The organism is Microbacterium sp. Soil_N32 (assembly GCF_057655505.1).
Genome location: NZ_JBDGME010000019.1, coordinates 1,179,955 through 1,236,693 on the forward strand (window position 1 = coordinate 1,179,955; position 56,739 = coordinate 1,236,693).

General features: G+C 70.2%; 52 protein-coding genes (2 of these 52 cut by a window edge). 12 read left to right on the forward strand and 40 right to left on the reverse strand.

The features are described 5' to 3' along the window. Nucleotides 1–261: the 3' portion of a phytoene desaturase family protein gene (locus AC3A3J_RS13820; RefSeq protein WP_487672816.1), read on the forward strand. It extends 1,191 nt beyond the left edge of the window; the window shows 261 of its 1,452 coding nt (coding positions 1,192–1,452); its start codon lies off the left edge, out of view; the stop codon is at nt 259–261. Nucleotides 262–331: 70 nt separating this feature from the next. Further along, complete coding sequence (locus AC3A3J_RS13825) at nt 332–1,375, forward strand: ATP-dependent DNA ligase (RefSeq protein WP_487672817.1); 1,044 nt, start codon at nt 332–334, stop codon at nt 1,373–1,375. Nucleotides 1,376–1,378: 3 nt separating this feature from the next. Here AC3A3J_RS13825 and ligD read toward each other — a convergent pair whose 3' ends face one another. The 6 genes from ligD to AC3A3J_RS13855 all read right to left on the reverse strand — a co-directional run bounded on the left by ligD (nt 1,379) and on the right by AC3A3J_RS13855 (nt 9,276). Beyond that, nucleotides 1,379–2,434, reverse strand: coding sequence for a non-homologous end-joining DNA ligase (ligD, locus tag AC3A3J_RS13830; RefSeq protein ID WP_487672818.1), 1,056 nt, complete (start codon nt 2,432–2,434; stop codon nt 1,379–1,381). A gap of 46 nt (nt 2,435–2,480) precedes the next feature. Next, nucleotides 2,481–3,659 (reverse strand): SseB family protein, encoded by a 1,179-nt coding sequence (locus AC3A3J_RS13835; protein WP_487672819.1) that lies wholly within the window; start codon nt 3,657–3,659, stop codon nt 2,481–2,483. A gap of 39 nt (nt 3,660–3,698) precedes the next feature. After that, the gene (locus tag AC3A3J_RS13840; RefSeq protein ID WP_487672820.1) at nt 3,699–6,155 is read right to left on the reverse strand and encodes an ATP-dependent helicase; all 2,457 of its coding nucleotides are present in this window, start codon (nt 6,153–6,155) and stop codon (nt 3,699–3,701) included. 57 nt (nt 6,156–6,212) lie between these two features. Continuing rightward, nucleotides 6,213–7,226, reverse strand: a complete 1,014-nt coding sequence (locus tag AC3A3J_RS13845; protein WP_487672821.1) for an ABC transporter permease — start codon at nt 7,224–7,226, stop codon at nt 6,213–6,215. Continuing rightward, nucleotides 7,223–8,188, reverse strand: coding sequence for an ABC transporter ATP-binding protein (locus AC3A3J_RS13850; RefSeq protein ID WP_487672822.1), 966 nt, complete (start codon nt 8,186–8,188; stop codon nt 7,223–7,225). The genes AC3A3J_RS13845 and AC3A3J_RS13850 overlap by 4 nt, the downstream gene beginning before the upstream one ends. Before the next feature lie 101 nt (nt 8,189–8,289). Next, nucleotides 8,290–9,276: a glycerophosphodiester phosphodiesterase family protein gene (locus tag AC3A3J_RS13855; protein ID WP_487672823.1), complete on the reverse strand. Its 987-nt coding sequence runs from the start codon at nt 9,274–9,276 to the stop codon at nt 8,290–8,292. A gap of 90 nt (nt 9,277–9,366) precedes the next feature. Here AC3A3J_RS13855 and AC3A3J_RS13860 point away from each other — a divergent pair, with 90 nt between their 5' ends. After that, nucleotides 9,367–10,278, forward strand: coding sequence for a Bax inhibitor-1/YccA family protein (locus tag AC3A3J_RS13860; protein WP_487672824.1), 912 nt, complete (start codon nt 9,367–9,369; stop codon nt 10,276–10,278). A 153-nt stretch (nt 10,279–10,431) separates the two neighbouring features. After that, a complete protein-coding gene (locus tag AC3A3J_RS13865) occupies nt 10,432–10,704 on the forward strand; it encodes a GlsB/YeaQ/YmgE family stress response membrane protein (RefSeq protein WP_487672825.1) in 273 nt (90 codons plus the stop codon). Nucleotides 10,705–10,906: 202 nt separating this feature from the next. Here the strand turns inward: AC3A3J_RS13865 and AC3A3J_RS13870 are convergent, their stop codons facing one another. From AC3A3J_RS13870 to AC3A3J_RS13895, 6 genes are all read right to left on the reverse strand, one after another. After that, nucleotides 10,907–12,295: a glycosyltransferase gene (locus tag AC3A3J_RS13870; RefSeq protein WP_487672826.1), complete on the reverse strand. Its 1,389-nt coding sequence runs from the start codon at nt 12,293–12,295 to the stop codon at nt 10,907–10,909. Between the two features lie 11 nt (nt 12,296–12,306). Next, complete coding sequence (guaA, locus tag AC3A3J_RS13875; protein ID WP_487672827.1) at nt 12,307–13,893, reverse strand: glutamine-hydrolyzing GMP synthase; 1,587 nt, start codon at nt 13,891–13,893, stop codon at nt 12,307–12,309. Further along, on the reverse strand, nt 13,890–14,402 hold the full coding sequence (locus AC3A3J_RS13880; RefSeq protein ID WP_487672828.1) for a DUF3817 domain-containing protein: 513 nt from the start codon (nt 14,400–14,402) through the stop codon (nt 13,890–13,892). The genes guaA and AC3A3J_RS13880 overlap by 4 nt, the downstream gene beginning before the upstream one ends. 118 nt (nt 14,403–14,520) lie before the next feature. Next, the gene (locus AC3A3J_RS13885; protein ID WP_487672829.1) at nt 14,521–18,789 is read right to left on the reverse strand and encodes an ExeM/NucH family extracellular endonuclease; all 4,269 of its coding nucleotides are present in this window, start codon (nt 18,787–18,789) and stop codon (nt 14,521–14,523) included. Nucleotides 18,790–18,981: 192 nt separating this feature from the next. Continuing rightward, on the reverse strand, nt 18,982–19,728 hold the full coding sequence (locus tag AC3A3J_RS13890) for an SURF1 family protein (protein ID WP_487673120.1): 747 nt from the start codon (nt 19,726–19,728) through the stop codon (nt 18,982–18,984). A 59-nt stretch (nt 19,729–19,787) separates the two neighbouring features. Further along, a complete protein-coding gene (locus tag AC3A3J_RS13895; protein WP_487673121.1) occupies nt 19,788–20,903 on the reverse strand; it encodes a GuaB3 family IMP dehydrogenase-related protein in 1,116 nt (371 codons plus the stop codon). Nucleotides 20,904–20,976: 73 nt separating this feature from the next. Here AC3A3J_RS13895 and AC3A3J_RS13900 point away from each other — a divergent pair, with 73 nt between their 5' ends. Then, the gene (locus tag AC3A3J_RS13900) at nt 20,977–22,074 is read left to right on the forward strand and encodes an FAD-dependent oxidoreductase (protein WP_487672830.1); all 1,098 of its coding nucleotides are present in this window, start codon (nt 20,977–20,979) and stop codon (nt 22,072–22,074) included. Nucleotides 22,075–22,134: 60 nt separating this feature from the next. Here the strand turns inward: AC3A3J_RS13900 and AC3A3J_RS13905 are convergent, their stop codons facing one another. The 9 genes from AC3A3J_RS13905 to guaB all read right to left on the reverse strand — a co-directional run bounded on the left by AC3A3J_RS13905 (nt 22,135) and on the right by guaB (nt 32,090). Next, nucleotides 22,135–23,823 (reverse strand): ABC-F family ATP-binding cassette domain-containing protein, encoded by a 1,689-nt coding sequence (locus AC3A3J_RS13905; RefSeq protein WP_487672831.1) that lies wholly within the window; start codon nt 23,821–23,823, stop codon nt 22,135–22,137. Between the two features lie 45 nt (nt 23,824–23,868). Then, the gene (locus AC3A3J_RS13910; RefSeq protein ID WP_487672832.1) at nt 23,869–25,653 is read right to left on the reverse strand and encodes a sensor histidine kinase; all 1,785 of its coding nucleotides are present in this window, start codon (nt 25,651–25,653) and stop codon (nt 23,869–23,871) included. Then, nucleotides 25,650–25,997 carry a response regulator transcription factor gene (locus tag AC3A3J_RS13915; RefSeq protein WP_487672833.1) on the reverse strand — a complete coding sequence of 116 codons (348 nt, stop codon included), beginning with the start codon at nt 25,995–25,997 and terminating at the stop codon, nt 25,650–25,652. The genes AC3A3J_RS13910 and AC3A3J_RS13915 overlap by 4 nt, the downstream gene beginning before the upstream one ends. Further along, nucleotides 25,994–26,137, reverse strand: coding sequence for a hypothetical protein (locus tag AC3A3J_RS13920; protein WP_487672834.1), 144 nt, complete (start codon nt 26,135–26,137; stop codon nt 25,994–25,996). The genes AC3A3J_RS13915 and AC3A3J_RS13920 overlap by 4 nt, the downstream gene beginning before the upstream one ends. Further along, on the reverse strand, nt 26,134–27,621 hold the full coding sequence (locus AC3A3J_RS13925) for a glycosyltransferase family 2 protein (protein ID WP_487673122.1): 1,488 nt from the start codon (nt 27,619–27,621) through the stop codon (nt 26,134–26,136). Before AC3A3J_RS13925 ends, AC3A3J_RS13920 begins: the two co-directional genes overlap by 4 nt. Further along, nucleotides 27,621–28,334 carry a PHP domain-containing protein gene (locus tag AC3A3J_RS13930; protein WP_487672835.1) on the reverse strand — a complete coding sequence of 238 codons (714 nt, stop codon included), beginning with the start codon at nt 28,332–28,334 and terminating at the stop codon, nt 27,621–27,623. The genes AC3A3J_RS13925 and AC3A3J_RS13930 overlap by 1 nt, the downstream gene beginning before the upstream one ends. Beyond that, nucleotides 28,331–29,317, reverse strand: coding sequence for an ATP-grasp domain-containing protein (locus AC3A3J_RS13935; protein ID WP_487672836.1), 987 nt, complete (start codon nt 29,315–29,317; stop codon nt 28,331–28,333). Before AC3A3J_RS13935 ends, AC3A3J_RS13930 begins: the two co-directional genes overlap by 4 nt. 2 nt (nt 29,318–29,319) lie before the next feature. Further along, nucleotides 29,320–30,363, reverse strand: coding sequence for a PIG-L deacetylase family protein (locus AC3A3J_RS13940; RefSeq protein ID WP_487672837.1), 1,044 nt, complete (start codon nt 30,361–30,363; stop codon nt 29,320–29,322). A gap of 224 nt (nt 30,364–30,587) precedes the next feature. Next, complete coding sequence (guaB, locus tag AC3A3J_RS13945) at nt 30,588–32,090, reverse strand: IMP dehydrogenase (RefSeq protein WP_487672838.1); 1,503 nt, start codon at nt 32,088–32,090, stop codon at nt 30,588–30,590. Between the two features lie 323 nt (nt 32,091–32,413). On the opposite strand from guaB, the gene AC3A3J_RS13950 reads away from it, so the two are divergent. From AC3A3J_RS13950 to AC3A3J_RS13965, 4 genes are read left to right on the forward strand one after another with little or no spacing between them, the layout of a single operon-like run. Continuing rightward, a complete protein-coding gene (locus AC3A3J_RS13950) occupies nt 32,414–33,721 on the forward strand; it encodes an ABC transporter permease subunit (RefSeq protein WP_487673123.1) in 1,308 nt (435 codons plus the stop codon). Nucleotides 33,722–33,725: 4 nt separating this feature from the next. Then, entirely contained in the window at nt 33,726–34,703 is a 978-nt protein-coding gene (locus tag AC3A3J_RS13955) for a branched-chain amino acid ABC transporter permease (protein ID WP_487672839.1), read from the forward strand. Further along, on the forward strand, nt 34,693–35,703 hold the full coding sequence (locus AC3A3J_RS13960) for an ABC transporter ATP-binding protein (RefSeq protein ID WP_487672840.1): 1,011 nt from the start codon (nt 34,693–34,695) through the stop codon (nt 35,701–35,703). Before AC3A3J_RS13955 ends, AC3A3J_RS13960 begins: the two co-directional genes overlap by 11 nt. Then, the gene (locus AC3A3J_RS13965) at nt 35,700–36,437 is read left to right on the forward strand and encodes an ABC transporter ATP-binding protein (protein WP_487672841.1); all 738 of its coding nucleotides are present in this window, start codon (nt 35,700–35,702) and stop codon (nt 36,435–36,437) included. Before AC3A3J_RS13960 ends, AC3A3J_RS13965 begins: the two co-directional genes overlap by 4 nt. 144 nt (nt 36,438–36,581) lie before the next feature. Here AC3A3J_RS13965 and AC3A3J_RS13970 read toward each other — a convergent pair whose 3' ends face one another. From AC3A3J_RS13970 to groES, 3 genes are all read right to left on the reverse strand, one after another. Next, nucleotides 36,582–37,841 carry an ABC transporter substrate-binding protein gene (locus AC3A3J_RS13970; RefSeq protein ID WP_487672842.1) on the reverse strand — a complete coding sequence of 420 codons (1,260 nt, stop codon included), beginning with the start codon at nt 37,839–37,841 and terminating at the stop codon, nt 36,582–36,584. Between the two features lie 131 nt (nt 37,842–37,972). Continuing rightward, on the reverse strand, nt 37,973–38,908 hold the full coding sequence (gene rarD / locus AC3A3J_RS13975) for an EamA family transporter RarD (RefSeq protein ID WP_487672843.1): 936 nt from the start codon (nt 38,906–38,908) through the stop codon (nt 37,973–37,975). A gap of 137 nt (nt 38,909–39,045) precedes the next feature. Continuing rightward, entirely contained in the window at nt 39,046–39,342 is a 297-nt protein-coding gene (groES, locus tag AC3A3J_RS13980; RefSeq protein WP_017203655.1) for a co-chaperone GroES, read from the reverse strand. 138 nt (nt 39,343–39,480) lie between these two features. Between groES and AC3A3J_RS13985 the strand changes: the two genes are divergently transcribed. After that, nucleotides 39,481–40,680, forward strand: a complete 1,200-nt coding sequence (locus tag AC3A3J_RS13985) for a class I SAM-dependent methyltransferase (RefSeq protein ID WP_487672844.1) — start codon at nt 39,481–39,483, stop codon at nt 40,678–40,680. Between the two features lie 35 nt (nt 40,681–40,715). On the opposite strand, the gene AC3A3J_RS13990 is transcribed toward AC3A3J_RS13985, so the two are convergent. The 5 genes from AC3A3J_RS13990 to tsaB are packed head-to-tail and all read right to left on the reverse strand — an operon-like array spanning nt 40,716 to nt 44,663. Further along, nucleotides 40,716–42,008, reverse strand: a complete 1,293-nt coding sequence (locus tag AC3A3J_RS13990; RefSeq protein ID WP_487672845.1) for a hypothetical protein — start codon at nt 42,006–42,008, stop codon at nt 40,716–40,718. A gap of 3 nt (nt 42,009–42,011) precedes the next feature. Further along, complete coding sequence (locus AC3A3J_RS13995; RefSeq protein ID WP_487672846.1) at nt 42,012–42,491, reverse strand: hypothetical protein; 480 nt, start codon at nt 42,489–42,491, stop codon at nt 42,012–42,014. After that, nucleotides 42,488–43,555 carry a tRNA (adenosine(37)-N6)-threonylcarbamoyltransferase complex transferase subunit TsaD gene (gene tsaD, locus AC3A3J_RS14000; RefSeq protein WP_487672847.1) on the reverse strand — a complete coding sequence of 356 codons (1,068 nt, stop codon included), beginning with the start codon at nt 43,553–43,555 and terminating at the stop codon, nt 42,488–42,490. The genes AC3A3J_RS13995 and tsaD overlap by 4 nt, the downstream gene beginning before the upstream one ends. Continuing rightward, entirely contained in the window at nt 43,552–44,043 is a 492-nt protein-coding gene (rimI, locus tag AC3A3J_RS14005; RefSeq protein WP_487672848.1) for a ribosomal protein S18-alanine N-acetyltransferase, read from the reverse strand. Before rimI ends, tsaD begins: the two co-directional genes overlap by 4 nt. Continuing rightward, complete coding sequence (gene tsaB, locus AC3A3J_RS14010) at nt 44,040–44,663, reverse strand: tRNA (adenosine(37)-N6)-threonylcarbamoyltransferase complex dimerization subunit type 1 TsaB (RefSeq protein ID WP_487672849.1); 624 nt, start codon at nt 44,661–44,663, stop codon at nt 44,040–44,042. Before tsaB ends, rimI begins: the two co-directional genes overlap by 4 nt. 36 nt (nt 44,664–44,699) lie before the next feature. On the opposite strand from tsaB, the gene AC3A3J_RS14015 reads away from it, so the two are divergent. Then, the gene (locus AC3A3J_RS14015; protein WP_487672850.1) at nt 44,700–45,611 is read left to right on the forward strand and encodes a tetratricopeptide repeat protein; all 912 of its coding nucleotides are present in this window, start codon (nt 44,700–44,702) and stop codon (nt 45,609–45,611) included. Nucleotides 45,612–45,644: 33 nt separating this feature from the next. Here the strand turns inward: AC3A3J_RS14015 and tsaE are convergent, their stop codons facing one another. Genes tsaE through coaA form a run of 5 tightly spaced genes read right to left on the reverse strand, consistent with a single transcriptional unit; the run spans nt 45,645 to nt 50,490 of the window. Continuing rightward, nucleotides 45,645–46,130 (reverse strand): tRNA (adenosine(37)-N6)-threonylcarbamoyltransferase complex ATPase subunit type 1 TsaE, encoded by a 486-nt coding sequence (tsaE, locus tag AC3A3J_RS14020; RefSeq protein WP_487672851.1) that lies wholly within the window; start codon nt 46,128–46,130, stop codon nt 45,645–45,647. Next, complete coding sequence (alr, locus tag AC3A3J_RS14025; protein ID WP_487672852.1) at nt 46,127–47,233, reverse strand: alanine racemase; 1,107 nt, start codon at nt 47,231–47,233, stop codon at nt 46,127–46,129. Before alr ends, tsaE begins: the two co-directional genes overlap by 4 nt. Continuing rightward, the gene (locus tag AC3A3J_RS14030; protein WP_487672853.1) at nt 47,230–47,589 is read right to left on the reverse strand and encodes a holo-ACP synthase; all 360 of its coding nucleotides are present in this window, start codon (nt 47,587–47,589) and stop codon (nt 47,230–47,232) included. Before AC3A3J_RS14030 ends, alr begins: the two co-directional genes overlap by 4 nt. A 52-nt stretch (nt 47,590–47,641) precedes the next feature. Next, nucleotides 47,642–49,489 carry a glutamine--fructose-6-phosphate transaminase (isomerizing) gene (gene glmS / locus AC3A3J_RS14035; protein WP_487672854.1) on the reverse strand — a complete coding sequence of 616 codons (1,848 nt, stop codon included), beginning with the start codon at nt 49,487–49,489 and terminating at the stop codon, nt 47,642–47,644. A gap of 56 nt (nt 49,490–49,545) precedes the next feature. Next, nucleotides 49,546–50,490, reverse strand: a complete 945-nt coding sequence (gene coaA / locus AC3A3J_RS14040; protein WP_487672855.1) for a type I pantothenate kinase — start codon at nt 50,488–50,490, stop codon at nt 49,546–49,548. Between the two features lie 36 nt (nt 50,491–50,526). Here coaA and AC3A3J_RS14045 point away from each other — a divergent pair, with 36 nt between their 5' ends. Further along, nucleotides 50,527–51,465 carry a Ppx/GppA phosphatase family protein gene (locus tag AC3A3J_RS14045; protein WP_487672856.1) on the forward strand — a complete coding sequence of 313 codons (939 nt, stop codon included), beginning with the start codon at nt 50,527–50,529 and terminating at the stop codon, nt 51,463–51,465. A gap of 94 nt (nt 51,466–51,559) precedes the next feature. Here the strand turns inward: AC3A3J_RS14045 and glmM are convergent, their stop codons facing one another. The 6 genes from glmM to truA all read right to left on the reverse strand — a co-directional run. Then, on the reverse strand, nt 51,560–52,918 hold the full coding sequence (glmM, locus tag AC3A3J_RS14050; RefSeq protein WP_487672857.1) for a phosphoglucosamine mutase: 1,359 nt from the start codon (nt 52,916–52,918) through the stop codon (nt 51,560–51,562). A 14-nt stretch (nt 52,919–52,932) separates the two neighbouring features. Beyond that, nucleotides 52,933–53,412: a 30S ribosomal protein S9 gene (rpsI, locus tag AC3A3J_RS14055; protein WP_487672858.1), complete on the reverse strand. Its 480-nt coding sequence runs from the start codon at nt 53,410–53,412 to the stop codon at nt 52,933–52,935. A 27-nt stretch (nt 53,413–53,439) separates the two neighbouring features. After that, entirely contained in the window at nt 53,440–53,886 is a 447-nt protein-coding gene (gene rplM, locus AC3A3J_RS14060) for a 50S ribosomal protein L13 (RefSeq protein WP_259976926.1), read from the reverse strand. Between the two features lie 202 nt (nt 53,887–54,088). Further along, nucleotides 54,089–54,757 (reverse strand): endonuclease/exonuclease/phosphatase family protein, encoded by a 669-nt coding sequence (locus tag AC3A3J_RS14065; RefSeq protein WP_487673124.1) that lies wholly within the window; start codon nt 54,755–54,757, stop codon nt 54,089–54,091. Between the two features lie 80 nt (nt 54,758–54,837). Then, nucleotides 54,838–56,142, reverse strand: a complete 1,305-nt coding sequence (locus tag AC3A3J_RS14070) for a hypothetical protein (protein ID WP_487672859.1) — start codon at nt 56,140–56,142, stop codon at nt 54,838–54,840. Next, nucleotides 56,139–56,739 carry the 3' portion of a tRNA pseudouridine(38-40) synthase TruA gene (gene truA, locus AC3A3J_RS14075; protein ID WP_487672860.1) on the reverse strand. 254 nt of this gene lie beyond the right edge of the window, so only the last 601 of its 855 coding nucleotides appear in the window; its start codon lies off the right edge, out of view; the stop codon is at nt 56,139–56,141. The genes AC3A3J_RS14070 and truA overlap by 4 nt, the downstream gene beginning before the upstream one ends.

The following is a 56,739-nucleotide window of genomic DNA, read 5'->3' on the forward strand; positions in this document are numbered from 1 at the left end:
GTACCGGCGTCGGCGCGCGAGGCGGTGAACCCGGCCGAGATCGGCGGCGACGTGTACGGCGGGGCGTTCACGATGCGGCAGGCGATCCAACGTCCGACGCTGTCGGTCGCCCCCTGGCGCACCCCCATGCGCGGCGTCTACCTCGCATCGGCCGCCACTCCTCCCGGCCCGGGCGTCAACGGCATGTCGGGCTGGCTCGCCGCCCGCACCGCCCTGGCCGACGCGGGCCTCCCGCACGAGCTCGACGACCTGTTCGGCTGAGCCCGCGACCCGCCGACGTCGCCGAGGCAAGGGGGTGGATGCCCGCCGCGGCCGCCGTCAGGATGGGGGCATGCGCTACGACATCCCCGCCCCGATGCTGGCCAAGGCCGCCGCCGCCGTACCCGACCCGGCGAAGACGAGCGGAGGGCTGCTGTTCGAGCCGAAATGGGACGGCTTCCGCGGACTCGTCGCCTGGGACGGGGAGAGCGTCGAGATCGGTTCGCGCGGCGCCAAGCCCCTCACCCGGTACTTCCCCGAGCTGGTCGAGGCAATTCCCGACCTGCTCCCGCGTCCCTGCCTCCTCGACGGCGAGATCGTGGTCGCGACCGGCCCGGAGGGCGCGCAGCGCTTGGACTGGGAGGCGCTGAGTCAGCGCATCCATCCGGCCGCCTCCCGCGTCGCGAAGCTCGCTGCCGAGACGCCGGCGATGTTCATCGCGTTCGACCTGCTCGCCGACGGGGACGACGACCTCCGCGACCGGCCGTTCGCGGAGCGCCGCGAACGACTGGAGGCGCTCCTCGGCGGCGTCGGGCATCCGCTGCACATCACGCGCACGACGCGAGACCGCGATGCCGCCGTGCGGTGGCTGGCGGAGTTCGAGGGAGCCGGTCTCGACGGGGTCGTCGCGAAGCCGCTCGACCAGCCCTACGCACCCGGCAAGCGCACGCTCACCAAGATCAAGCACGCCCGTACGGCCGACGTCGTCGCGCTCGGGTACCGCGTGCACAAATCGGGCACGGGCGTCGGCTCGCTGCTCGTGGGTCTCTACGACGCCGAGGGCGGCCTGCACCAGGTCGGAGGGGTGGCGGCCTGGAGCGACCGTCGCCGGCGCGAACTGGTCGACGAGCTCGCCCCGCTCGTCGAGCGCGATGCGAGCGGAGCGGCGGTGACCGGCGAGGGCGAGAGGTCGCGCTTCTCGGGCGCGAAGGACACCACGTTCGTGCGGCTGCGCCCCGAGCGGGTGTTGGAGGTGCGGTACGACCAGCTCGAGGGTGCGCGGTTCCGGCACACCGTGCAGTTCGAGCGCTGGCGTCCCGACCGTGATGCGCGGTCGTGCACCTACGACCAGCTCGACACGGTGGCGGGCTACGACCTCGCCGACGTCATCGGCTGACCGTCAGGCCTTCTCGACGGGCTCTCCGTCGGCGTCCCAGTGGGCGGCGACCTTCTTGCTCGGCTGCACGCGCGGCGGCTCGCCGGGCATCTTCGGGAACTCGGGCGGGAACGGGAGCTCGCCGAGCCCGTCGGCCACGTCGCGCTCCCACCACTGCAACAGCGTGTCGATGCGTCCCGGTGCGGCCTGCTTCTCGGCCCAGGGGTCTCCGACGTCCTGCAGCCGGCCCGGGATGCTCCGCACCGTGAATCGCGTCGGGTCGAGCCCCTCGAGCTCGTCCCAGTGCACGGGGGTCGACACCGTCGCCCCGGGAAGCGCCCGAGCACTGTACGCGCCCGCCATCGTGCGGTCGCGGTTGGCCTGGTTGAAGTCGATGAAGATGCGCTCGCCGCGCTCCTCCTTCCACCAGTTCATCGTCACCTGCTCGGGCATACGGCGCTCGAGTTCGCGCCCGGCCGCGATCACGGCGTGGCGCACGTCGAGGAACTCGTGCTCGGCGACGATCGGCGCGAACACGTGCAGCCCGCGGTTGCCGCTGGTCTTCGCGAACGCCTCGAGCCCCGCCTCGCGGAGCACCTCGCGCAGCGTGTGGGCGGCGACGACCGCGTCGGCGAAATCGGTGCCCGGTTGCGGATCGAGATCGATGCGCAGCTCGACGGGGTTGTCGGGGTCCGTCGCCAGCGAGGCCCACGGGTGCAACACGACGGTGTTCATCTGCACCGCCCAGACGAGGGCGGACGGACGGTTCAGCACGATCTGCGGATGCCGTCGACCGCTGTTGTACGTCACCGTGACGGCGTCGACGTAGTCTGGCGTGCCCTTGGGCGGGTTCTTCGAGAAGAACCCCTCCCCGCCGATGCCGTCGCGATAGCGCTCCAACGAGACCGGCCGGTTGCCGTTCGCACCGAGGAAGGGCTCCGCAACGACCTGCGCGTACTCCGCGAACTCCGCCTTCGTGATCCCGAGGTCGGGCCACACCACGCGATTCGGGCTGGAGAGCACCACCTCGCGCTCCCCTTCGGGGTCGGCGACGGTCAGGGTCACGCGTTCGGAAGCCATGCTCCGACCCTAGGGCGCGACGCCGATGCGGGGAAGGCCGGTGCGCTCAGCTCTCGTCGGCCGGCGCGATCTCGAGCACGGGCGCGAGCGCCGCGCGGTCGAGGAGGAGGGACGGACCGGCGGGATCGATCACGACCCCCGCCATCTCGGCATGACCGGTGAGCACCTTGGCGAGCTGGGCGGGCTCGAACGGCAACGGCCGGTCGCCGCGTCCGAGCGCGATGACCTCGAGCGGGTGGGTGAAGAGCTGCAGGAAGCGCCGACCGTCGGTCGACTGCGCCTCGGCGATACCCACCTGACCGTCGGCTCCGCCCTCGTTCACGGCGACCCACATGCGGGTGCGGGCCAGCGCCTCGCCGGCCTTCGCGGTGGTGTCCTGCTCGCGGGGCGCCGACACGATCGACTTGACCGTCATGGCGGGGTCGGCCTGGTCGAGGGTCTTCTGCAGAAGCTCCGTCGGGAAGACCACGCGGTGCGGGGCAGAGGCGTTGTCGATGATGAGTCCCGCGAAGTCCCCCGACACCACGTGCTGGATGACCGCCGTCGTCGGCTGGGCGACCGCCGACGTCGAGGCGGGGTCCGGCTCGGCCTGCACGGAATCGCGCACAGCCGCCGCCGAGCTGAAGGCCAGCATGAACTGACGCTCCTCATCGCGCACCACCGCGACCGTGAGGGGCTTGCCCTCGGCGATCTGCGCACGCGCGTCGCCGTTGACTCGGATGAAGAGGTGGCTCTGCAGAGCCTGACGCAGTACTCCGAGCAGCTGCTCGTTGGTGGCGCCCTGTTCGACCTGCTGCAGCGCGTCGCGCAGGAGGACGTTGTCCTTCATGCCCGGAACGCTCTCGGTCTGCTCGGGCGGAAGGGCCGGGGCCAGCGGAAGACGCGGCTCGGAGGAGACGAGCGGCGTCGCGCCCGCGGGCAGGGTCGCCGCCGCCGGAGCGGGGGCGGCCGGGCCGGATGCGCGCGGGGCGGAGGATGCCGGAGCCGGGGCGTCCGGGTCGGGAAGCTCGACCTCGGGGCCCGCCTGGGCGCCGACGCCACGGAAGGCCTGCACCGAGATTCCGACGCTCGGAGCCGCCTCGGCCGGTGCCTCCCCTGCCGTGCCGGTCGGGGCGCCCTCCTCCGCGGGTGTCGTCACGTCGTCCGTCTCGACGGCGTCCGTGGTCTCGGGGGCGGAGGTGACGGCGTCGTCAGCGGACTTCTTGCGGCGGGAGAAGAGGGCCATATGAGCCAGCCTAACCCTCGCCGCCGCGACGTCCGCGCGTCAGATCTTCTCGATCGGCGCGACCTTGATGAGGAGCCTCTTCTGCCCGGCGGTGTCGAACCGCACGTGCGCGATGCGCTTCGCCCCCTCTCCGGTGACGGCGTCGACGCGTCCCTCGCCGAAGTCCGCATGACGGATGCGGTCGCCGGCGTTCAGTTCGAGGTCGCCGTTGTCGCGCACCTTCGCGGTGACCCGGTTGGGGAACCGGTCCATCGCGGTCGACAGCGGCTTGAGCGACTCGCGACCCGGCAGCGGCTTGACGCCGAAGCGATCTCCGCCCCCGGAGCTCCCGCCCGGCCGACGCGCGTTCAGCGCTCGGGACTGCATGCCGCCGCGCGAGTTCACGTCGCCCGGCGACTGACGCCAGTCGATGAGCGCGGCCGGGATCTCCTGCAGGAAGCGGCTCGGCATCGCGACCGTCACCTCGCCGAACTGCGCGCGGGTCATCGCGAGCGACAGGTGCAGGCGCTTGCGGGCGCGGGTGATGCCGACGTAGAACAGCCGGCGCTCCTCCTGGGGGCCGCCCGGCTCGCCGGCCGAGATGCGGTGCGGGATGAGGTCCTCCTCGACACCCGTGACGAACACGGCGTCGTACTCGAGGCCCTTGGCGGTGTGCATGGTCATGAGCGAGACCGATCCCGACTCGTCGTCGAGTTCGTCGGCGTCGGCGACGAGGGCGACATCGGTGAGGAAGTCGACGATCGTCCCCTCGGGGTTGTTCCGAGCGAAGTCGCGGGCCACCGCGACGAACTCGTCGAGGTTCTCGACACGCGCCTCGTCCTGCGGGTCTCGGCTGGCGCGCAGAGCGTCGAGGTAGCCGCTCTTCGACAGCAGCAGCCCCAACCCCTCGGCGACCGAGGTCGGCGGCGGCACCTCGCCCGAGGCGGGCAGCATGATCGCGGTGGCCTCGTCGAGCACGGCGTCGAGCTGGGCGATCGCGGCCTGGATCTTCGGGCCGACCCCGAGCTGCGCCGGCATCGACAGAGCGGCGCGGAACGTGATGCCGTGCTCGTCGGCGAAACGGGCGATGGCGGTCTCGGTCACATCGCCGATGCCGCGGCGCGGCTTGTTGAGGATACGCCGCACGGCCATCTCATCGGCGGGGTTCGCGACGGCGACGAGGTAGGCCAGAGCGTCTTTGATCTCGGCGCGCTCGTAGAACTTCGTGCCGCCCATGATCTTGTACGGCACCGCCGACCGGATGAAGATCTCCTCCAGCGCGCGCGACTGCGAGTTGGTGCGGTAGAAGACGGCCATCTCGGAGTAGGGCGTGCCCGCCCGATGCAGCGCCTCGATCTCGTCGGCGACGAACTGCGCCTCGTCGTGCTGCGAGTAGCCGGTGAAGCCGATGATGCGGTCGCCGTCGCCGCGATCGCTCCAGAGCTTCTTCTCTTTGCGGTCGAAGTTGTTGCCGATCACGGCGTTCGCCGCCGAGAGGATGTTCTGGGTCGAGCGGTAGTTCTGCTCGAGCAGCACCACGCGCGCACCGGGGAAATCGCGCTCGAACTCGCTGATGTTGCGGATGTCTGCGCCGCGGAACGCGTAGATCGACTGGTCGGAGTCGCCCACCACCGTCAGCGAGGCCCCGGCGGTCGCCGGATCGTCGGCGTCGGCTTCGGGCTCGAAGATCATCATGCCGCCAGAGGCATACGGCTCGGGCGACGCGGTCGAGACCGGGCGGGTGAGCTCGTGGATGAGCGCGTACTGGGCGTGGTTCGTGTCCTGGTACTCGTCGACGAGGATGTGCCGGAAGCGGCGGCGGTACGTGTCGGCGACCTCGGGGAAGGCGCGGAAGAGATAGACCGTCTGCCCGATCAGGTCGTCGAAGTCGAAGGCGTTGGCCTTCTGCAGCTGCCGCTGGTAGTCGGTGAACAGCTCGACGAAGATGCGCTCGGCGGGGTCGGACATGTTCGCCTGGCGCGAATACGCCTCGGCATCCGACAGCTCGTTCTTGAGCTTCGAGATGCGCGACTGCACCGACGCGGGGGTGAGACCGTAGGCATCCGCCTCGTGCTCTTTGACCAGACGCTTGATGAGCGCGCGGGAGTCGCCCGAGTCGTAGATCGTGAACGACTTGGTGAAGCCGAACTGCTGCGCCTCCCGACGCAGGATGCGCACGCAGGCCGAGTGGAAGGTCGAGATCCACATGCCGCGCGCGGCCTCGCCGACCAGCCCCTCGACGCGCTCGCGCATCTCGCCGGCGGCCTTGTTGGTGAAGGTGATCGCGAGGATCTGGCTGGGCCAGGCCTCGCGATTGCGCAGCAGCGAGGCGATGCGGCGGGTCAGCACGCTGGTCTTGCCCGACCCGGCGCCCGCGACGATGAGCAGCGCGGGGCCGCGGTACGTGACGGCTTCGAGCTGCTGGGGGTTGAGTCCGGCGAGGAGGTCGTCGGACTCGGCCGTCCCGGAGGAGCGGGGGCCGGCGGTTCCGGGGACGATGAGGGGAGCTTCGGTCATGGCCTTATGAGTCTAGGCCGGGCATCCGACACCGCGGGGCGGGGGCCGAGGTGACGGTCAGGCGATCCGGGTGCCGGGCGGCAGGCGACGGGCCGGGGTGCCCGTGCGCGCCCAAGCGCCGGCGAAGAGCGACCCGGCCACCACGACCTGCACGCCCAGCCCGACGAACCAACTGGGCACGGTCGACTCGATGACCTCGCGGGCGGTGGGGGTCGGCGAATCGGCGCACGCGTCCCACCGCTGCTCGAGCGGCGAGAGCTGCGCGCTGCGCACCCCGAGCTTGATCTGACCGAACAGGTCGACCGGGTACCCGCCGGCACCGTACTCGGTCGGCGTCGCATCGGCCAGCACGACGAACGGGTTCGCCGCGAGCACCCACCAGACGAGGTCGAAACGCGGAACCTCGGTGGGGTACTCGTCCCACTCGTCGCAGATCGGCGTGCCGTTCGCGGTGTAGGGCCGGCTGTAACTCGTCGCCTCGGTGCGCACCGCCATGCCGCCGAGCGCGAAGACGATGAGCGATCCGACGACGAGTGCGGCGACCACCAGGTAGGTGGTCGCCACCGAGAAGAGCGGGCGGGCGATGAGACCGCTGAGACCCACCCCGATCGCGGCGACGACGATGATCTCTGCGGCGAGCACCAGCAGCGAGACGAGCAGCACGACGGCGTCGGCCCCTCCCCCGAGCAGCGAGAGCGCGAGGAACGGCAGCGCCACGAGGAGGAACGCCCCTCCCGACGCGACGGCGGCGAGCAGCTTCCCCAGCATGATGTCGCCGGTCGAGGCGGCCGTCACCTGCACGGCCGCGAGGGTCGCGGCATCGCGATCGCCGTTGATCGCGTTGCCGCTGAGTGTGGGCGAGATGAGCACCACGAGCAGCAGCACCATGTTCACGACGACCGAGTAGACGCCGGCCCCGATGGCCTCGCCGTACCCGAACACCGCGAACGCCAGCGCGGTCACTCCGATGAGCACCACCGCGAACACACCGAGGAGCACGTACCAACCGACGCTGCGCAGTCGCTGGGTCAGCTCCAGGCGCGCGATGGTGCCGATGTGCGAGAGGCTCATGCGTCCGCCCCCGTTCCGGTGGTCGCGGACGGATGCCGGCCGCCGCCGCTGTCGAGGTGCAGGAAGGCGTGCTCGAGCGCGCTCTGCGCCGGAGCGAACTCGACGATCGGCAGCCCCGCGCCGACGAGCGTGCGCAGGGCGTGCGCCGCCGACTCCTCGTCGACGAAACCGAGCAGCACCGAGCCGCGGTCGGCGCCGAGGCTCTCCGCGGGCACGCCGAGGGCCGACGCGACCTGCCACGCGTCGGCGTTCCACCGCTCGGTCGACGAGCCCGCGAGCCGCAGCCGCCACGTGCGTGCAGTGGACTGGGCCGGCGCGGCATCGACGACGGTTCCGCGCACGAGGAAGACGGCGTCGTCGATCACCTCCTCCAGCTCCGACAGCACGTGACTCGAGATGAGCACCGTGCGGCCCTGCGCCGCCAGGTCGCGGAGCAGCGTGCGCAGGTGCACACGCGCCTCCGGATCGAGACCGGAGGCCGGCTCGTCGAGCAGCAGCACCTGCGGGTCGTTCACGAGCGCCCGCGCCAGGCCGAGCTTCTGCTTCTGGCCTCGCGACAGCACCTTCGCCGGCGCATCGGCGAGCTCGGTGAGCCCGACGACACCGAGGAGCTCGACCGCTCGCCGCGCCGCGTCATCGCGAGTCATGCCGTAGAGGCGGCCCGTCGTCACGAGCGTCTCGCGCGCCGTGAGCGACGGCCAGGCACCGAGCGCATCCGGCATCCATCCGAGCGCCCTACGGGCGGCCAGCGGATCTTCGACCGGATCGACGCCCGCGAGACGGATCGAGCCCGCGTCGGGCGCGAGCAACGAGGCGAGCATCAGCAGCAGCGTCGTCTTGCCCGCCCCGTTCGGCCCCACGAGGCCGGTGACCCGCCCCGGCCGCGCCTCCAGCGTGGCCGATCGGACGGCCTGCACGGTCCCGAACGCACGGCTGACGTCCTGCACAACGATTCCGGTCATGCGCGACAGTCTGTCAGCACGGCCGCGGGAACGGGGACGCGGCGATCCGACGGACCGGGTGTGTCGTGCGGACCTGCGTATCCGCCTGCGGCTCCGCGCGATCAGCCGCGGAAGGCCGCGACCCCGAGGTCCGGGTGATCGACGAAGACGCCGTCCACGCCCTGTGCGGCGATCGCCGCCCACTCCCCCGCGTAGTCTCCGAACGCCGCCTTCCCCCCGGCGCCGCGGAACCGCCGGGACAGGAACGCGTTCTCCGGTCGGCACGTCCAGGTGAAGACCTGCAGCCCGCGGTCGTGCGCATCCTGCACGAGGGTGCTCCCCGGGACGAGCAGCAGCTTCTTGCTCACACTGATGCCGTCGACGGCCCCGGCGAGCGCGTCGAGCCCGGCCGGCGCGATCATCTCGGCGTATGACGTCGCCCTCGCACCGTGCAGGGCGACCAGATCGAACGGCTGGCCGGACGCCTCGACGAGGAAGACGTACGACCCCCGGATGCCCCGCTCGCGCAGCCGTCCCAGCACGGTCGACTCGAAGCACTCCACGACGAGCGGGCACATACCGTCGGCCCACCCGGCGGCACGCAGGTCGCGCTCGATCAGCGGCACGAGGTCGATGCCGATGGACTCGAAGAAGGTCGGATGCTTCACCTCCAGCACGACGCCGATCTCGCGTCCGTGCGCCCGGGAGGCCGCGTCGACCAGGGCGAGCAGATCGGTGAGGCGGAGCATCCCCTCGGCGTCGTCGTGGCGCGCACTGTCGGGGCGCAGCTTCGGCAAACGCTCCCGCACCCGCAGGCCCGACAGTTCCTCCCATGTGAAGTCCTCGGTGAACCACCCCGTGAGCGATTCCCCGTCGACGCGCTTCGTCGTGCGGCGATGGGCGAACTCGGGATGCTCCGCCACATCGGTCGTGCCGGAGATCTCGTTCTCGTGGCGCACGACCAACACGCCGTCCTTCGTGGCGACGACGTCGGGCTCGACGGCATCCACCCCCATCGCGAAGGCGAGCTCGTACGACGATCGGCTGTGCTCGGGCCGGTACCCGGGTGCGCCGCGATGGCCGATGACGAGCGGCTTTTTCCTGGGCACGCTCACAGCGTAAGCCACCCCATCTCGGCACCCGCGCGGGTATCGTGGAGGGAAGCGACCTACGATCCCCTTTTGGAGTGAGGCCCACCGATGAGCAATTTCGCTTTCAACAATCCGGCGTTCCAGCAGCAGGACCCGCGGAACGTCGCGACCTACCCCGGCGCGCCGCGGGCTGCTCAGGGAGCCCAGACCGCGTCGTTCCAGCACGCGGGCATGGACGCCGCGGCCAACGCACAGCTCGAGGGCATGTACGCGGCTCCGTCCGCCGGCTCGCTCGAGACCGACCGCATGTCGGTCGAAGACACCGTCTGGAAGACCGCCGGCCTGTTCGGCATCCTCCTCGTCACCGCCGTCGTCGGCTGGGTTTGGACCCTCGGCGGCATCGACCTGAACTCGCTCGCGAGCGTCTCGCTCGTGCCGTGGATGGTCGGGGCGCTCGGCGGCTTCGTGCTCGCCATGGTCATCACCTTCACCTCGCGCAAGAAGGTCCGCCCCGCGCTGATCTTCGCCTACGCGGCCTTCGAGGGTCTGTTCATCGGTGGCATCTCCGCGTTCTTCGAGGTCATGTGGCCGGGCATCGTCCTGCAGGCGACGCTCGCGACGGTGGCCGTCGTCGGCGTCACGCTGGCGCTCTTCGCGAGCGGCAAGGTGCGCGCGTCGAAGAAGATGACCAAGATCGTGATGATCGCGATGCTCGGTTACCTCGTCTTCTCGGTCCTGAACCTCATCCTCATGTGGACGGGCGTGCTGCCCGAGGGCCAGGCGTTCGGCCTCTACAGCGCCACCATCGCCGGCATCCCGCTCGGCGTGATCATCGGCGTGCTCGTGGTCTTCATGGCGGCCTATTCGCTGGTGCTCGACTTCGACCAGATCCAGCAGGGCGTGCGCAACGGCGCTCCCCGTCAGTTCGGCTGGCTCGGCGCCTTCGGCATCATGGTCACGGTCGTCTGGCTCTACGTCGAGATCCTGCGCATCATCGCGATCGTCCGCGGCAACAACTGACCCGCGATCGGCTCATCCGCCGGAAGGCCCGTCTCCTCGGAGGCGGGCCTTCTGCCATGTCCGGCGCCGCTGCGCAAGGGGTTATCTGAAAAATCCCTGAGAGGCGAGACTGGGGAAATCAGGCGAACGTCGTCTGAGTACTAGGAGGTCACTATGAGCTTTCTCGGCTTTCTTCTTCTCGGTCTGATCGCGGGAGCCCTCGCGAAGCTGATCCTGCCCGGCAAGCAGGGCGGCGGATGGTTCGTCACCCTGATCCTGGGCGTCGTCGGCGCGCTGCTCGGCGGATGGCTCGGCGGACTTCTTCTGAACCGCCCGCTCACCGAGTTCTGGGATCTGGGCACCTGGCTGCTCGCCATCGGCGGCTCGATCATCGTGCTGCTGATCTACGGCCTCATCGTGGGTCGCAACAGCAAGGCGCGGAGCTGACCCCAGCCCCCGCGTCACCGGGCCCGTCTCCATCCGGAGGCGGGCCCTTCTGTTCCCCGCCCACTCCCATCCCCCCGGCCCTTCCGCCCGTACCTTCCGGCCCGACCCGTCGGGCTCTTCTCCGCTCCCGTCGCATTTTCTGTCGCGGGAACGGTGCCCCGGCGACAGGAAATGCGACGGGAGCGGAAGGAGGCGAGGGGTGTCAGCGGCGAGGCGGGCGGGCGGCGACGCCGGCGAGAACCTCGGTGAGGGCGGCGAGCGACTTCTCGGGACTCCAGGCAGCGGCGACCGACGGGGCTTCCGCGCTCATGCGGGCGTGCAACTCGGGATTCGTGAGCACGTCGCGCAGGGCGGCGGCCAACGCCGCGACATCGCCGCTCGGGGCGAGCAGTCCCCCGCCCATCCCGAGCACATCGCGGATGCCGTAGCGCACGTCGTACGACACCACCGGGGCCCCGTGCAGCAGCGCCTCGACGATCGACAGCGGCTGGCCCTCGAACGCGGTGGCGGTGAGCACGACGGATGCCCGGTCGAGTACGCGACCCGGATCGTCGGTGTACCCGGCGAGCACCACGCGGTCGCCCGCATCGAGTTCGGCGATGAGCGCCTCCAAGCGTTGCTGCTCCGGCCCGCCGCCCCAGATCTCGAGTCGCGTGTCGGGTGCGTCGGCGGCGAGGAACGCTCGGATCGCCTGATCGACGCGCTTACCCGGGGCGAGGCGGCCGAGGACGACCACCAGCCCGGGCTCTCGCAGATCATCGCGGCGGTCCACGGGCGGAATGGGGTTGGGCACGGTCTCGTTGCGCGCACCGTCGCCGAATCGGGCCACCACGTCGTCGCGCTGCGTGGCGGTAGGCCAGATCACGGCGTCGAACCGGTCGGAGATGGCGAACCATCGCGTCCACAGAGCGTTGATCGGGGCATCCGCCGTGTAGGGCGCCTCGAGGTGGATCGTGTGGATGGTGTGCACGATGCGCACCCGCGGATCCGCCCAGCCCACGATGAGCTCGCCGAGCTGGCGTGATTCGCAGATGACGATGATCGGACGATCGCCGAGCTGCGCCACGAGGTGCGACAGCCAGGCGCGGTAGAGTCCGCCGAACCCGGCGAGCCCACCGAGCGTGCGGCCGTCCTCGTCGAAGATCAGGACCGGCTCGACGCTCAGGTGCCAGTCGGGGTTGCCGGGGATGACCGGCAGCGCCACGAATGGCCGCCCCTCGGCATCCTCGATCGTGCGGTACTCGATCTCGTCATGCGCGACGAGCGCCGGATCAGCGGCGGCGCGCAGCCAGTCGGCCGCTCCGCCCCGCGTGTCGACGGCCTCGTCGAACAGGTTGCGCATCCGCGAGGCATCCGTGAGCGCCCCGCGTGCGACGAACGTGTCGCGGTGCAGCGCGTGATCCGCGGCGGTTCCCGGGTCGAACGTCAGCAACTGCGGGCCGCGCCCGTCGGCGACACCCGCTCCCGCGAGTTGGCGGGCGCGCGCGAGCGTCGCGATGGTGTATCCGCCGTCCAGGCCGGGGATGAGCCTGCTCGACAGCACCAGGTACTCGGCATCCGGCAGAACCGGGCCGAGTTCGGACGAGGGCATCCCCCCGCCCGTCACTCCCACTCGATCGTCCCCGGGGGCTTCGACGTGACGTCGAGCACCACGCGGTTGACGTCGCGCACGCCGTTGGTGATGCGATTCGAGATCTTCGAGAGCACATCGTACGGCAGCCGCGTCCAGTCGGCGGTCATCGCGTCTTCGCTCGACACCGGGCGCAGCACGATCGGATGCCCGTACGTGCGACCGTCGCCCTGCACGCCCACCGATCGCACATCCGCGAGCAGCACGACGGGGCACTGCCAGATCTCCTGGTCGAGGCCCGCCTTCGTCAGCTCCTCGCGCGCGATCGCGTCGGCCTCGCGCAGGATCTCGAGGCGCTCCGCCGTCACCTCGCCGATGATGCGGATGCCGAGGCCGGGGCCGGGGAACGGCTGGCGTCCGACGATCGCCTCGGGGATGCCGAGCTCGCGGCCGATCGCCCGCACCTCGTCTTTGAAGAGGGCGCGCAGCGGCTCGATCAGCTCGAAGTCGAGGTCGTCGGGGAGGCCGCCGACGTTGTGGTGCGACTTGATGTTCGCGGTGCCCGCGCCGCCGCCCGACTCGACGACGTCGGGGTAGAGGGTGCCCTGCACGAGGAACTTCACGGGGGCGCCGCCGTCGGCCTTCGCCTCTTCGACGAGGTCGAGCTGCACCTTCTCGAACGCGCGGATGAACTCGCGCCCGATGATCTTGCGCTTCTCCTCGGGATCAGTCACACCCTTCAAGTGGCCGAGGAACGTGTCGGCGGCGTCGACCGTGATCAGCCGCACACCGGTGGACTCGACGTAGTCCTTCTCGACCTGCTCGCGCTCTCCCTTGCGGAGCAGCCCGTGGTCGACGAAGACCGCCGTCAGCTGATCGCCGATCGCCTTGTGCACCAGCGCGGTCGACACGGCGGAGTCGACACCGCCGGACAGTGCGGAGATCACGCGGGCATCGCCCACCTGCTGGCGGATGCGCTCGACCTGCTCGGCGATCACGTTGTCGCTGTTCCAGTCGGAAGCGAGTCCGGCGCCCTTGTGCAGGAAGTTCTCGAGCACGCGCTGACCGTGATCGGAGTGCTTCACCTCCGGGTGCCACTGCACGCCGTAGAAGCCGCGCTCCTCGTTCGCGAAGGCCGCCACCTGGGTCGCCTCGGTGGTCGCCAGCACGTCGAAGCCCTCCGGCGCGCGCGACACCTGGTCGCCGTGGCTCATCCACACGTTCTGCTCGGAGGGCTGACCGGCGAGAAGAGTGCCCCCGTCGCCCGTGACGACGGCATCCGTCGCACCGTACTCGCGGAGCCCCGTGTGGGCGACCTCGCCGCCGAGGGTCTGCGCCATGTACTGGAAGCCGTAGCAGATGCCGAGGGTGGGGACGCCGAGGTCGAAGACCGCGGGGTCGAGGCGCGGCGCGCCCTCCTCGTAGACCGACGACGGGCCGCCGGACAGGATGATGGCCACGGGGTTCTTGGCGGCGATCTCGTCGGCGGTCGCGGTGTGCGGCACGATCTCGCTGTAGACGCCGGCCTCACGCACCCGTCGGGCGATCAGCTGCGCGTACTGCGCGCCGAAGTCGACGACGAGCGCCGGGCGCTGCTGGGTCTCGGACTGTTCGGTCAACGGGCACCTTCCGGGGCGGGGGTGGAGGCCGCGGCGGCCTCCCGGGTGGCGAGGTAGGTCTTCACCTCTCGGGCGACGACCGACTCCATGAAGAACGAGAGCAGGGGCACGACGCCGCCGAGGGCGAGCAGGATGAAGCGCTTGAAGGGCCAGCGCATGAGGCTCCACATGCGGAAGCACGCGAAGAGGTACACGACGTAGAACCATCCGTGCGCGACGAGGATGCCGAGCGAGAGGTTGAAGCCGTCGCCGAGCGAGGTCATCTCGCACGCGTTCGTCATGGGCAGGAAGAGCGACCACCACTGGCAGTCGGGCCCCGCGATGACACCGGCGAACCACAGCGGCCCTCCCGAGCCGCCGAGGAAGAGCTCGAGGTGGATCGGCGTGTACTTCAGCACCATCTCGGCGAGCAGCAGGAGCAGCATGACTCCCGTGATGATCGAGGCGATCTGGTAGAACTTCAGCGCACCGCGGATCGCCGGAAAGCTGGCGACTTTCGGTTCGGGCATGCGACCAGTCTAGTCGGCGCCGCGCCGCCTCCGATCCGGCCCGCGAGGCGAGCGCCGGTACGACGGAGGCCGCCGGGGTGTCCCCGACGGCCTCCGCCTCACGTCATCGCGACGCGGGTCACCACCATCCGGAGATGAGGTCGATGATCCAGTCGATGATGCCGCCGATGATCCCTCCGACGCCGCCCGCACGGTTGACGGTGACGGTGGCCGTGGCCTCGTCTCCGTCGGCCTGCGCGACCGCGACGGTGTACTTGCCGGGATGCGTGCTCTTCGGCACGGTGACCGATGCCTGGAACGCCCCGTCCGCCCCGACCTGCACGGTGCCCGCCTCGATCGGCGCGCCCTTCTTCGGTCGCAGCTGCACGGTCACCGTCTCGCCCGGGGTGTATCCCTCGCCGGTGATGACGAGCTTCTTGCCCGCCGCGACCTTCGAGGAGCCGAGCTCGATCGATCCGGCGAACTCCGCCTCACCGGTGATGGCGAAAGGCACCTGGGCCGTCGTGCCGGTGGAGGGCACCGTGATGGTGAGCTGCTGCTCGCCGGTGACGCCCTCCGGGACCGTGAAGACGAGCGTCGCCCGACCTGCTTCGTCGGTGGTGTCCACGATCGTCGGATCGACGGCGCCCGTCACGAGCGGGATGTCGCCCAGCGACAGCGCGACCTCGCCGGGTGCCGGCTCTCCGGCGCTGAACGCCAGCGAGGAGAGCGCGACGGTGACCTGGTCGCCGGCGCTGTACCCGTCGGCATCCGCCGGGCTGACCGTCACACCGATGGCGCGCTGGGCGTAATCGGGTTCGGCCGTGCCGTTGGCGTCGAACCAGTCCACCATCGACTGCAGGTCGATCTTGCCCGTGTCGCGCTTGTCGTCACCCTCCTTGAACGTGGAGAAGTTGTCTCCGCCGCCCGCGAGGAACGAGTTCGCGGCGACCGTGTACTCCGCCGCCGGGTCGATCGGCGCCCCGTCGAGCGTGATGCCGGTGATGTGAGACCCACGTGCCGCGGTCGGGTCGTAGGTGTAGACCAGCCCCTCGGAGACGCCGAGCTTCAGGAACGGACGCGCCGAACCCGCCGGCTGCCACTGCTCCTCCAGCACCCGCCGGATCTCGTCACCCGTCATGGTGAGCATGACCAGGGTGTTGGCGAACGGCTGCACGGTGGCGGCCTCGCGGTACGTGACGTTGCCCGCGGGGTCGGATGCCCCCGACGACGCGTACGTCAGGTTCGCGCGGATGCCGCCCGGGTTCATGAGCGCGATGTCGGCACCCGTGGACCACTTCTGCACGTCGGCGACGAAGTTGCCGATGGTGGACTCGCCACCGCGGTTCTCCGACCCGTTCGTCTGACGAGCGCGGTTGAAGTCGGCGGTGATGTCGCCGACCTTGACCGCCCCGAGAACGTCGGCCTCGGCCTTCGCCTTCGCGACGATCTCGGCGACGGCCGGATCGGCCGGGTACAGCGGCTGGCCGTTGGCGGTGAGGGGCTTGATCTCGTTGGTGATCGACAGCAGTTCCTTCGTCTGCGGGTCGACCTGCAGGTTCATCTTGCCGAGGTTCTCGCCGTACTGCCCCGCCGAGACGACCGGGCGGCCGTCGATGACGTGGTTGTAGGCGAGGTGGGTGTGCGCCGACACGATCGCGTCGACGTCGTCGTCCACCCCGTGGACGATCTCGCCCAGCGGGGACTCCGGCGTGATGCTGGCGAGCTCCGCGCTCTCGGCGCCCTCGTGCACGAGGAGGATGATGACGTCGGCCTCGCCGTTCGACGCGTCGCCGTCGCGGAGGTCGTCTGCGACCGCGTTCACCGAGTCGGCGATGCTGCGCACCTCCAGGTCGGCGATGCCCTCGGGCGAGACCAGGGAGTCGAGGTCTTCCGTGACGGCCCCGATGAAGCCGACCTTCACCCCGTCGAGCTCCTTCACCCAGGCGGGTGCGAGCGCGGGCTCGCCCGTCTCGGTGAGGAAGACGTTCGACGAGATGTACTCGAAGTCGGCGCGGTCCTGCACACGGTCGCGCAGGTCCTCCCAGCCCTGGTCGAACTCGTGGTTGCCCGCCGCGCTCACGTCGAGGCCGGCGGCGTTGAGCGCGTCGATGGTCGGGTTGTCGTCGTTGATGAACGACGTGAAGGTCGAGGCCCCGATCAGATCTCCCGCTCCGGCGAAGATCGTGTTCGGGTTCTCGGCGCGGAACTGCTGCACCGCGCCGGCCAGGACCGCCGCGCCCGCGGCGGCACCGTCGGCCTCGATACGTCCGTGGAAGTCGTTGATCGTGACGACGTCGATGCTCACCGGCGGCACGTCGGCCGAGACGCCGACGATGATCGGATCGTGGTCGCTCGACCGGTACGGCGTGCCCGCCTCGGCCGCGCCGAACGCGTAGCCCCGGTCGCTCCACTCCGGGGAGTTGATGCCCCAGACGCCGGCCCCGGTGATCGACGACGTGAGCGACGGCGACGCGATCACGTGGTCGAGAGAGCCGAGCTCACCGTCGAACGAGTAGGTGTACTGGCCGTCGGTGGTGTCGGCGACCAGGTCGCTCCAGCCGGCCGAGGTGAAGACGTCGATCGGGTCTTCCTGCCCGTAGGCGTTGAAGTCGCCGATGAGCAGCAGGTCGCTGCTGCCGGTCGACTCCTCGAGCTCACCGGCGAAGTCGAGCACGGCCTCGGCCTGCGCGACGCGGTCGGCGTTGAAGAAGCCCTGCCCGTCGGCGGGCTCCGCGCCCGCACCCGAAGGCGGGGACTTCGACTTGAAGTGGTTCGCGACGACGGTCACGATGCGACCGTCGACGTCGAACGCCTGCGCGATGGGTTCGCGCGCGTTGCCCCACACCGTCTCGTCGGTCACCGTCGCGCTGTCGCCCACCGGGGAGACCGCGTCCTTCTTGTAGATGATCGCGTTGGTGATGTAGTCGGTCGTCGAGGCGTCGTTCAGCGCGTCGGGAGTGGGCACGTACGCCCACACCTCGCTGCCGGCCGCCGCGTTCAGTCCGTCGACGAGATCGGCCAGCGCCGTGTCGATCGGCTTTCCCAGCTTGACCGAGTTCTCGATCTCCATGAGCGAGACGATCTCGGCGTCGAGACCGTTGATCGCGGCGACGATCTTCGACTTCTGGATCGCGAACTCCTCGGCATTCGCCGCCCCACGCGCGTCCGAGTCCTCGGTCTTCAGCGTCGTGAAGTAGTTGAAGACGTTGAACGACGCGACCTGCACGTCGCCGCCGACCTCGGGCGCCGCGGTCGGGCGCGGGTTGGTCGACTCGAACCCGACCTTCAGGTCGGCGGGCGAGGAGTCGTCGATCGGCACCGTCGGCTGCAGGCGCCAGTCGTCGAAGCCCCACTGCAGGATGTAGCCCTCGTCGCTGAAGTCGACGACATCGCCGTTGCGCACGACCTGCTCGGTCGTGAAGTAGGGCTGCTCGCCGGGGTGGTTCTTGTTGTTCACCTGGAGCGACCAGGCGTCGTCGAGCAGGATCCGGTTCGCACGGTTGGCCGCCGCGATCGCGGCCGCCTCATCGCCCGGGCGCGTGGTCTCGGTGCTCTTGACGTTCAGGTCGTCGCCCGCGTTCAGCCAGAGCGTCCCGTAGTTGTACAACTGGTGGCTGGAGGCGAGCCGATAGGTGCCGCTGGGCGCGACGAGCATGTTCTCGTACTGCTCGCGGTCGGCTCCCACGACCGTATCGGGGAGGGGCGTGAGAGCGGGCAGTCCCGCGTCTGCCGTCACGACCTCGATCCCGCTGAGTGCGGTGGGGGCGATCTGCGTCTGACCGAAGTACTCGCTCACCGTGCCGGTGACCGAGACGAGGTCGCCGCGGTCGAGGGACGGAGCGAGCGCGTTCAGGTAGACGAAGACGCCGTCGGATGCGCCCGGAGTGGCGTCGTCGGCACCGCCGGAGCCCTGGGTCTGGATGACGATGCCCTTGTAGCCGCCCGTGCGGTAGTCGGCGGTCACCACGCCTTCGACCGTCACGGTCTGCCCGGTGAGCGGCGACGTGCCGCCGGTTCCCTGCACCTCGGCGATCGTGTGCGTGGGAGGCGTGCTCGCGGCCGCTGCCGCCGGAGCCTCAGCCTCGGCGGGTACGGATTCGGCCGGTGCCGCCTCGCTGGGCGCCGCCGGGGCGGCCGCCTCGTCATCGGCGGCATCCGTCGCAGACGCGGCGGGCGGGGCATCCGTCGTGGGCGTGGAAGGAGCAGGGGTCTCCGGCGCGCCGGTCTCGGTCGCCGCCGGCGCGGGCGTCTCACCGGACTCGTCGACGGCGAAAGCCGGGGCGGCACCGATCGAGCCGAACGCGAGAGCGACGGCCGTGGTCAGAGCGAGAGCGCCGGTGCGCCCCCGCTTCCGGGCTTCTGACGGATCGACTCCCGTGCGGGCGTCGTCGTGGGGGGCTGACATGCGAACGGTCTCCTCGACATTGTGGATTTCGGTGACGTCGGGCCCTCGTGGGGCCGGTCGTGCGCCCACCCGGGTCGTCGCCGGGACGCGCGCATGTCAGCGAGCCTACGGAGGGGCACCGACATCCTCAACGGTGTTCGCCGTTTCGTCACCGAGTGCTCACCCGGGGCAAGCGGGCGCGTGCACTGCGCGTCAGGCCGCTTCCGCGTCCTCGAACTCTTCGACCTCGCGCTCCCAGGCGTCTTTCGCCAGCCGGTACCAGAGATAGAACGCGAAGCCCGCGAAGATGACCCACTCCGCGGCGTAGAAGACGTTCAGCCAGTTCACCGGCGACTGCTCGGCCGGCGCCGGGGAGGCGATGTCGTCGAGGCCGCCGAGCGCCGTCGTCGACGCGAGGTACGGGCGGTACACGTCGAGCTGCTCGGTGTCGTGCCAGAAGCCGAGCAGAGCGGCCGTCGACATCCGCTCCATGCGCGTCGGATCGTCGTGGGGCGGAACGGCCGGCCCCTCGTCCGAGATGATGCGACCCGAGACCTCGACGATCGACCCGTCGTCGTCGTTCATGCGTTCGACGGCCGCGTCCGCACTCTTCCGGTCGGAGGCCCACCCGATCGCGACAGCGATCGACGCCCGTTCCGCCACCCGCAGCTGGCCGGTGACCCAGTAGCCCTCGGCACCGTCGTTGAACCGCTTCGCCACCACCAGGAAGTCGCCGGGCACCCACGTTCCGCTGGCCTCGACCCGCTGTCCGACGAGCGGTTCCGCCAGGTACTCCCCCGGCTCGATGACGTCGGTGAGCGACTGCACCTGCTCCGTCGCGCCCGGAGCCGGCGGATCGGTCTCGATCGCGCGCTCCAACTGCCACTGCCCGAGCCAGGCGAAGACGCCGGCGACGAGCAGGCAGAACAGCAGCATGCCGATCCACCGCCCGCGCAGCATGACCTCGCGCAGGGTCGGCGGGAACAGCGGGGCGGAGGACACGGTGGAAGGCGGGGCGATCAGTTCTCGTACGGCGCGAGCACGACCTCGACCCGCTGGAACTCCTTCAGGTCGGAGTACCCGGTGGTGGCCATCGACTTGCGGAGGGCGCCGATGAGGTTCGCCGTGCCGTCTGCCACCGGAGCCGGGCCGTAGAGGATCTCCTCCAGCGTGCCGATGCCGCCGACCTGCACCCGGCGTCCCCGCGGGAGCTTCGGGTGATGGGCCTCGGGACCCCAGTGGAAACCACGGCCGGGGGCGTCGGTCGCCCGTGCCAGGGCGACGCCGAGCATGACGGCATCCGCGCCCATGGCGAGAGCCTTCACGATGTCGCCCGAGGTGCCGACGCCGCCGTCGGCGATCACGTGCACGTATCGTCCGCCCGACTCGTCCAGGTAGTCACGACGCGCGGCTGAGACGTCCGACACCGCCGTCGCCATCGGCGCGTGGATGCCGAGGGTCGCGCGCGTCGTCGACGCCGCACCCCCGCCGAAGCCCACCAGCACGCCCGCTGCACCGGTGCGCATGAGGTGGAGGGCGGCCGTGTAGGTCGCCGCACCTCCGACGATCACGGGCACGTCGAGGTCGTAGATGAACTTCTTGAGGTTCAGGGGCTCGTCGACGCTCGACACGTGCTCGGCCGACACCGTGGTGCCGCGGATCACGAACAGGTCGACCCCCGCCGCCGCGACGGTGTCGTAGAACTCCTGAGTGCGCTGCGGGGTGAGCGACCCCGCCACGGTGACGCCCGCCTCGCGGATCTCGGCCAGGCGCTGCGTGATGAGCGCGGGCTTAATCGGCTCGGAGTACAGCTGCTGCATGCGCACGGTGGCCTCGGAGTCGCTGAGACCGGCGATCTCGGCGAGCAGCGGCTCGGGGTTCTCGTACCGCGTCCACAGGCCCTCGAGGTCGAGCACGCCCAGTCCGCCGAGCTGGCCCAGCATGATCGCCGTCTGCGGGCTCACGACCGAGTCCATCGGGGCGCCCAGCACCGGGATGCCGAAGCCGAACGCGTCGATCGTCCACGCGGTCGACACATCCTCCGGGTTGCGCGTGCGCCGCGAGGGCACCACCGCGATGTCGTCGAACGTGTACGCGCGTCGCGCGCGCTTTCCTCGGCCGAGCTCGATCTCCATGGTCACCACCCCAGCCTACCGGGCACGGGAGGCGGCCACGGCTGGGAGACTGGAGGCGACGTCGGGAGGACGCATGGGAACGGATGCCGTGGAGGTCGTCGTCGTGGGCGGCGGTGCGATGGGGCTCGCCACCGGGTGGGAACTCGCCCGCCGCGGAGTGCGGCCACTGGTGCTCGAGCAGTTCGCGCGCGGGCACCGCGAGGGGGCGTCGCACGGCGCCACCCGCAACTTCAACAACGCCTATGCCGAGGAGCACTACCTCGACCTGCTGCAGCGGGCACGGGAGGGATGGGATGCCCTCGGGCTCGTCGACGGCGAACCTCTGCTGCGCCTACACGGGCTCGTCACGCACGGCGACGCCGACATCGACGGCATCCGGGATCGACTGCACGAGCGCGGCATCCCCGCGGAGCTGCTGTCGTCGGCCGAGGCCCGCGCCCGCTGGACCGGCATGCGTTTCGATGGCGACGTGCTCTGGTCTGCCGACGCCGGAGTGGTGCGGGCATCCGCCGCGCTCCTCGAACTCGAACGCCGCATCGTCGAGGCGGGGGGCGAGGTGCGCTGGCGCACCCCCGTGGCCGGCCTGCACGAGTCCGGCCACGGAGTGGAGCTCGCGCTCGCCGACGGCACCCTGCTGCGGGCGGAGACGGCCGTCGTGACCGCCGGCGCGTGGAGCGCCCGGCTACTCCCCGGCCTCGGACTGCCGCGGCTCACCGTCACCGAGGAGACTCCGGCGCACTTCGCGCCGCGCGACGCTGCAGCGGAGTGGCCCTCGTTCAACCACTACGTCGACCCGGCGGCCTTCCCCGCGACGGTGTACGGCATGCCCACGCCCGGGGAGGGCGTGAAGGTCGGCTTCCATCTCGTGGGCGACGTGGTCGACCCCGATGATCGACCGCATCGTCCGACCCGTCAGGCCGAGCTCGCCGCCTACGTACGGGAATGGATGCCCGGCCTCGACCCCGACTCGGCCGTCCCCCTCAGCTGCACCTACACCTCCACCGACGACGGCGCCTTCGTTCTCGACCGCCGCGGGCGCATCGTCGTCGGGGCGGGTTTCTCGGGGCACGGCTTCAAGTTCGTGCCCGGCGTGGGCGCCACCCTCGCCGACCTCGCGATCGACGCTTCGACCGCGGTGGCCGCCCCCTTCCGCCTGCCCGCGCGCATCTGAGGGGTCACAACCCGCCGCATCAGCCCGCGGCGGTGCGGCGGGTCGTGGCCCCTTACGCTCTCAGCGCGCCCGCATCACCCGCGACTCGTCCCACACGGCGACATCCGACTCGTACACTGCACCGTCCGTGCCGAACACGAGGAATCGATCGAACGATCGAGCGAACCATCGGTCGTGCGTGACCGCGAGCACGGTCCCGTCGAAGCGCGTGAGCGCATCCTCCAGCGCCTCGGCGGACTCGATATCGAGGTTGTCGGTCGGCTCGTCGAGCAGGAGCAGCGTCGCACCGCTCAGTTCGAGCAGCAGCACCTGGAACCGCGCCTGCTGGCCGCCCGAGAGCGAATCGAACGACTGCTGCGCCTGACGCACCAGACCGTACCGGTCGAGCGCTGAACTCGCCGCATCCCGCGGAAGTCCGTCTCGGCGCTCGTCACCCCGGTGCAGGATGTCGAGCAGAGTACGCCCCGCGAACTCCGGGTGGACGTGCGTCTGGGCGAACAGGCCGGGAACGACGCGCGCGCCGAGGGTGACGCTTCCGGTATGCGGCACGGACGCGACCTGCTCCCGGGCCGAGGTGACGTGTCCGAGCGTGGGGTCCGGTTCGGTCCCGCCCCGGGCGAGGAGTCGCAGGAAGTGCGACTTGCCGGAGCCGTTGGAGCCGAGAACCGCCACGCGGTCGCCGTACCAGACCTCGGCATCGAACGGCTTCATGAGCCCGGTCAGTTCGAGGCGGTCGGCCACCACCGCGCGCTTCCCCGTGCGTGCGCCGCGCAGCCTCATGTCGAAGTCCTGGGTGCGTGGGCGCTCCTCCGGCGGCCCGGCGTCTTCGAATCGACGCAGTCTCGTCTGCGCAGCCTGGTAGCGCGAAGCGAACCCGTCGTTCGCCGACGCCTTGACCTTGAGCGATGCGACCAGGGCGCGCAGCTTCGCGTGCTGTTCGTCCCAGCGGCGGCGCAGTTCGTCGAGTCGGTCCAGCCGGTCCTCGCGGGCGCGGTGGTACGTGGCGAACCCGCCGCCGTGGACCCAAGCGGTCGCGCCTGCCCCACCCGGTTCGAGAGTGATGACCCGGTCTGCGGCGCGAGCCAGCAGCTCGCGGTCGTGCGAGACGAGCAGGACGGTCTTGGACGTCTGCTGCAGGCGTTCCTCGAGCCACCTCTTCCCCGGCACGTCGAGGTAGTTGTCCGGCTCGTCGAGCAACAGCACCTCGTCCGGTCCTCGCAGCAGCGCCTCCAGGGCCAGCCGCTTCTGCTCGCCCCCGGAGAGGGTGGACAGGTCGCGCCATCTCGCGCGCTCGAACGGGATGCCCAGGGCGGCCACGGTGCACTGATCCCAGATGGTCTCGTGCTCGTACCCTCCTGCGTCTGCATACTCAGCGATGGCGCTCGCGTAGGCCATCTGCGAGTCGTGGTGGTCGTGCGCGATCAGGGCGTTCTCGGCGGTGTCGAGCGCTTCGGCCGCCGCGCGGATGCGGCGGGGTGCGACGCGCACGAGCAGGTCGCGCACCGTCTCGTCGGACGAGGCGTGCCCGACGAACTGATCCATCACGCCGAGGCCCCCGTCGATGGTGACGACCCCGTCGTCCGGTTGCTGGTCGGCGCGGATGATGCGCAACAGCGTCGTCTTGCCGGCGCCGTTCGGCCCGATGAGCGCGCTCGTCGACCCCTGCCCGACGCGGAAGCTCACCTCGTCGAGCAACGGCCTGCCGTCGGGAAGCGTCAACGAGACGCCAGAAACATCGATATACCCCACCGTGCGGACGTCCTTCCGCCCGCCGACGGCGAGCCGATCAGACTATCAGCTCAGCCGCATGTCGCCGAGGCGCATCGCCTCGGTGCGCAGGGGCACAGGGAGGGTGAAGCAGAACTCCGTCCCCACCCCTTCCTCGCTCTCCACGTCCATCGTGCCGCCGTGGGCGAGCACGATCGCGCGCGTGATGGTGAGCCCGAGGCCTACCCCCGGAACGGCGTTGCGGGTGGCGGTGGAGGCACGGAAGAAGCGGGTGAAGAGCATCCCCTGCTCGTCGGCGGGGATGCCCACACCGGTGTCGCGCACCGACACGCGCACCTGCCCATCGATCGGCTCGACCTTGGCGGTGACGCGACCGCCGCGCGGGGTGAACTTGATCGCGTTCGAGAGGAGGTTGTCGAGGGCCTGACCGATCCGCGTCGTGTCGACTTGCACCCGCACCGGTATCTCGGGCAGCTGCACGTCGAGCGTGATGCCCTCCTTCTCGGCGTGCGGGCCGGCCGAGGTGATGGCCGAACGCACAAGGGCGCCGATGTCGGCCTCCTCCCGCTCGAGGGGGAACCGCCCCGACTCGACCTGCGCCGTGAAGAGCAGGTCGCCGACGAGTGTGAGCAGACGGTTGGCGTTGCGCTCGATGACACTCACGAACTGCTGCTGATCATCGGTGAGCGGCTGCGCGGGGTCGTTCTGGAGCAGGTCGAGGAAGCCGAGGATCGCGCTGAGCGGAGTGCGCAGCTCGTGCGAGATCATGCCGATGAACTCGTCCTTCATGCGAGCGAGCTCGACCGCGCGCGTCTCGTCGGTGAGCACGAGCAGGTAGCCGCGGCGAGCTCCGTCCGCGCCCTGATAGGGGCTCACGGTCACCCGGGCGGGTACGGTCGAGCCTCCCGCGGTGGTCACGTCGACATCGACCTCGACGAACTTCCCGGCATCCGCCTCGTCGAAGAGGGTGCGCATCCCCGCGGGCAGTCCGCCGGGCTCTGCGACGACCTCGGGGTCGGCGAACGGCGCGAGGGTCTGGGCCGGGAAGAAGCGATCGACCCGCACGCCCGCCAGCGCCTCGTCGACCGAGAGGCCGAGCAGGCGAACGGACCCGGGGTTCCAGGCGAGGATCGTGCCCTCGTGATCGGTCGCGATCACCGCCTGCGCCGTGATCGACGCCCACAGGCTGCTGAAGGACTCGAGCAGGAAGCGGTACTGCTTCTCGCTGGTGCGCAGCTGCTCGACCATCGAGAGGTTCTCGGCGAGCGCGGCCGTGCGATCCGACACGAGCTGCTCGGCCTGCGACGTGCGCAGGCGCTGCAGCCGCGACAGCTCGTTCACGATCGCTCCGACCGTCGCGAACACGAGGGGGCTCACGACGCCCCGGAACCACGCGAGGTCGTCGGTGGCGGGGTCGAGCAGCAGCGGCATGAGGAAGGCGATCGAGGTCAGCGCGCCGATCAGGAACACCGGCTTCAGCCCTCGCGCGGCCGCCAGCCAGATCACCGGCAGCAGCACGAACGACGAGAAGAGCGACGACGTGCCTCCCGTGCCGACGCGCAGAGCGCCGATCGCGAGGATGTCGACGGCCGGGATCATCAGCACGATCCAGCCCTCGTGCACACGGCGGGCGGCGAGTACTGCGGCGAGCGCCGTCATCACAGCGACGAGCGCGATGCCCGCGACGGCAGCGGCGACGTTCGTGACGGCGATCCCCGGGACCAGCACCACGAGAAGACCGGCGATGCCGACTGCGATGGCGGTCGGCGCCTGCTTCATCAGCGGCGTCGGGTCGTTGAAGTAGTTGCGCCACTGCCGTTCGACGACGGCACGACCGGAATAGGGGCTCATCGCGCGACGCCCTTCACCAGCGCGCGCAGCTCGGCCCCGCGCACCGGCTTGGGCAGCGCGGCGTCCGATGCCGGGTAGTCGACCCGGTCGAGGACCGAGCTGATCACGAGGAAGCAATCCGGGAACGCCTCCCGCACGCGCGTCGCGCACTCCCGCCCCGAGATGCCCGGCAGCAGCAGGTCGAGCACCGCGAGCGACGGGTGGATGTGCGGGAACGCCGAGATCGCGGACTCGGCGTCGTTCGCGGAGTACACGTCGAAGCCCTCCCGATCGAGGTGACGACGCAGCAGAGCCATCTGGTCGAGGTCGTCCTCCACCACGAGTGCCAGGGGTCGCGTGCTCATCGGAGCAGCAGCTCCCGCACGACGACGATCACGACCACGACCGCGGCGGCGGCGAGCGCCTGCCACACCAGCTTCTTCTCCGAGCGGGCGTCCTGCGCCAGCTCCTCGGTCTCCTGTGCGCGCGTGGGGATGTCGCTCATGAATCGACCCGTCCGACCTTCTCGGTCTTGATCCAGACGGCGTCGGCACGACGCCACTCCTTGATGTAGGAATCCACGGTGATCGCGCAGAGCAGCGACCCGTATCCGCAGATGTAGAGCAGGAGGCCGGCGAAGAACCGCCCTGCGGGCAGTCGTTCGACGGCGCGGGCCAGCCACACACCGAGCAGCGAGACCGGGCCCCAGAGATAGAAGAACAGGGCCCACGCGAGGCGCGTTCGGTCGTCGACCGTGCCGCCCACCGCGCGGATCGCGTCGTCGAGCAGCCAGGGGAACAGGGCGACGGCCATGAGGATCAGCGCCCCGAGCCCCGGGAACATGATCGCCTCGCGCCACGACTGCCGGCCGATCCGACCATCGAGCTGCACCGAGAAAAGGATCGAGAACAGATAGATGCACGCCGCCGCGACCCACATCGTGCGGAAGACCCACCCGGCGATCTCGCTGTGGAAGAACAGCAGCGCGATCAGGGCGGCAGCCGCGAGCAGCATGAACGCGGGCAGCAGCAGGATGGTGAACCACCCGAGCCCGAACGCGAAGCTACCGAGCTGGTGCTCGCGGCTCGGCCGGAACCACAGGTGCTTGTAGATGGAGGTGAGCTGCACGTTGCCGCGCGCCCACCGCAACCGCTGCTTCCAGAGCGCGTCGATCGTCCGGGGCTCCTCCGCGAGCACGACGGCGTGCGGCTCGAAGACCGCCCGTCGACCGTGCAGCTGCCCCTCGAAGGTCGTCATGGTGTCTTCCGCGAGGGTGCCGGTGGGGATGCGTCCGCCGATGGCCTCGAGGTTGGCGCGGGAGTGCAGCTGCGCTCCCCCGGCCAGGCACGCCATCGCACCGAGCACGTTCTGCGTGCGGCGGGCCGAGAGTTGTCCGATCACGTACTCCACGGCGATGAAGCGCGTGAGGTAGTTGCGGTCGCGGCTGCCCTCGGCGATGTACGCGGTGACGGCGCCGACCTCGTCGTCCGCCAGATGGCGGGTGAGCTTGCGCAGCGAGTCGCGCGAGAAGATGACGTCGGCGTCCATGATCAGCACGGCCTCCGTCCAGGCATCCGCCAGGACGATGTCGAGTCCGTGGTTCAGCGTGTGCGCCTTGCCCTCGCCGCCGACCTCGCGGCGCAGGTGGTGCACGCGCCCCGGATGGGCCAGACCCTTCGCCCGCACGATGTCGGGGGTGTCGTCGGTCGACGCGTCGTCGACGACGTACACGCGCAGGCGGTCGGCCGGATACTCCAGCTGCAGCAGACGCTCGATCGCCGGGCCGATGACGAGACCCTCGTTCCACGCCGGGATGATCACCGCGACGTTCGGGTGGTACGGCTCGGCGCGGTCGTAGTGGTTGCGGAAGGCGTGCATCGGCAGCGAGAGGAACTGCAGTCCGGTGTTGATCACCGGCAGCGTGCCGACGAGGATGCAGAGCACGAGGACCACGACGATCGCCGTCTGCCACCATTCGAGGTCGCCGATCATGCGGCCCCCTTCCCGTCGAGCAGTCGCCGCACGCGATCGTACCGGCCGACGTCGGTCGCGACATGACTGTCGGTCGACGCGACGATCTCGGCCCCGGCGGTGCGCAGGGCTGTGAGCGAGGCGGGCGCGGGGCATCCCCACTTCTCGTTGACCTCGACGAGGGTGCCCGTACGGGCGGCCGTCTCCGCCCACGCGCGCAGACATTCGGCCCCCAGATCGTGTTCGGTGAGACCGATCTTCGGCAGGAGCGAGAAGCAGTGCGCGAGCTGGTTGCCCGGATGCTTCTCCATGGCGCCGATCACCCCCGCGAGGAAGTCGTCGAGCACATCGGCGGGCGCCCAGCCGTCGGCCATGCGCTCGCGCACCGCGGTGGGCCCCCACGGGCCGTCGATCCCGGGGAACTGGTGATCGGCGATGAGGATGCGGTCGATGCCCGCGGGCAGCGCGGGAATGTCGAGCGTGCCGCTCCGGTCGAGGATCTTGGCTTCCACGCCGGTGAGCACGGTGAGTCCGTCGGGCACCCGCAGCGCACGGATCGCGGCGACGTACTCCGGTACCCACGTCGTGTCGCGGCGCACGTGGTCGACGATGCGCAGCGTGTCGAGTCCCGCCGCGACCGCGGCGTCGACGTTCTCCTGCGGGGTCGAGACGGCGTCGTCGGAGAACGTGGAGTGCACGTGATGGTCGCCGCGGAGGATGCGGTCGCTCACAGCTCCTCCTGGTGACCGGCGTGCTCCGAGACGAGCACGTCGTCGATCTCGACGACCACGTCCTCGAGGAAGCGTACGGCGGCCACCTCCCGGAACGGGAGCCGCTCCGGGAGCGGCCGGCCCAGGAAGAGGTCGACGACGAGCGAGGGGATGTCCACACCGGCGGAGATCGTGAGGGGCAGCGCCCCGGGGAAGCGCGGGTTCACCTCGAGCAGCTTCGGCACGCCCACGCGGTCGCGGCGCAGCTGCACGTTCGCGACGCCCACCAGGCCGATCGCGCGGGCGACGGCGGCGGCGGTCTCTTCGAGGGCGGGATCGTGCACGGTGCGCCCGGCGATGGCCACGCCGGAGTCCACGCGGGCGCGGGTGCGCGGCACGGCGGCGACGACGCGTCCGTCGGCGTCGGCGAGCACGTCGACCGAGTACTCCTCGCCCGGCAGCAGGTCCTGCACGATGAGCCCCTCGTCGAGCGGGAGCGCATCGAGTTCGGATCGGTCGGCGACCATGCGGATACCGCGGCTGCCCGCACCCTGACGCGGCTTGGCGAAGGCGGGGAACTCCCAATCGACGGCCTGCGCGTCCGGACCGGCGAGAACGGTGCGGGGCGCGTGACCGGTCGCGGCGCACCGCTCGGCGAGGAGCATCTTGTCGAGGGCGACGGCCAGCGTGTCGGCCGACGGCGCGGCCAGCACGGCCGGAGACAGCTCGTCGCGACGGTCGGAGAGCGCGGCGAGCTCGACGTCGACGGTCGAGATCACGAGGTCGAGGGCGTCGTCGGCCACCATGCGGGCGAGGGCGGGCACGAAGTCGTCGTCGCGCCCCGGAGGGACGAGCCGCCGCTGCGCGGCCGGGACGAGGTAGAGTCCGGCCGCCCAGCCGTCCATGTCGGCCGCGAACACGGTGAGATCGTCTCGGCGCAGAAGCGAACGGATGACGGCGACGCCTGCGGGACCGCCGACCCCGGTGACGAGGATGCGGGACATGATCAGCTCTCCTGCCGGGCGAACTCGTGGGCGCCGACGAAGGCGGCCGTCTCACGGACGATCTCCAGCGGCTCGACCGCCTCACCCCCGCCGAACCGCGACCAGTACCGGGCCGTCGCCCGCACGAAGTCCGGGTCGAGGTAGGTGCGGTTCGCGGTCTGCGAGTCGAAGCAGGCGAGCAGACGCAGCTTCTGCTCGACGTAGCCGTCGATGCGCACGAAGCGCGTAGGGCGGAAATCGATCGTCGACGAGGGGCTCTGGTAACAGGCAACGGTCCCGACGTTGCGCGTCGCCACGGTGGTGGCCTCGTTGATCGCCCGATGGTCTTGATGGCGATCGTGCGGGGAGTGCGTGTAGACGATCGTCGGCTGCACCTGCCGCACGACCTCCTCGATCAGGCGCACGGTCGAACCGCCGCCGGAGATTTCGGTGTCGACGAGGTCTTTGAGGAAGAGGCGGGCTCCCAGCATCTCAGCGGCGGCCAGCGATTCGTTCTGGCGACTGTCGGCATCACCGCCGCGCGAACCGCGCGACAGGGTGAGGATGGTGATGTCGTCGCCTGCGGCGGCGTGCGCGGACAACGCCCCTCCCACGCCGATCTCGACGTCGTCGGGATGCGCGCCGACGGCCAGCACGATCTCCTTGCGGCGTCCGTCGTCTCGACGACGGCGCCCCTCGGCCGCCAGGCGCTGCACGACCTCGACGAGTCGGGCCATGTCGAGGGGCTTCGTGAGGAACTCGTCGGCCTGCGCCCGCAGAGCCTGCACCGCGTACTCGACCGACACGTGGGCGGTCATGACCACCACCGGCACCGCCGGCACCTGGCGATGCAGCTCGGCCAGCAGCTCGAGGCCGGTCAGCCCGGGCATCTCGATGTCGGTGACGACGACGTCCGGTCGCACCGTGATCGCCTTCTCGATGGCATCGTGGCCATCGACCGCGAGCTCGACGATGCACCCCGCGCGACGTTCGAGCACGGTCTTCACCAGGAGGGACACGTCGGGGTCGTCGTCGACGACGAGGGCGCGGATGGCGTCAGCGGACAAAGTGGCTCTCCTTGGGGAGATCCCCGGCCGTGTGGGGGCGTCTGCTCCCCCGTCGCCTTCATCGGCGGGAGAGCTCGGGGAAGGGCGAGCAGGTTCTCCCCGATTCTGGCATACCGCCCTTCGCCGGGGGCTCGTGGCCGCGATCGCCACGAGGACGTCGCACGACGACGAGGGGGACGGATGCCGAAGCATCCGTCCCCCTTGTCGTCACCGCGCGGTGCGCCTCACTTCTTGTAGTTCGGCGCCTCGACGACGATCTGCACGTCGTGGGGGTGCGACTCCTTGAGGCCCGCCGAGGTGATGCGCACGAACTTGCCGCGCTGCTTGAGTTCCTCGATGGTGCGCGCTCCGACGTAGAACATCGACTGGCGCAGTCCGCCGACGAGCTGGTAGGCCACGGCCGAGAGCGGGCCGCGGTACGGCACCTGCCCCTCGATCCCCTCGGGGATGAGCTTGTCGTCGCTCGGGACGTCGGCCTGGAAGTAGCGGTCCTTCGAGTAAGAGGTCTGCTTGCCGCGGGTCTGCATCGCGCCCAGCGAGCCCATGCCCCGGTACTGCTTGAACTGCTTGCCCGACTGGAAGACGATCTCGCCCGGCGACTCGTCGGTACCGGCGAGCAGCGACCCCAGCATCACGGCGTCGGCGCCGGCGACGAGCGCCTTGGCGATGTCGCCCGAGTACTGCAGCCCGCCATCGGCGATCACCGGGACGCCGGCCGGGCGTGCGGCGAGGGAGGCCTCGTAGACCGCGGTCACCTGGGGCACACCGACGCCCGCGACCACGCGGGTGGTGCAGATGGATCCGGGGCCGACCCCGACCTTGACGGCGTCCACGCCCGCATCGACCAGCGCCTGCGCGCCTTCGCGGGTCGCGACGTTGCCGCCGATCACGTCGATGTGCGCGAACGACTCGTCGGCCTTGATGCGGGTGACGAGGTCGATGACGCCCTGCGACTGGCCGTTTGCCGTGTCGACCACGAGCACGTCGACGCCCGCGTCGCGCAGGGCCTCGGCACGCTCCCACGCGTCGCCGAAGAACCCGATCGCCGCGCCGACGCGCAGGCGTCCCTGGTCGTCCTTCGTCGCGAGGGGGTACTTCTCGCTCTTGTCGAAGTCCTTGATGGTGATGAGCCCGGCGAGCGTGCCGTCGTCGTCGATGAGGGGCAGCTTCTCGACGCGGTGCTTCGCGAACAGTGCGATGACCTCGCCCGCGGCGACGCCGACCGGAGCGGTCACGAGCCCCTCGGAGGTCATGACGTCCTTCACGAGCGTCGACTGGCGCTCGAAGCCCGACACGAAGCGCATGTCGCGGTTCGTGATGATGCCGACCAGACGACCCTCCGCGTCGACGACGGGGAGGCCCGAGATGCGGTACTGGGCGCAGAGCGCGTCGACCTCCTCGACGGTGGCGTCGGGGCTGGTGGTGATCGGGTCGGTGATCATGCCCGACTCGCTGCGCTTGACGCGATCGACCTGTGCCGCCTGGTCGGCGATCGACAGGTTGCGGTGCAGGATGCCGAGGCCGCCCTCGCGAGCCATGGCGATCGCCATGCGCGCCTCGGTGACGGTGTCCATGGCGCTCGACAGCAGCGGGGTGGCGACCGAGATGCGGCGCGTCACGCGCGAGGAGGTGTCGGCCTCGCTGGGGATGACGTCGGTGTGCCCCGGCAGGAGCAGCACATCGTCGTAGGTCAATCCGACGAACCCGAACGGATCGTGCTGTTCCATGGATGCTCCTCCTGCGCGTGTCGCGCGACGTGCGAGATCGAATGTCCGGCCGGATCCGACCGGGAAACCGTATGAAGATTCTAAGCGAGACGCGCCCGGGAACATTCCCGCGCACGAGGAAAGGCCGTCGCGCACGACGGTCGATCGGAGTATTGGTACCGCTCACATTTCGATCGTGTGAAACGTGTAGGCGTTTGGCCGAACGCACACTACAGTCAAGTGCGTCGTCCAACCCGAGACGGTCGAAGTCTGTGCGAAGGTGCACTCACACTGGAGGTTGCGTGGGATCCACAACAATCGCCGTCCCCCGGAAGAGCCCGTGGCTGGTCGCGTTCATCGGAGTGCTCCTCGCACTCGCCGCGGTCCTCGTCCAGCCTCCGCTCGCCGCATCGGCGGAGACGACCGACGACGGCCAGGAGGTCACCGACTTCTACTTCGGCGGAGTCATCACCAACGAGGACCAGCCGGTCGAGGGCGTCGAACTCTCGGTCTCCGGCAACGGCTTCGAGGGTGAGACCGAGACGGATGCCGAAGGCAAGTGGCGCCTGTACGTGCCCGAGAAGGACACCTACACGATCACGGTCGACGAGGACACCCTCCCCGACGGCGTGATCGTCGACGCCAGCCTGCTGCCCGAGGGCACACAGCCCGTATCGGGCACCACGGCGTCGTTCGAGGTGGAGTTCGGTCTGACCGGCACCAAGATCCTCAACCTCTTCCTCGGCGAGGGCGAGCGCGTCACGGTGACCTTCATCGATCAGCTCGCGTCCCGCCTGGTCAACGGTCTGAACTTCGGCCTCCTGCTCGCACTCGCCTCGATGGGTGCGGCGCTCATCTACGGCACCACGCGCCTGTCGAACTTCGCGCACGCCGAGATGGTGACCTGGGGCGGCCTGGTCGCCCTCGTCACGACCACCTTCTGGCAGCTGCCCCTGTGGGTCGGCATCATCGCCGCTGTGATCGGCGGCGGTCTGTTCGGCTGGGCCCTCGACGCCGGCATCTGGCGGCCGCTGCGCCGCCGCGGCCTCGGCGTCGTGCAGCTCATGATCGTCAGCATCGGCCTCTCGCTCGCGCTGCGATACGTCTTCCAGTACTTCATCGGCGGCGGCACGCGACAGCTCCCGGGGGCGAGCCCCGAGCCGATCCAGTTCGGTCCGGTCTCGCTGTCGTACATCGACCTCATCGCCATGGGCGTGAGCATCGTCGTCATCCTCGGCGTGGCGTGGTTCCTCACCCGCACCCGCATCGGCAAGGCGACGCGGGCCATCTCCGACAACCCGCAGCTCGCCGCGGCATCCGGCATCGACGTCGACAAGGTCATCCGCTACGTGTGGATCCTCGCCGGCACCCTCGCCGCCATCTCCGGTGTGCTGTGGGGCTACTTCCGCCCCGGCGTCAAGTGGGACATGGGCATGCAGATGCTGCTGCTCATCTTCGCCGCCATCACCCTCGGCGGACTCGGGACGGCCTTCGGAGCCCTCGTCGGATCGCTCATCGTCGGCATCGCGGTCGAGATCTCGACGCTCTGGATCCCGTCCGACCTCAAGTACGCGAGCGCGCTCGTCGTGCTCATCGTGATCCTCCTCGTGAGACCGCAGGGCCTGCTCGGCCGCAAGGAAAGGTTGGGCTGACGACATGAACTTCGAGAGCATCTTCTCCAACACGGCCGTCTACCTGTTCAGCCCGGTCACGATCGCCTACGCGCTCGCGGCCACCGGCCTCGCGGTGCACTTCGGCTACGCCGGCCTGCTGAACTTCGGCATGGCCGCCTTCATGGCGATCGGCGGCTACGGCTATGCGATCTCCGTCCTGAGCTTCGGCCTGCCCTGGTTCGTCGGCATGCTCATCGGTCTGCTCGGCGGCGCCCTGTTCGCGGTGCTGCTCGGCATCCCGACCCTGCGGCTGCGTGCCGACTACCTCGCCATCGCGACCATCGCCGCGGGCGAGATCGTCCGGCTGCTCTTCACGACGCAGGTCTTCGACGAGTACACGAACTCCGCCGACGGTCTCGCACAGTACAACGGCGGCTTCCGTGCCGCCAACCCGTTCCCCGACGGCACCTACGGCTTCGGCCCGTGGACCTACACGGCGAACGACCTGTGGAACCGCGTGTTCGGCATCATCGTGCTGGCGCTCGCCATCCTGCTGGTGTGGGCCCTGATGCGCAGCCCCTGGGGCCGGGTGCTCAAGGGCATCCGCGAAGACGAGGACGCGGTGCGCTCGCTCGGCAAGAACGTCTTCGCCTACAAGATGCAGGCGCTCGTGGTCGGCGGCGTGATCGGCGCGGCCGGCGGTATCGTCTTCGTCCTCCCCTCCGCCGTCGTGCCGGGCAACTACACGACGTCGTTGACGTTCTTCCTGTGGACGATCCTGCTGCTCGGCGGCGCGGCCACGGTGTTCGGTCCGACGCTGGGCGCCGTGCTCTTCTGGGTCGTGTTCGCCTTCATGGCCAACCTGTTCCCGCAGATGGCGAAGGCCGGATTCCTGCCCATGTCCGACACGCAGGCGGCGACGCTGGTCTACATCTTCGTCGGCCTCGCGCTCATGCTGCTCGTGATCTTCCGCCCGCAGGGCATCCTCGGAGACAAGAGGGAGATGACCTTTGTCAAATGAACTGACCCCCGAGCCCGTCGCACCCGCCACGGGCAGCGTTCGGCGCCCGAAGACGACCGGCCTCACCAGCGGACCCGTGGGGCCCGGTGTCGCCAAGGTCGATCCGATCCTCACGGTCGACGCCGTCCAGCGGCGATTCGGCGGCATGACCGCCGTCGACGTCGATCACCTCGAGATCCCCCGCGGTGCGATCACCGCGCTCATCGGCCCGAACGGTGCCGGCAAGACAACTCTCTTCAACCTGCTGTGCGGTTTCGACAAGCCCAACAGCGGCACGTGGTCGTTCGACGGGAAGAACCTCTCGGGCATCCCCTCGTTCAAGGTCGCGCGCATGGGGCAGGTGCGCACCTTCCAGCTGACGAAGTCGCTCTCCCTGCTCACCGTGCTCGAGAACATGAAGCTCGGCGCCACCGGCCAGCGCGGCGAGGGTTTCTGGTCGAGCCTGTTCCCCTTCCTCTGGCGCAAGCAGGATGCGCAGATCGAGGTGAAGGCTCGCGAGCTGCTCACCCGCTTCAAGCTCGACGCCAAGGAGAAGGACTTCGCCGCGGCGCTCTCGGGCGGCCAGCGCAAGCTGCTCGAGATGGCGCGCGCACTCATGAGCAACCCGACCCTGGTCATGCTCGACGAGCCCATGGCCGGCGTCAACCCGGCCCTCACGCAGTCGCTGCTCGATCACATCCTCGACCTCAAGGACGAGGGCATGACCGTGCTCTTCGTCGAGCACGACATGCACATGGTGCGCCACATCGCCGACTGGGTGGTCGTGATGGCAGAAGGCCGCGTCGTGGCCGAGGGCCCGCCCGACCAGGTCATGGACGACCCCGCGGTGATCGACGCCTACCTCGGCGCGCACCAGGACGTCGACCTCGGTGCCGTCACCGGTCGCATCGCCGTGGTCGACGCCGAGGCGGAACTCGCCCGCCAGCAGATCGAGGCGGAGGCCGAAGCCGAGATCGAGGCCACCGACCCGATCGACACCGACGAGGAGCGCCAGTCATGAGCGAAGAGAAGGCCGTCGTCGAGCTGACGAACGTGCACGCCGGGTACCTTCCCGGAGTCAACATCCTGAACGGCGCGAACCTCGTCGCCCGGCAGGGTGAGCTGATCGGCATCATCGGGCCGAACGGCGCGGGAAAGTCGACTCTGCTGAAGGCCATCTTCGGTCTGGTGAACGTGCGCGACGGCGACATCACGGTCAACGGCGAGAGCATCGTCGGGCTCAAGGCCGACAAGCTCGTCAAGCGCGGCGTCGCGTTCGTGCCGCAGACCAACAACGTCTTCCCCTCGCTCTCGATCGAGGAGAACCTGCAGATGGGGCTCTACCAGAACCCCAAGATCTACGCCGAGCGGCTCGAGTTCGTGACGGGCATCTTCGCGGAGCTCGGGAAGCGCCTCAAGCAGCGCGCCGGCTCGTTGTCGGGCGGCGAACGGCAGATGGTCGCGATGTCCCGCGCGCTCATGATGGACCCGTCTGTGCTGCTGCTCGACGAGCCGTCGGCCGGCCTCTCCCCCGTCCGTCAGGACGACGCCTTCATCCGCGTCTCCGACATCAACAAGGCGGGCGTGACGACGATCATGGTCGAGCAGAACGCCCGACGCTGCCTGCAGATCTGCGACCGCGGCTACGTGCTCGATCAGGGCAAGGACGCGTACGAGGGCACGGGACGCGACCTGCTGAACGACCCCAAGGTCATCGGCCTCTACCTCGGCACTCTGGGAACCGACGCGGCCTGAACGCGTTCGAGAAGGGGTGGGATGCACGCGCATCCCACCCCTTCTTCCTGCCCCCCACGGTGCTGCGCTCGATGACGACGAAGGCCCCGGATGCGAGCATCCGGGGCCTTCGTGTGCGATCGAGTGATCAGCCGACCATGTCGATCAGTTGGTGCGCTCGATGGTGTTCTCGGCGTTGTACTTGTAGATGCCGATCGTGGCGCCCTGCGGGTCGCCGGCCTCGTCGAACGTGACCTCGCCGGAGTAGCCGTCGTAGTCGGCGGTGCCTCCGTCGTTGATGATCTTGGCGCAGTCGGCGAAGCTGGTGCACTTCTCACCGTCGCCCGAGCCGCCCGAGATCTCCTGCATCTTCGCCGCGATGTCGGCGCCGTCGGTCGAGCCGGCGGCCAGCGAGGCGAGAGCCACGAGCACGACGGCGTCGTACGCCTCGGCCGCGTAGGTGAAGTCCTTCACCTCGGTGTTGCCCTCACCGGTCCAGTACGTCTGCAGACGCTCGGTGAAGTCGTCTTCCAGCGCCGGACCGGCCTTGGTGCCCTGGGCGCCCTCGAGCGACACGGAGACCTCGTCGCCGTAGTCGGAGAGGTTGCCGTCGACCATGTAGAACTTGTCGGCCGAGATGCCCGCGTTGACGAGCAGCGGCGCGATGGTCTTGAACTGGTCGAACGACACGATCGCGACCGCGTCGGGGTTCTGCGCCTTGATCGACTCGACCTGCGCGTCGAACTGCGCGTCGCCGACGTTGAACGAGACGCTCTCGACGACCTCGCCGCCGGTGCCCTCGAAGGTCTCGGTGATGGCGTCGTTCAGACCCGTGCCGTAGGCGTCGTTCTGGTAGATGATGCCGAGGGTCTTGGCGCCGTCCTCGGCGATGAGGTTTCCGAGCACCTCACCCTGCAGCAGGTCGCTGGGGGCCGTGCGGAAGTAGAGTCCGTCGTCTTCCCAGCTCGTGAAGTCGGGCGACGTGTTCGACGCCGAGATCTGCAGGATGCCCGCGCTGACGTTGCCGTCGAGCACGAGCTTCGAGACGCCGGAGGCGGCCGCGCCGATGATGGCGGAGACCTTGGCACCGCGCAGCTTCTCGATCGAGGTCTCGTAGGCCTTGGTGTCGGTGTCGCCCTCGTCCTCGGCGGTGAGATCGATGGTGATTCCGGCATCCGCCTCGTTGATCTCCTGGACCGCGAGGCCCACGCCCGACTCCATGGGCGGGCCGAGGAAGGCCAGCGAACCCGTCTGGGGAAGCAGCGAGCCGAGCTGCAGGGTGAGGTCCTCACCGGACGAGGTTCCTCCGCCGGAGGAATCCTCTGCTGGAGTGTTGCTGCAACCGGCGATGACCAGGGCGGACGCGCTGACCAGCGCGATACCGGCGAAGACCTTCGCGGTGCGCGAACGCTTCAGTGCTTTCATAATGCTCCCTTGCGTAACTGAAAGTGGACGTGACCACGATCGAGTGCTCTAACACTAGGGCGAGAAGGGTCTCCGCAGGGGTCGCGGATGTTTCGGTGCGTTAACGATCCGCACGCCGTCGATTCCGGGTCTCAGAGGGCGGGTGTGGGAGCGGTCCTTCGCCCGCGTCGCGCGGCGAGGACGAGGTCGACGACGAAGACCGCGATCGCGATCCAGACCAGCACGAAACCCACCCACCGCTCCACCGGCATGGGCTCGTGCAGAAGCAGCACGCCGATGAGGAACTGCATCACGGGCGTGACGAACTGGATCATGCCGATGATGGTGAGGTCGACACGTCGGGTGCCGGCGGCGAACAGCAGCAGCGGCACGGCGGTGACGATGCCCGCGCAGGCGAGAAGCACGGCGTGCCACCCGCCCTGGGTGCCGAGGGTCAGCCCCGCGGGCGTCGAGGCGACGAGAACCAGCTGGACGACCGCGATCGGCAGGAGCCAGAACGACTCGAGCGTGAGGCCGCTCACGGCGTCGACCGCCGGTCCGATGCGCTTCTTGATGAGGCCGTAGACACCGAACGACGCGGTCAGAGAGAGAGCGATCCAGGGGAACTTGCCGTACACGGCGACGATGACGATCACGGCCACCGCCGCGATGCCGATGGCCGCCCACTGCAGTCGGCGGATGCGCTCACGCAGCACGAACACCCCGAGAAGCACCGTGGTGATGGGGTTGATGAAGTAGCCGAGGCTCGTCTCGACGACATGACCGGTCAGCGTTCCGATGAGGAACACCTGCCAGTTGACGTAGATGAGCACGCCGGCGAGCGCCGTCCACGCGAGCAGCTTCGGCTGACGCACGATCGCGACGAATGCGGGCCACCCGCGCATCGCCGTGAGCAGCACGAGGCAGAAGACGAACGACAGGATCACCCGCCAGGCGACGACCTCCCACGGCCCGGTCGGCACCAGCAGGAGGAAGTAGAGCGGCAGCACGCCCCAGAGCAAATACGCCCCGCCCGCATAGGCGACCCCCGCGGTCGAGACGGACGACGGGGCGGGGGCGGAGCTCACCGCACCACACTACGCCCGTGACCGCAGGCCACTCTCCCCCGGCTGGTCCGCGACTCGCGGGTGGGCGGCGAACGCCCCGGACGCAGAGAAGGGCCCGGATGCCGAAGCATCCGGGCCCTTCGTCCACAGGCGCGGGGTCAGCGGACGACGACCGCCAGGACGTCGCGGGCCGACAGCACGAGGAACTCGTCTGCGCCGAACTTCACCTCGGTGCCGCCGTACTTGCTGTAGAGCACGCGGTCGCCGACGGCGACGTCGAGCGGAACACGGTTGCCGTTGTCATCGATGCGACCGGGGCCGACCGCCACGACCTCGCCCTCCTGGGGCTTCTCCTTGGCGGTGTCGGGGATGACCAGGCCACTCGCGGTGGTCTGCTCGGCCTCGACCTGCTTGATGACGATGCGGTCCTCGAGCGGCTTGATGGAAACCGACACGGTCTACCTCTTCTTTCTTGACGCTGACACGAAAGACTTGTTCGCACTCTCAACCCGAGAGTGCTAACGCCAGTCTAGGCGCTCCGCTGGCACTCATGCAATGCGAGTGCCAATCGCACGCCCGCGTAGGCTGAGCGGGTGGAGATGTCCGAGCTGCGCGCCCTGCTGACCCCCGCCGGCCTGGAGCTGCTCGACGGTCTCGGCCCGATCGACACGACCGCCGAGGTCGCCCGCGCCGTGTCGCGGTTGCGCGCGGCCGGCCACTCCCCCGATCTCGTCTCGGCCGTCGTGGGCCAGGCGCATCTGCGCGCGAAGGCGACGTCGAAGTTCGGACCGTTCGCCGCACGCATGCTCTTCACGCGCGCGGGACTCGAACAGGCCACCCGCCTCGGCGTGGCCGCACGCCATGCCGGCCGCATGCTTCAGGCTGGGCTGACCCGCGTGGCCGACCTGGGCTGCGGCATCGGCGGCGATGCGCTCGCCTTCGCCGGGGCAGGGCTGAACGTGCACGCCGTGGATGCCGACGAGGTGACCGCCGCGATCGCCGCGTACAACCTCGCCCCCTTCGGCGACGCCGCGACCGTCGCGCACGGCACCGCGGAGGACGCGGCGCTGGACGCGTGCGATGCGGTCTGGATGGACCCCGCCCGCCGCACGGCCGGGCACAGCGAGACGCGGCGCGTGTCGGCCGACGACTACTCCCCCTCGCTCGACTGGGCGTTCGACGTGGCCTCGCGCATCCCCACCGGCATCAAGCTCGGACCGGCCCACGACCGCGACGCGCTGCCCGCCGATGCGGAGGCGCAATGGGTGAGCGCCGACGGGAGCGTCGTGGAGCTCGTCGTGTGGTCGGGCGCACTGGCCCGGCCCGGGGTGCGGCGCGCGGCGCTGGTCATGCGCGGAGACGCCTCCCACGAGCTCACCGGAGCCGCGGACGCCGCCGACGCCGAGGTGCGCCCTCTGGGCGCTTTCCTGCACGAGCCCGACGGCGCCGTGATCCGTGCCCGGCTCATCGGCGACGTGGCGCGCAGCCTCGACGCCGGCATGCTCGACCCGAAGATCGCCTACCTGACGTCGGACGCGGCCCTCACCAGCCCGTTCGTGCAGTCCTTCCGCGTGCGCGAGACGATGACGGCGAATCCGAAGTCCATCAACGCGGTGCTCGCGGCGAACGACATCGGCACGCTCGAGATCAAGAAGCGCGGCGTCGATATCGACCCCGCCGCCTTCCGCAAGAAGCTCTCGCTGCGCGGATCGCAGACGGCGACGCTGTTCCTCGTGCGCATCGGCGACCGGCGCCATGCCGTCCTGGCCGACCGCGTGCACGCCGCGGACTGACCCGCCGCCCCGCGCGGCGCCGACAGGGGCCGGGGTCAGGAGTCGGGATCGTCCGACGAGATCCGGATCTCGATCGGGTCTCCGCGCTCGCCCCCGACCTCGGCCCGAGTGCCGTCGCCGACCGTGATGCTGGTGACCTCGACGTCGCGCTCGATGGTGAGATACGGCACCCCCGTCGACGTGCGGGCCAGGGTCACGACGTCGGCGCGGCTCGCCCCCTCGTCGGCGATCACGACCGAGAGGCCGTCGCTCCCGAGAGCGTCGGTGGGGCCGCAAGAGGTCTGCGCCTGCGCCCCGTCGACGACGAGGCAGGTCTCCGGCTCGACGCGGTCGGTGTACGAGTCGGCCATCCACACGGGTTCGTCGCGGAACGTTCCGACGATCGAGAGATTCAGGTTGTACCCCTCGTCGTAGAGCTCCTGCGCACGCGTCCGCTCATCGCCCGAGAACTGGTCGAGGAAGGCGCTGCTCGACGACCAGCGTTCGATCGACACCATCGGCTCACCGCTCGTCGAGAACTGCAGCGAGGCGACCACATTCTCCTGCTCCGTCGGTCCGCGCTCCTCGAAGGCCGGGGGCTGCGTCCAGACGAAGGCCTGCAGGCGCACGGCGTCGCCGTCCTCGACCGGTTGGCACTGCGTGTCGGTCAGATCGCCGGCGTCGAGCGTCAGGCAGTGCAGCTCGCCATCGTCCTTCGTGCCGTACCAGACGAGCGCATCGCCGTCTTTGCCGACGGCGCGCACGCTCCCCGGGTCGTAGTCACCGTCGTCCACCAGTTCGCGCTGGCGATCCTGCTGCTCCGCGGTGAGGGGGACGTCGTCGGAGGGCGGGGAGAAAACGACCCACCCCACCCCGAGGCCCACGGCGAGCGCGGCACCGGTGAGGATCACCACCGCCCGGCCGTGGTCGCGGAGAGTCGACAGCGCCCGTCGAGCGGGCGACGCTGGGGCATCCGTGGGCACGGGTGCGGTGTCGGGACTCCCGCCTGCGTCGGGTGCGATCGGGTCGGGGGCCGACTCGGGATCCGCTTCCGCACCCACGGGCTTCGACGGGGAGACCGTCGACGAAGCGGATGCCGTGCCGCGGGTGCCCGTCTCGGACGGCGTCTTCACGGTGGACGCAGCGCTCGAGGGCGACTCGTCGGTGGCGAGTGCCGGGCCGGACGACAGTGTCGTTCCCTCGGACACGGGCCCCTGCGCGACGCCGGAGCGCGCAGCATCCTGCAACTGTTGCAGACGCTCGGCCTCAGCCGCGCTCAGAGCGCCCCCGCGCCCGTAGGCGCGAGCCTGCAGCGCGCGGAGTTCGACGGCGTCATCGGCGTCGGGCATCCGCTATCCCCATCTCTCGAACTGCATGCCGGCCCACGCGAGCCACCCGAGGCTGTACACCGTGGCGCAGATGCCGAGCGCCAGCGCCCAGCGCGCCATGGCGCGGCTCTCGATCGGACGACGCAGCGACATGACCGCCGCGATCACGGCGACCACCGCAACCGGAAGCCCCCAGCCCACGAAGAAGGAGGCGACCAGGGCGACGATGGCCGCGAGGAGCGCCCACGGGGCGAGACGGGTGTCGTCGACCGGCTCGGGCCGGGTCGACGACGGAGCCCAGGATGCGGGGGCGCCGAGTGCATCGGCATCGGGCCCGCTGGTCACCATGGGTTCCACATCGACAGGCCCCGTCGGCATCCGCGTGTAGCCGTCGCGGAGTGCGCCGGGCAGACGAGCCGCTCCCGCCGGGTTCTCCACCTCTCCGCTCGGCCGGTCGATGCGGGTGGGCGGAAGTGACGGCACGGCGTCGCGCGCATCGCTCATGCCGGCACCGCCTCCGCAACCTGGATCTCGGTCACGGGGAGGGTGGAATCGGCCCCGAAGGCGAGGGTCGACGGCGGGCGACCAGACGAGATGAGCTCGGCGGCGAGTGCGGCGATCATCGCACCGTTGTCGGTGCAGAGCGAAAGCGGAGGGATGCGCACCGTCACACCCGCCGCCGCCGCACGCTCGAGCGCGACCTCGCGCAGACGACGGTTGGCGATCACCCCGCCGCCCAGCAGCAGACGCGGCACGCCCAGATCGGCGCAGGCGGCGAGCGCCTTCGTCACCAGCACATCGACGACGGCCTCGCGGAAGCTGGCGGCGACGTCGGCGACGGGCACGTCGGTGCCTTCGGCCTCGCAACGCTCCACCCAGCGTGCGACGGCGGTCTTGAGCCCCGAGAACGAGAAGTCGTACCGGTGCTTCGCGAGATCCGAGGCCTTGGAGAGACCTCGGGGGAAGCGGATCGCGTTCGGGTCGCCGTCGGCCGCGGCGCGGTCGATCTCGGGGCCGCCGGGGTACGGCAGCGACAGCAGCCGGGCCACCTTGTCGAAGGCCTCGCCCGACGCGTCGTCCATAGTCTCGCCGAGCAGCTCGACGTCGGTGGTGAGATCGCGCACGTGCAGCAACGAGGTGTGCCCGCCCGAGACCAAGAGCGCGATCGTCGGGTACTCGAGCGGCTCGGAGTCGGGGGTGAGGATGTCGGCGGCGATGTGGCCGACGAGGTGGTTCACCGCGTACAGCGGCTTGTCGAGCGAGACGGCGAGGCCCTTCGCGGCTCCGACGCCCACCATCAGGGCCCCGGCGAGCCCGGGACCGCTCGTCACGGCGACCGCGTCGATGTCGGCGAGACCGACCCCGGCCTCCTGCAACGCCGCGTCGATCGAGGGCTGGAGCGCCTCGAGGTGGGCCCGCGCCGCGACCTCCGGCACGACGCCGCCGTAACGGGCGTGCTCGTCCATGCTCGACGCGATCGTGTTCGACAGCAGGGTGCGACCGCGCACGATGCCGATGCCGGTCTCGTCGCAGCTCGTCTCGATGCCGAGCACCACGGGCTCCGTCATGCGCTCGCCTCCTCCGCGGCTCCGGCGTCGGCACGCGAGGCCTCGCGCAGGGCGAGCCGCATCACGATCGCGTCGACACCGTCTGGCTGATAGTAGCGGGGGCGTCGCCCGATCTCGACGAAGCCCTCCGACAGGTAGAGCCCCTCCGCCGAGGGGTTGTCGGCGCGCACCTCGAGGAACACTTCGCGCGCGCCGCGCTGCCGCGCCGCATCGAGCAGCGCGCGCAGCAGGGCCCGCCCACGACCGGCACCGCGGTGCGGCGCGTCGAAGGCGATGGTCTGGATGTCGGCGTCGGCACTGCCGCGCAGTGCCCGCACGCCCCCGTAGCCGATCACCGATCCGTCGACCTCGTCGACGAGGTAGCGGCCGTAGGGTCCGGCGAGTTCCGACGCCATCGCCTCGCGGCTCCAGGCGTCGGTGGGGAAGGACCGTGTCTCGATCGCCATGATCGCGTCGAGATCGGCCGGCGTCGCGTCGCGGAGGGTCACAGCCCGACCCGCTTGGGTGCACCGGGGAGCTTCACATCGGGGCTGCGCAGATACAGGGGCTCGCGGGTGGCGAGGGTGCGTCCGGCAGCGAGGGCGCGTGCACCGACGCGGGCCAGATCGACGGCCGACAGCGCCGACACATCGATGCGCCGGATGCCGTCGAGATGAGCGTCGGCCTCGGCCGCGGACACGAGGGTCGTCTGCTGCACCACCTGCGGGATGCCGTCGGCATCCACCCCGTCGAACACCGTGATCGCGACCTCGCGACGCCGCGCGTCGGTGACGACGGCGAAGGTCCCCTCGACGCTCTCGGTCTCGATCGCCGCGAGCGCGGGCGCCAGGTGGCTCGGCACCGGGATGACGGGAAGGCCGCGCCCCTGCGCGAAGGCCGAGGCCGCGGCGATGCCGATGCGCAGGCCGGTGAACGGCCCGGGGCCCATGCCGGCGACGACGTGCGTGACCTCCCCGGGGCCCGCCGTCGACAGCGCCTCGACGAGGAGATCGCCGATGACCTCCGCATGCCCGAGCGCGTCGGCGCGGGCCGCGTCGGAACGTCCTGCGCCGTCGGCGTCGACGAGAGCGACGGCGGTACCCAGAGAGGTGTCAACGGCGAGGATCACCCTTCCAGGGTAGTCGGCGGCCCCTAGGGTGGATGCATGCCGTCGCCGTCCTACGACCACGCCGTCCGCCTGCTGCTGTCGTCCACGGACGATGCCGACGCACTGTACGACGCCGCGGTGGAGCTGCGCGAGGCGTTCGTCCGCAACGAGCACTCCATCGGACTCCTCCCCGGCGACGCGCCCGAGGTCATGGTCCGCGCGTTCCGGGCGGCGGGGGCTGCCGGACACGTGCCGGCGCTGCTCGCCCTGGCGCTGCTCTTCGAACGCGGCGGCATCGCGCCATGGGCCCCCTTCCCCGCGCATGACGCGGCGACCGCCATCGCGATCTACCGCGCCGCCGACGCGCACGGGTCGCGCGACGGCGCGCTGGGGTGGATCCGCACCGCCTACTTCGCGCGCTCCGATGAATACGCCCCAGCGGCGGCCGCACGCCTCGCGGAACTCCACGCCGCCGATCCCGATGACACGCAGCCACTGCTGCTGCTCGGCTACTTCCTCCACCAGGGTTACGGCTGGTCCGCCGATCCGGCGGCCGCGGTCGGGTTCTTCGAGGCGGCGGCGGAACGCGGTGACGCGGCGGCGGCGTTCGAGCTCAGCATCCTCACCGGCAACGGCGACGGAATGCCCGCGGATGCCGAGGCGTCGGTGCGGTGGACGTTCCGTGCCGCCGAGCTGGGCAGCGACCGCGCGCAGTCCAACCTCGGCGGCATGTACGCCACCGGCCGGGGCGTCGAGAAGGACGCCGTCACCGCGCTGCGCTGGTATCGCAGCGCCGGCGCGTCCGGCAACGCGCGCGCGGCCTTCATCGCCGGGGTCATGCTGCTCACCGGCGACGAGGGACTCGACGTCGACGACGCGGCCGCCGCGGCGGAGTTCGAACGCGCAGACGAACTCGGATTCGACGTCGACGGCGCTCTCGCCGACATAGGACTGTCTCGGCCCGAGTGATCCTCGTTCGCGGCGGAACCAGCGTCCTGTCGCTCAGCGCTCGACACGGGACATCGTGAAGAACCGCGGAGCGTCGGCGTCGAGTTCCGACGCGTCGAGGTCGTCGCCGGCGCGGCCCACCGGGCGCTCCAGCTCGATGTCCCACCACCCGTCCGCGAGGTCTTCGGCCATGCCCCGACCCCACTCGATCACGACCACCGATCGGGCGAGATCGAGATCGAGATCGTCGAGCTCCGCGCTCGACCCGAGGCGGTACGCATCCACGTGCACCAGCGGGGCGCGGCCGACGAGCGACGGATGCGTGCGCGCGATGACGAAGGTCGGACTCTGCACCGGACCCCGAACACCCAGCCCTTCGGCGAGGCCGCGCGTGAACGTCGTCTTGCCCGCCCCGAGGGGTCCCGTGAGGATCAGCAGATCGCCCGCGTCGAGCTGCGCGCCGATGCGGACGCCGAGACGCTCCATCTCCTCCGACGTGGCGACCTCGCGACGGCCGAGGAAGGCGGGGTCGATGCTCATGTCGTCCTCCGGGGAACGCGGTGACCGATGCGCGTGACGATCTCGTAGTCGATCGTGCCGGCGGCATCCGCCCACTCGCGCGCCGACGGCACACCCAGTGTCGGGTCGCCGAACAGCACGACCTCGTCGCCGACCGACACGGGGGTGTCGCCGACATCGACCACGAACTGATCCATGGCGATGCGCCCCACGTTCGTGAAACGCCGTCCCCCGATCGAGACGGGAAGCCGGCCCGAGGCGTGCCGGGGCACCCCGTCGGCGTACCCCAGCGGAACGAGCGCCAACGTGGTGTCGCGCTCGGTGCGGTGGACGTATCCGTACGAGACGCCCGTGCCCGCCGGGACCCGGCGGACCGCCGCGACGGCGCCGCGCAGTGTCATCGCGGGACGCAGCCCAAGCTCGGCGGACGTGCGATCGTCGAACGGCGAGAGCCCGTAGATGCCGATACCGATGCGCACGGCGTCGAGACGCGCCTCCGGCAGGTCGATCGCGGCAGCGGTGGCGGCGATGTGCCGGATCTCCGGCCGGACGCCCAGCCCGGCCGCGATGGCCACGCCGTCGTCGAACCGGGCCAGTGCCTCGCGATCGTCGTCCGGCGACGTGTTCGACAGGTGGCTGAAGAGACCCACGACACGGAGTCGGCCGATGCGCTCGAGCCGAGCGGCCTCGGCGAGCACACGGCTCCAGTCGGACGGGGCGATGCCGTTGCGCGACAGACCGGTCTCGAGCTTGAGATGCACGTCCACCGGGCGGTCGGCCCGGGCCGCGGCGGCCGCGGCGGCGAGCTGATCGAACGAGGAGATCCCGAGCTCGATGCCCTCGGCCGCCGCCTGCTCGAAGCGCTCGTCCGGCGCGTGCAACCACGCCATGATGGGGCCACGCACGCCCTGACGACGCAGGTCGAGCGCCTCGGGGATCTCGGCGACGCCGAGGCGCGTCGCACCGCCGGCGAGTGCCGCGACCGCGGCGGCGTCGGCACCGTGCCCGTAGGCGTTGGCCTTCACGACGGCGATGACGTCGACGCCGGTGAGACGGCGGAAGTGGCGGACGTTGTCGGCGATCGCGTCGATCTCGACGGCGGCCTCGCGGAACGGAGCGGTCACCGCGGCTCCCCCTCCGCCACGACGAAGGCCGTCGCCAACCCCGCGTCATGACTCATGGTCAGATGAAGAGTCGAGATCCCGCGCTCGACGATCACATCGGCGGTCGAGCCGGCGAGGACGAAGTACGGCCGCCCCGACTCCTCTGACGCGATCTCGATCTCGGTCCAGTGCACGCCGTCCGAACCGCCGAGCGCCTTGATCAACGCTTCTTTCGCGGCGTATCGGGCGGCGAGCGACGCGAGCTTCAGCGATCGTTCTGACGGCGCGAACAGACGCTCGAGCAGCCGCGGCGTGCGCTCCAGGGTCCGTTCGAACCGCGGGATGTCCACGAGGTCGATGCCGGTCCCGATGATCACCGTTCCAGCCTAGTCGCGGCGCGCCCGTGCACCCGAGCGCGCCGCGGCCGGGTCACTCGACGGTGACCGACTTGGCCAGGTTGCGCGGCTGGTCGACGTCGAGACCCTTCGCGGTCGCCAGCGCCATCGCGAAGATCTGCAGCGGCACGACGGCCAGCAGCGGCTCGAACATCGGGCCCGCGAGCGGGATGCGGATGACCTCGTCGGCGAAGGGCAGCACGGCGGCGTCGCCCTCTTCCGCGATCACGATCACTCGAGCGCCACGCGCGCGGATCTCCTGGATGTTCGACACCACCTTGGAGTGCACCAGGGCGGAATGACGCGGCGACGGCACCAGCACGAAGACGGGCTGGCCCGGCTCGATCAGCGCGATCGGGCCGTGCTTGAGCTCGCCCGCGGCGAAGCCCTCGGCGTGGATGTACGAGATCTCCTTGAGCTTGAGCGCGCCCTCGAGTGCGATCGGGTAACCCACGTGGCGGCCGAGGAACAGCACCGAGCGCGTGTCTGCCATCCAGCTCGCGAGCTGGCTGACGTGGTCGTTCTCCTCGGCGAGCACCTGCGCGATCTTCTCGGGCAGGGCGGCCAGCTCGGCCACGTCGACCGAGGCGTCGTCGACCGCGCCGCGGACGCGACCCATGTGCAGGCCGAGGAGCAGCAGGGCGGTGATCTGCGCCGAAAACGCCTTGGTCGAGGCGACGGCGACCTCGGGGCCGGCGTGCGTGTAGACGACCGCATCCGACTCGCGCGGGATGGTGGCGCCCTGGGTGTTGCAGATCGACAGCGTGCGCGCTCCGCGCTCGCGCGCGTACTTGACCGCCATGAGCGTGTCCATCGTCTCGCCCGACTGGCTGATCGACACGACGAGGGTGTCGGCGCCGATCACCGGGTCGCGGTAGCGGAACTCGTGAGCGAGCTCGACGTCGACCGCGACGCGGGCCCACTGCTCGATCGCATACTTGCCGACCAGCGCCGCGTACGAGGCGGTGCCGCAGGCGGTGATGATGACGCGGTTGATGCCGAGGAAGAGCTCGTCGAGACCGTCGAGCTCGGGGATGACGACGCTGCCCTCGTGGATACGGCCGCGAATGGTGTTCGCGACGGCCTCGGGCTGCTCGGCGACCTCCTTGGCCATGAAGCTGGGCCATCCGCCCTTCTCGGCGGCGGCGGCATCCCACGAGACCTCGAACGGCTCGGGCTGCACGGTGGTGCCGGCGAAGTCGACGACGGTGACCGCATCCGGGGTGATCGAGACGATCTGATCCTGGCCGATCGCGAGGGCCTTGCGGGTGTGCTCGACGAAGGCCGCCACATCGGAGCCGAGGAAGTTCTCGCCCTCGCCGAGCCCGATGACGAGCGGGGAGTTGCGGCGGGCGCCCACGACGAGACCCGGGTGGTCCTGGTGGACGGCGAGGAGCGTGAACGCGCCCTCGAGGCGGTTGACCACGCTGCGGAAGGCGAGCTCGAGGTCTCCACCGTTGCCGGCGTACTCGCGGCCGAGCAGGGCCGCGGCGACCTCGGTGTCGGTCTCGCTGCGGAACGCCACGCCGTCGGCGGCGAGTTCGGCCCGCAGGGCCGCGAAGTTCTCGATGATGCCGTTGTGGATCACGGCGAGCTTGTCATCGTCGGCGAGGTGCGGGTGGGCGTTGACGTCGGTGGGACCGCCGTGCGTCGCCCAGCGCGTGTGCCCGATGCCGGTGGTGCCGTCGGCGAGCGACGCGTCGGCGAGCGAGTCGCGCAGGGCGCTCAACTTGCCGGCCTTCTTGCGCATACCGAGGGCGCCGTCCTCATCGATGACGGCGATGCCCGCGGAGTCGTATCCGCGGTACTCGAGACGGGCGAGGCCGGCGAGAAGGATGTCCTGGCTGGGGCGCGGCCCCACGTATCCGACGATTCCACACATGGGATCAAGAGTAAGCGCGGATTTTTGCAAGCGGTCCGAACAATCCGCTGCGGCCGTCAGAGCTTACGCAGCAGCACGCTCTCGACCGCGTGATCCGGCCCCTTGCGCAGCACCAGCCGCGCGCGGTGCCGCGTGGGCATGACGTTCTCGACGAGATTGGGCATGTTGATCTCGTTCCAGTAACCGAGCGCCGTGGCGACCGCCTCGTCGTCCGTGAGGTGCGCGAAGACGTTGAAGTACGACGACGGGTTGCTGAACGCCCCCTGCCGCAGGGCGAGGAAGCGCTCGACGTACCAGTTCGCGATGTGCTCGGCGTCCGCATCGACGAAGATCGAGAAGTCGAAGAGGTCGCTCACCGCCACGTCGTTCGGCGCGGGCGGCGGCTGCAGCACGTTGAGTCCTTCGACGATGACCACGTCGGGCCGCCGCACCACGACGTGCGCGTCGGGGACGATGTCGTATCGCATGTGCGAGTAGAACGGCGCACGCACCTCGGGGGCGCCGCTCTTCACCTCGGTGAGGAACTGCAGGAGGGCCCTGCGGTCGTACGACTCGGGGAAGCCCTTGCGGTCCATGAGCCCGCGCCGCTCGAGTTCGGCATTGGGGTACAGGAAGCCGTCGGTCGTCACCAGCTCGACCCGCGGCGTGCCCGGCCAGCGGCTCATCAGCTCGCGCAGCAGACGCGCGATGGTCGACTTGCCGACCGCGACCGAGCCGGCGACACCCACCACGAACGGGGTGGTGCTGTCGTCCTCCTGCAGGAAGGAACTCGTGGCGGCGCCGAGCTGCTTGGTCGACGTCGCGTAGAGGCTGAGCAGACGACTGAGCGGCAGGTAGACCTCGCGCACCTCATCGAGACTGAGGCGATCGCCGATGCCGCGGATCTCGACGACCTCGGTCTCGCTGAGCGGCTGGTCGAGGTCGGCGGCGAGCCGCGCCCAGTCGGACCGGCCGATCTCCCGATACGGCGACAGCGGCTTCGTGGGGTCGACGGTGGTCACCCCACCATGCTAGTGGCGCGGGAGTAGTCTCGATCCGTGCGCCTGGGAGTCCTCGACATCGGTTCGAACACCGTCCACATGCTCGCCGCCGACGTGCGCCCCGGGGGTCGCCCGCTCGCCACGACGAGCGACCGGACCGTGCTCCGGCTCATGCGCTACCTCACGCCCGACGGAGCCATCGCCGAGGACGGCGTCCGGGCGCTCGAGACCGCCGTCGCCCAGGCACGGCGGGTCGCCGAGGAGCAGCGGGTCGATGCCCTGCTCGCGACCGCCACCAGCGCCGTCCGGGAAGCGACCAACGGCCCCGAGGTGATCCGGCGCATCGAGGAGGCGCTCGGTCAACCACTGCAGGTGCTCTCCGGGGAGACCGAGGCGGAGCTGACCTTCCTGGCCGTCCGACGGTGGCTGGGATGGTCGGCGGGGCAGATCCTGCTGCTCGACATCGGCGGCGGGTCGCTCGAGATCGCCGCCGGAGGCGAGGAACTGCCGGATGCCGCGGCATCCGTCCCGCTCGGCGCCGGGCGCATGACCGTCGAGTTCCTGCCGAACGATCCGCCGGGCGAAGACGATGTGGAGCGCCTCCGGGCGCATGCCATGGCGACCCTGGAGCCGGTCCTCCCCCGTTTCGCCGCGCTGCGGCGTCCCGACCACGTGGCGGGGTCGTCCAAGGCCATCCGCTCGCTCGCGCGGCTGGTGGGCTACCCGGCTCCCGGGTGGTCCGGCTCGGAGCGGATGCTGCTGCCCCGCGCCGAACTCGGGTCGTGGATCCCCCGGCTCGCCCGACTCCCCGCCTCCGCACGGCAGGAGCTCCCCGGAATCACACCCGACCGCACGTTCCAGATCGTCGCCGCCGCGGTGGCGCTGCACGCCGCCATGACCGCGCTGCGCGTCGACGAGCTCGAGGTGTCGCCGTGGGCGCTGAGGGAGGGTGTGCTGCTGCGGTACATCGAGCAGCTCGGCGAGCGACGAGAGTGAGGCGGCATCGCCGGGATACGCCCGATCCCGTCGCCCCGCGCGCTCATCCGGAGGGATGACGGCGTCGGACGACGGGATCGGGGCGACGGATCAGTCAGAGCGAGAGGCGTTCGCGCACCACGTCGGAGAGCCGATCGGCGTACGACTGAGCCGACTCCGCGTCCGCGGCCTCGACCATCACGCGGACGAGCGGTTCGGTACCCGACTTGCGCAGCAGTACCCGACCGGTGTCGCCGAGTTCGGTCTCGACCTCGCGCACGGCAGCCTGCACGGCATCGTCGTCGGCCACGCGGTCCTTGTCGACGCCCCGCACGTTCACCAGGACCTGCGGGTACACCGTCATGATCGACGCGAGCTCGGCGATCGACTTCTTCTGCCGCGCCATCTCGGCCACGAGGTGGAGTCCGGTCAACAGACCGTCACCGGTCGTCGCGTACTCGCTCATGATGACGTGGCCCGACTGCTCGCCGCCCAGCGCGAAGCCGCCGGCGTTCATGTCCTCCAGCACGTAGCGGTCGCCCACCGCGGTCTGGCGCACGGTGATGCCGTGCTCGCGCATCGCGACGTGCAGACCGAGATTGCTCATCACCGTCGCCACCAGGGTGTCGTCGGTGAGGCGTCCGCGCTCCTTCATCGAGACCGCGAGGATCGCCATGATCTGATCGCCGTCGATGACATTGCCGTCGGCATCGACGGCGAGGCAGCGGTCGGCATCGCCGTCGTGCGCGATGCCGATGTCGGCACCGAGACGCACCACCGCCTCTGCGAGGTTGTCGAGGTGCGTCGAACCGACGCCGTCGTTGATGTTCAGGCCATCGGGGTCCGCACCGATCACGGTCACCTCGGCCCCCGCGTCACGGAAGGTCTCGGGCGAGACACCGGATGCCGCGCCGTGGGCGCAGTCGAGCACGACCTTGATGCCGTCGAGACGGTGCGGGAGAGAGCCCAACAGGTGCACGACATACCGGTCCTCGGCATCCGAGAATCGGTCGATGCGACCAACGCCCTCGCCCGTCGGGCGCAGCTTGTCGCCGTCCATCGCCGCTTCGATGCGCTGCTCGACCACGTCGGGCAGTTTGACGCCGCCGCGCGCGAAAATCTTGATGCCGTTGTCGGGGGCTGCGTTGTGCGACGCCGAGATCATCACGCCGAAGTCGGCGTCACGGTCGCCGACGAGGAAGGCGAGCGCCGGGGTCGGGATGACTCCCGCCTCGAGCACATCGACACCCGACGACGCCAGACCGGCCGCGACGGCAGCGGTGAGGAAGTGACCGGAGACGCGCGGGTCTCGAGCCACGACTGCGGTGAGACGCTTGCCCTCGGCCTTGCGTGTCTCCGCAGTACGGCCCTGGCCCAGGACGACAGCAGTCGCCTGGGCCAGGGTGAGCGCCAGGTCGGCGGTGAGGATGCCATTGGCGAGTCCTCGCACGCCGTCCGTGCCAAAGATCGGCATCGGAGCAGTGGACCTTAACGCTTCGAGTACTGAGGCGCCTTGCGGGCCTTCTTGAGACCGGCCTTCTTGCGCTCCTTGACGCGAGCGTCACGGGACAGGAAGCCCGCCTTCTTCAGGGTCGGACGGTTGTTCTCCGCGTCGATGCCGTTGAGGGCACGAGCGATGCCGAGACGCAGCGCGCCGGCCTGGCCCGAGGGGCCACCACCCGAGATGCGCGCGATGACGTCGTAGCCGCCGGCGAGGTTGAGGACCGTGAACGGGTCGTTGATCAGCTGCTGGTGCAGCTTGTTCGGGAAGTAGTCCTCGATCGTGCGGCCGTTGACCGTGATCGTGCCGGAGCCGGGGACCAGACGCACGCGGGCGATGGCCTGCTTGCGGCGGCCGACAGCGGCACCCGGGACGCTGAGCACGGGGCGAGGAGCCGCCTCGGCCGCGTCGGTCTCGGGGGTCGACGTCGAGTAGTTCTGGGGAGTGGTGTCCTGGATGTCAGCCACGAGTATGTCCTTAAGTCTGTACGGCGCTTACTGGGCGACCTGGTCGAGGGTGTACGGCTGGGGCTGCTGCGCGGCGTGCGGGTGCTCGGCACCGACGTACACCTTGAGCTTGGACAGCTGCTGACGGCCGAGGCTGTTCTTGGGGAGCATGCCACGGATGGCCTTCTCGACAGCACGGACCGGGTTCTTCTCGAGCAGCTCGGCGTAGTTGACGGCCTTCAGCCCGCCCGGGTAACCCGAGTGGCGGTAGGCGATCTTCTTCTGGAGCTTCTGACCCGTGAGCGCGACCTTGTCGGCGTTCACGATGATGACGAAGTCACCCGAGTCGATGTGGTTGGCGAAGGTGGGCTTGTGCTTGCCACGCAGGAGCGTTGCCGCGTGCGAGGCGAGACGGCCGAGAACGACGTCGGTGGCGTCGATGACGACCCAGTCACGCTGGACCTCGCCGGCCTTCGGGGTGTAAGTGCGCGTCACGATAGTGCTGCTTTCTTGTGTCGAACGGAGGAGTTCGTGAATCCCACTCCGGGGTGGTTCTTCCCGAGAGGGAGGAACACGCCAGTGGAGGGCTCACGTTCGGACGGCGCCCGCGCGTCGAGACGGGACAGGCACCAAAGAGACAGCATACGCCACGGGCGCCGCGTCTCCAAACCGGGCGCCCGCCGCTCCCCCGCGCCGGTCAGTGCGGGCGAACCGAGACGAGGATCGGCCGGTGGTCGCTGCTGCGCTGCGGAAGGGTGGTGATGCGATCGATGTCGAACCCGACGGACGTCGCGAAGTCGTAGTGCCCGCGGAAGACGCGGTAGCGCGTGTAGGTGTGGTCGTCGCTGAGCGTCAACGCGTACCCCTGCTCGCGCACGGCCTGACCGAGATTCTCCTTGAACACCGGGTAGTTGTAGTCGCCCACCATCAGCTGGGGCAGTCCGTCGCCGAGCTCGGCGAGGGCCGTCAGCGCGGCGCGGATCTGGTGCCGGCGCAGCGAGTTGAGGGCGGTGAGCGGGGCCGCATGGAACGAGGCGACGATGAGGTCGCGGCCCTCGTCGATGTCGGTCAGGCGCGCACCGAGAACGCGCTCGTGCGCGGGTTTGAGCATGCGGTCGTGCAGCGACTTCTTCAGCCCGATCGCTCGCATCTCCCGCACGCGGAAGCTGCTCGCGCGGTAGTACAGCGCGAGCCCGAGCCGATTGCCCTGCGTCGCGTCGGCGAGTGCGAGCCCGTCGATGCGCTCGGGCAGGTGCACCACGTCGCACTCCTGCAGGCACAGGATGTCGGGATCGTGCTCGGCGACGAGCTCGGCGAGCTCGCCCGCGGCGCGGTGCTTGCGGAGGTTGTACGAGATGACCTTCATGACCCGGGTCACGCTACTCCGATGGGCTGTGCGCCGACTCCGGGTTGCGTCGCCCGCCGTGGGTGGGCTAGGCGGGTGGGCTAGGGGCGGGCGCGCTGAGCGCGCTTTCCCGACCGCGGCTTCTTGGTTCGGGAGCCGCCTCCATGCCCCACGGGGTGCGGGACGTCGCCGGGCGCACACGTGTCGCGCACGGCCTGGCGCTCGCGACGCCGCGACGCCGCGTCCATGAGCCCGACCGCGAATCCGGCAGGGAGGAGGATCACCGTCGTCCAGAGCAGAGCGTCGGCGTCGAGGAGCGTCGATTCCGCCGCGAGCGCCGCGAGCGCGATCACCGTCGCCGCGGCACCGACCGCCGCGGCAGCCCGGTGCACGCGGACGAGCGCCCGCGCCCCCGTGATGACCGGCGTCACCGCGTCGAGGTCGACGCGGTGAGGAGCAGCGTCCCGGGCCCACTGCGCCAGCACTCGCTCCCGCACGCGCAGCAGGACGACACTGGCGACCCAGAGGACGACACCCACGGTCGCGCAGCAGGCGAGAGCGATGCCGCTGGCCAGGCTCAGGACGTCGATCCCGCGCTCGATCGGCTCGTCGTAGTACACGGGGTCGCAGTCACGGCACTGCTGCCGGATGTACACCGACACGATGAACGCTCCGAGCGAGACGACCAGGGCGACGACGGCGAAGAAGACGATGCGGCCGCTCACGCGGGCGTTCGGTACGGTGAGGGCGCGCGGGAGGTCGGAGGCAGGGGCTGCGTCGCGCCGGCGGGCATCCGCCTCATCGACCAGCGGGGAGAGTCGCGCCCAGCGCTCGTGCTGAGTCGTCACCCGCTCCTCGCTCCGACGACGGAGCCGGTGACCGAGCGAAGCCACGGCGCCGTAGACGACGGTCAGGGCGACCATCACCCCGAAGGCCGACCAGGCGACCGGGTCATCACGCAGATCGGTCGCGAGCAGAGCGATGAGGAAGAGGGCGCCGAGCCCTCCGAGGCACCACGACGTGATCGCCCCCATCGACTCGAGCTGCGCCGCCGGCGCTTTGGCGAGCGCCTGTCGGAGCTGTCGCGGCGGGATGCCGTCGGGGTCCGCGAGCGCTGCACGCTCGACGGCGCGGAACGCCGCGAAACGCTCCGCGACGAAGACCGGCGGCACGATGAGGGCGAGGGCCGCGCACACTGCGACGATCACTCCCATCCCCGCTCGGAAGACCGGGTCGAGATCGACCTCGCGGTAGAGAGCGCCCAGCGCCTCCTCCCCCACGATCGCGATGATCAGGATGCCGACGAACGCGTACAGCGAGCCGACGATCAGGCCGATGCCCGTATCGAGACAGGCCCGCCAGAACGTCCACCCCGGCGATGACACCTCGACGATGCGCGCGGTCATGCGTCCGAGTCCTCGCGGTCGCGGCGAGCGCGAGTCTGCTCCGCCCGGGCCGCCAAGAGATCGTCGGCGGGATACCCGACCTCGGTCAGCGTGAGTCCGCGGGCGGCGAGCACCTTGAACTCGCTCGTGCGGGTGAGCGCGTCGCGCAGCACGACGAGATCAGCGACGTCGAGACGCCCCTCGCCGACCGCTGCGCACGCCCCCACCAGTGCTCGCACCATGCTGTGGCAGAAGGCGTCGGCCTTCACTTCGGCCACGAGCACCCCGTCGTCGTCGCGCGTCCAGCGGTAGTCGAGGAGCGTGCGGATGGTCGTGGCCTCCTCGCGCGGCTTGCAGTAGGCGGCGAAGTCGTGAAGACCGATGAGGGTGCGGGCCGCGGCATCCATGGCGTCGACGTCGAGCCGCCCCCGGATCGCGGTGGTGTCGAGCCGTCGGAGCGGATCGAACCCGGCGACGTCGTCGGCGAGACGATAGCGATAGCGTCGCCACACGGCCGAGAAGCGGGCGTCGAATCCCTCGGCGGCGAGCGCGCTGCGGTGCACGGTCACGTCGGGGTAGGCGCCGAGCACCCCGCGGATGCGCCCCGCGAGAGAGGCG

What these genes read in the sequence shown, in the direction of transcription:
- AC3A3J_RS13880 (WP_487672828.1), bottom strand. Translation starts at nt 14,402, where the DNA reads ATGCCCGAACCGAAAGTCGCCAGCTTTCCGGCGATCCGCGGTGCGCTG.
- tsaD (WP_487672847.1), bottom strand. Translation starts at nt 43,555, where the DNA reads ATGACGGAGCCCGTGGTGCTCGGCATCGAGACGAGCTGCGACGAGACC.
- AC3A3J_RS13895 (WP_487673121.1), bottom strand. Translation starts at nt 20,903, where the DNA reads ATGGAGATCGAGCTCGGCCGAGGAAAGCGCGCGCGACGCGCGTACACG.
- AC3A3J_RS13915 (WP_487672833.1), bottom strand. Translation starts at nt 25,997, where the DNA reads ATGAGCACGCGACCCCTGGCACTCGTGGTGGAGGACGACCTCGACCAG.
- AC3A3J_RS14070 (WP_487672859.1), bottom strand. Translation starts at nt 56,142, where the DNA reads ATGACCGCGCGCATCGTCGAGGTGTCATCGCCGGGGTGGACGTTCTGG.
- AC3A3J_RS13870 (WP_487672826.1), bottom strand. Translation starts at nt 12,295, where the DNA reads ATGCCCTCGTCCGAACTCGGCCCGGTTCTGCCGGATGCCGAGTACCTG.
- glmS (WP_487672854.1), bottom strand. Translation starts at nt 49,489, where the DNA reads ATGTGTGGAATCGTCGGATACGTGGGGCCGCGCCCCAGCCAGGACATC.
- ligD (WP_487672818.1), bottom strand. Translation starts at nt 2,434, where the DNA reads ATGGCTTCCGAACGCGTGACCCTGACCGTCGCCGACCCCGAAGGGGAG.
- AC3A3J_RS13920 (WP_487672834.1), bottom strand. Translation starts at nt 26,137, where the DNA reads ATGAGCGACATCCCCACGCGCGCACAGGAGACCGAGGAGCTGGCGCAG.
- glmM (WP_487672857.1), bottom strand. Translation starts at nt 52,918, where the DNA reads ATGCCGATCTTTGGCACGGACGGCGTGCGAGGACTCGCCAATGGCATC.
- AC3A3J_RS13850 (WP_487672822.1), bottom strand. Translation starts at nt 8,188, where the DNA reads ATGACCGGAATCGTTGTGCAGGACGTCAGCCGTGCGTTCGGGACCGTG.
- AC3A3J_RS13910 (WP_487672832.1), bottom strand. Translation starts at nt 25,653, where the DNA reads ATGAGCCCCTATTCCGGTCGTGCCGTCGTCGAACGGCAGTGGCGCAAC.
- AC3A3J_RS14065 (WP_487673124.1), bottom strand. Translation starts at nt 54,757, where the DNA reads ATGAAGGTCATCTCGTACAACCTCCGCAAGCACCGCGCCGCGGGCGAG.
- guaB (WP_487672838.1), bottom strand. Translation starts at nt 32,090, where the DNA reads ATGGAACAGCACGATCCGTTCGGGTTCGTCGGATTGACCTACGACGAT.
- AC3A3J_RS13840 (WP_487672820.1), bottom strand. Translation starts at nt 6,155, where the DNA reads ATGACCGAAGCTCCCCTCATCGTCCCCGGAACCGCCGGCCCCCGCTCC.
- AC3A3J_RS13825 (WP_487672817.1), top strand. Translation starts at nt 332, where the DNA reads ATGCGCTACGACATCCCCGCCCCGATGCTGGCCAAGGCCGCCGCCGCC.
- AC3A3J_RS13885 (WP_487672829.1), bottom strand. Translation starts at nt 18,789, where the DNA reads ATGTCAGCCCCCCACGACGACGCCCGCACGGGAGTCGATCCGTCAGAA.
- AC3A3J_RS13845 (WP_487672821.1), bottom strand. Translation starts at nt 7,226, where the DNA reads ATGAGCCTCTCGCACATCGGCACCATCGCGCGCCTGGAGCTGACCCAG.
- AC3A3J_RS13865 (WP_487672825.1), top strand. Translation starts at nt 10,432, where the DNA reads ATGAGCTTTCTCGGCTTTCTTCTTCTCGGTCTGATCGCGGGAGCCCTC.
- AC3A3J_RS14015 (WP_487672850.1), top strand. Translation starts at nt 44,700, where the DNA reads ATGCCGTCGCCGTCCTACGACCACGCCGTCCGCCTGCTGCTGTCGTCC.
- AC3A3J_RS13860 (WP_487672824.1), top strand. Translation starts at nt 9,367, where the DNA reads ATGAGCAATTTCGCTTTCAACAATCCGGCGTTCCAGCAGCAGGACCCG.
- AC3A3J_RS13900 (WP_487672830.1), top strand. Translation starts at nt 20,977, where the DNA reads ATGGGAACGGATGCCGTGGAGGTCGTCGTCGTGGGCGGCGGTGCGATG.
- AC3A3J_RS13890 (WP_487673120.1), bottom strand. Translation starts at nt 19,728, where the DNA reads ATGCTGCGCGGGCGGTGGATCGGCATGCTGCTGTTCTGCCTGCTCGTC.
- AC3A3J_RS13955 (WP_487672839.1), top strand. Translation starts at nt 33,726, where the DNA reads ATGAACTTCGAGAGCATCTTCTCCAACACGGCCGTCTACCTGTTCAGC.
- tsaE (WP_487672851.1), bottom strand. Translation starts at nt 46,130, where the DNA reads ATGAGCATCGACCCCGCCTTCCTCGGCCGTCGCGAGGTCGCCACGTCG.
- AC3A3J_RS13990 (WP_487672845.1), bottom strand. Translation starts at nt 42,008, where the DNA reads ATGCCCGACGCCGATGACGCCGTCGAACTCCGCGCGCTGCAGGCTCGC.
- AC3A3J_RS13970 (WP_487672842.1), bottom strand. Translation starts at nt 37,841, where the DNA reads ATGAAAGCACTGAAGCGTTCGCGCACCGCGAAGGTCTTCGCCGGTATC.
- AC3A3J_RS13935 (WP_487672836.1), bottom strand. Translation starts at nt 29,317, where the DNA reads ATGTCCCGCATCCTCGTCACCGGGGTCGGCGGTCCCGCAGGCGTCGCC.
- AC3A3J_RS13835 (WP_487672819.1), bottom strand. Translation starts at nt 3,659, where the DNA reads ATGGCCCTCTTCTCCCGCCGCAAGAAGTCCGCTGACGACGCCGTCACC.
- AC3A3J_RS13995 (WP_487672846.1), bottom strand. Translation starts at nt 42,491, where the DNA reads ATGAGCGATGCGCGCGACGCCGTGCCGTCACTTCCGCCCACCCGCATC.
- AC3A3J_RS13965 (WP_487672841.1), top strand. Translation starts at nt 35,700, where the DNA reads ATGAGCGAAGAGAAGGCCGTCGTCGAGCTGACGAACGTGCACGCCGGG.